This is a genomic window from Micromonospora sp. KC723 (assembly GCF_004348595.1).
In the GTDB taxonomy this organism is placed as follows: Bacteria; Actinomycetota; Actinomycetes; order Mycobacteriales; family Micromonosporaceae; genus Micromonospora.
Genome location: NZ_SMKD01000029.1, coordinates 1 through 50,010 on the forward strand (window position 1 = coordinate 1; position 50,010 = coordinate 50,010).

General features: G+C 73.3%; 45 protein-coding genes and 2 pseudogenes. 34 read left to right on the forward strand and 13 right to left on the reverse strand.

Annotated features, from left to right (window positions below):
* Window positions 1-968 (reverse strand): annotated as a pseudogene (locus E1165_RS09495) (permease); the annotation flags it as partial.
* A gap of 153 nt (window positions 969-1,121) precedes the next feature.
* A complete protein-coding gene (locus E1165_RS09500; protein WP_132389802.1) occupies window positions 1,122-2,549 on the reverse strand; it encodes a UDP-glucose/GDP-mannose dehydrogenase family protein in 1,428 nt (475 codons plus the stop codon).
* A 247-nt stretch (window positions 2,550-2,796) separates the two neighbouring features.
* Here E1165_RS09500 and E1165_RS09505 point away from each other — a divergent pair, with 247 nt between their 5' ends.
* Window positions 2,797-3,960 (forward strand): acyl-CoA dehydrogenase family protein, encoded by a 1,164-nt coding sequence (locus E1165_RS09505; RefSeq protein ID WP_132389804.1) that lies wholly within the window; start codon window positions 2,797-2,799, stop codon window positions 3,958-3,960.
* A 306-nt stretch (window positions 3,961-4,266) separates the two neighbouring features.
* Here the strand turns inward: E1165_RS09505 and E1165_RS09510 are convergent, their stop codons facing one another.
* Window positions 4,267-4,938, reverse strand: a complete 672-nt coding sequence (locus tag E1165_RS09510) for a hypothetical protein (protein WP_132389806.1) — start codon at window positions 4,936-4,938, stop codon at window positions 4,267-4,269.
* 23 nt (window positions 4,939-4,961) lie between these two features.
* Between E1165_RS09510 and E1165_RS09515 the strand changes: the two genes are divergently transcribed.
* On the forward strand, window positions 4,962-5,477 hold the full coding sequence (locus E1165_RS09515; protein ID WP_132389808.1) for an acyl-CoA thioesterase: 516 nt from the start codon (window positions 4,962-4,964) through the stop codon (window positions 5,475-5,477).
* 130 nt (window positions 5,478-5,607) lie between these two features.
* Window positions 5,608-7,599, forward strand: a complete 1,992-nt coding sequence (locus tag E1165_RS09520) for an acetoacetate--CoA ligase (protein WP_132389810.1) — start codon at window positions 5,608-5,610, stop codon at window positions 7,597-7,599.
* A 138-nt stretch (window positions 7,600-7,737) separates the two neighbouring features.
* Here the strand turns inward: E1165_RS09520 and E1165_RS09525 are convergent, their stop codons facing one another.
* The gene (locus E1165_RS09525) at window positions 7,738-8,427 is read right to left on the reverse strand and encodes a TIGR03089 family protein (protein WP_132389812.1); all 690 of its coding nucleotides are present in this window, start codon (window positions 8,425-8,427) and stop codon (window positions 7,738-7,740) included.
* Window positions 8,428-8,578: 151 nt separating this feature from the next.
* Here E1165_RS09525 and E1165_RS09530 point away from each other — a divergent pair, with 151 nt between their 5' ends.
* Both E1165_RS09530 and E1165_RS09535 read left to right on the forward strand, forming a co-directional pair.
* The gene (locus tag E1165_RS09530; protein ID WP_132389814.1) at window positions 8,579-9,724 is read left to right on the forward strand and encodes a glycosyltransferase family 1 protein; all 1,146 of its coding nucleotides are present in this window, start codon (window positions 8,579-8,581) and stop codon (window positions 9,722-9,724) included.
* Between the two features lie 62 nt (window positions 9,725-9,786).
* Complete coding sequence (locus E1165_RS09535) at window positions 9,787-10,878, forward strand: mannose-1-phosphate guanylyltransferase (RefSeq protein WP_132389876.1); 1,092 nt, start codon at window positions 9,787-9,789, stop codon at window positions 10,876-10,878.
* 63 nt (window positions 10,879-10,941) lie between these two features.
* On the opposite strand, the gene E1165_RS09540 is transcribed toward E1165_RS09535, so the two are convergent.
* Complete coding sequence (locus E1165_RS09540; RefSeq protein WP_132389816.1) at window positions 10,942-11,580, reverse strand: NUDIX hydrolase; 639 nt, start codon at window positions 11,578-11,580, stop codon at window positions 10,942-10,944.
* A gap of 39 nt (window positions 11,581-11,619) precedes the next feature.
* On the opposite strand from E1165_RS09540, the gene E1165_RS09545 reads away from it, so the two are divergent.
* Both E1165_RS09545 and E1165_RS09550 read left to right on the forward strand, forming a co-directional pair.
* Window positions 11,620-12,657, forward strand: coding sequence for a hypothetical protein (locus E1165_RS09545; RefSeq protein WP_132389818.1), 1,038 nt, complete (start codon window positions 11,620-11,622; stop codon window positions 12,655-12,657).
* A gap of 258 nt (window positions 12,658-12,915) precedes the next feature.
* The gene (locus E1165_RS09550) at window positions 12,916-13,920 is read left to right on the forward strand and encodes a helix-turn-helix domain-containing protein (protein WP_132389820.1); all 1,005 of its coding nucleotides are present in this window, start codon (window positions 12,916-12,918) and stop codon (window positions 13,918-13,920) included.
* A gap of 23 nt (window positions 13,921-13,943) precedes the next feature.
* Here the strand turns inward: E1165_RS09550 and E1165_RS09555 are convergent, their stop codons facing one another.
* Both E1165_RS09555 and cofD read right to left on the reverse strand, forming a co-directional pair.
* The gene (locus tag E1165_RS09555; RefSeq protein ID WP_132389822.1) at window positions 13,944-15,032 is read right to left on the reverse strand and encodes a coenzyme F420-0:L-glutamate ligase; all 1,089 of its coding nucleotides are present in this window, start codon (window positions 15,030-15,032) and stop codon (window positions 13,944-13,946) included.
* Window positions 15,029-15,976, reverse strand: a complete 948-nt coding sequence (gene cofD, locus E1165_RS09560; protein WP_132389824.1) for a 2-phospho-L-lactate transferase — start codon at window positions 15,974-15,976, stop codon at window positions 15,029-15,031. The genes E1165_RS09555 and cofD overlap by 4 nt, the downstream gene beginning before the upstream one ends.
* 97 nt (window positions 15,977-16,073) lie before the next feature.
* Here cofD and E1165_RS09565 point away from each other — a divergent pair, with 97 nt between their 5' ends.
* The 6 genes from E1165_RS09565 (at window position 16,074) to E1165_RS09590 (ending at window position 22,615) form a co-directional block, all read left to right on the forward strand.
* Window positions 16,074-16,952 (forward strand): hypothetical protein, encoded by an 879-nt coding sequence (locus E1165_RS09565; protein ID WP_132389826.1) that lies wholly within the window; start codon window positions 16,074-16,076, stop codon window positions 16,950-16,952.
* A 165-nt stretch (window positions 16,953-17,117) separates the two neighbouring features.
* Window positions 17,118-19,625 (forward strand): bifunctional FO biosynthesis protein CofGH, encoded by a 2,508-nt coding sequence (locus E1165_RS09570; RefSeq protein ID WP_132389828.1) that lies wholly within the window; start codon window positions 17,118-17,120, stop codon window positions 19,623-19,625.
* A 127-nt stretch (window positions 19,626-19,752) separates the two neighbouring features.
* Window positions 19,753-20,031, forward strand: a complete 279-nt coding sequence (locus E1165_RS09575; protein WP_132389830.1) for a hypothetical protein — start codon at window positions 19,753-19,755, stop codon at window positions 20,029-20,031.
* A 90-nt stretch (window positions 20,032-20,121) separates the two neighbouring features.
* Complete coding sequence (locus E1165_RS09580; RefSeq protein ID WP_132389832.1) at window positions 20,122-21,519, forward strand: DUF4331 domain-containing protein; 1,398 nt, start codon at window positions 20,122-20,124, stop codon at window positions 21,517-21,519.
* A gap of 16 nt (window positions 21,520-21,535) precedes the next feature.
* Window positions 21,536-21,883, forward strand: coding sequence for a phospholipase (locus E1165_RS09585; RefSeq protein WP_132389834.1), 348 nt, complete (start codon window positions 21,536-21,538; stop codon window positions 21,881-21,883).
* 474 nt (window positions 21,884-22,357) lie between these two features.
* Window positions 22,358-22,615: a WhiB family transcriptional regulator gene (locus E1165_RS09590; protein WP_007455784.1), complete on the forward strand. Its 258-nt coding sequence runs from the start codon at window positions 22,358-22,360 to the stop codon at window positions 22,613-22,615.
* A gap of 105 nt (window positions 22,616-22,720) precedes the next feature.
* Here E1165_RS09590 and E1165_RS09595 read toward each other — a convergent pair whose 3' ends face one another.
* Entirely contained in the window at window positions 22,721-23,170 is a 450-nt protein-coding gene (locus tag E1165_RS09595; protein ID WP_088963879.1) for a metallopeptidase family protein, read from the reverse strand.
* A gap of 143 nt (window positions 23,171-23,313) precedes the next feature.
* On the opposite strand from E1165_RS09595, the gene E1165_RS09600 reads away from it, so the two are divergent.
* The 9 genes and pseudogenes from E1165_RS09600 to E1165_RS09640 all read left to right on the forward strand — a co-directional run bounded on the left by E1165_RS09600 (window position 23,314) and on the right by E1165_RS09640 (window position 31,173).
* Window positions 23,314-23,685, forward strand: coding sequence for a DUF3499 domain-containing protein (locus tag E1165_RS09600; RefSeq protein WP_132389836.1), 372 nt, complete (start codon window positions 23,314-23,316; stop codon window positions 23,683-23,685).
* Between the two features lie 385 nt (window positions 23,686-24,070).
* Window positions 24,071-24,408: pseudogene (locus E1165_RS09605) on the forward strand (DUF5753 domain-containing protein); the annotation flags it as partial.
* A gap of 37 nt (window positions 24,409-24,445) precedes the next feature.
* A complete protein-coding gene (locus E1165_RS09610) occupies window positions 24,446-24,589 on the forward strand; it encodes a DUF397 domain-containing protein (protein WP_132389840.1) in 144 nt (47 codons plus the stop codon).
* Between the two features lie 176 nt (window positions 24,590-24,765).
* Entirely contained in the window at window positions 24,766-25,941 is a 1,176-nt protein-coding gene (locus tag E1165_RS09615) for a spermidine/putrescine ABC transporter substrate-binding protein (protein ID WP_132389842.1), read from the forward strand.
* Window positions 25,942-25,946: 5 nt separating this feature from the next.
* Window positions 25,947-27,098 (forward strand): ABC transporter ATP-binding protein, encoded by a 1,152-nt coding sequence (locus tag E1165_RS09620; protein WP_132389878.1) that lies wholly within the window; start codon window positions 25,947-25,949, stop codon window positions 27,096-27,098.
* Entirely contained in the window at window positions 27,095-27,961 is an 867-nt protein-coding gene (locus E1165_RS09625; protein ID WP_132389844.1) for an ABC transporter permease, read from the forward strand. Before E1165_RS09620 ends, E1165_RS09625 begins: the two co-directional genes overlap by 4 nt.
* Before the next feature lie 55 nt (window positions 27,962-28,016).
* Window positions 28,017-28,865 (forward strand): ABC transporter permease, encoded by an 849-nt coding sequence (locus E1165_RS09630; RefSeq protein ID WP_132389846.1) that lies wholly within the window; start codon window positions 28,017-28,019, stop codon window positions 28,863-28,865.
* Between the two features lie 78 nt (window positions 28,866-28,943).
* The gene (locus tag E1165_RS09635; RefSeq protein ID WP_243704680.1) at window positions 28,944-29,663 is read left to right on the forward strand and encodes a septal ring lytic transglycosylase RlpA family protein; all 720 of its coding nucleotides are present in this window, start codon (window positions 28,944-28,946) and stop codon (window positions 29,661-29,663) included.
* 70 nt (window positions 29,664-29,733) lie between these two features.
* On the forward strand, window positions 29,734-31,173 hold the full coding sequence (locus E1165_RS09640) for an aldehyde dehydrogenase family protein (RefSeq protein WP_132389848.1): 1,440 nt from the start codon (window positions 29,734-29,736) through the stop codon (window positions 31,171-31,173).
* Between the two features lie 31 nt (window positions 31,174-31,204).
* Here E1165_RS09640 and E1165_RS09645 read toward each other — a convergent pair whose 3' ends face one another.
* Window positions 31,205-32,437, reverse strand: a complete 1,233-nt coding sequence (locus E1165_RS09645) for an SUKH-3 domain-containing protein (protein WP_132389850.1) — start codon at window positions 32,435-32,437, stop codon at window positions 31,205-31,207.
* Between the two features lie 76 nt (window positions 32,438-32,513).
* On the opposite strand from E1165_RS09645, the gene E1165_RS09650 reads away from it, so the two are divergent.
* The 11 genes from E1165_RS09650 to ahcY all read left to right on the forward strand — a co-directional run bounded on the left by E1165_RS09650 (window position 32,514) and on the right by ahcY (window position 45,347).
* Complete coding sequence (locus E1165_RS09650; RefSeq protein ID WP_371687319.1) at window positions 32,514-32,945, forward strand: YbaB/EbfC family nucleoid-associated protein; 432 nt, start codon at window positions 32,514-32,516, stop codon at window positions 32,943-32,945.
* Complete coding sequence (locus E1165_RS09655) at window positions 32,938-33,282, forward strand: hypothetical protein (RefSeq protein ID WP_132389854.1); 345 nt, start codon at window positions 32,938-32,940, stop codon at window positions 33,280-33,282. Before E1165_RS09650 ends, E1165_RS09655 begins: the two co-directional genes overlap by 8 nt.
* A 17-nt stretch (window positions 33,283-33,299) precedes the next feature.
* Window positions 33,300-36,485, forward strand: a complete 3,186-nt coding sequence (locus E1165_RS09660; RefSeq protein WP_132389856.1) for a toxin glutamine deamidase domain-containing protein — start codon at window positions 33,300-33,302, stop codon at window positions 36,483-36,485.
* A 151-nt stretch (window positions 36,486-36,636) separates the two neighbouring features.
* Window positions 36,637-37,359 carry an endonuclease V gene (locus E1165_RS09665; protein ID WP_371687318.1) on the forward strand — a complete coding sequence of 241 codons (723 nt, stop codon included), beginning with the start codon at window positions 36,637-36,639 and terminating at the stop codon, window positions 37,357-37,359.
* A 116-nt stretch (window positions 37,360-37,475) separates the two neighbouring features.
* Window positions 37,476-38,363, forward strand: coding sequence for a hypothetical protein (locus E1165_RS09670; protein ID WP_132389858.1), 888 nt, complete (start codon window positions 37,476-37,478; stop codon window positions 38,361-38,363).
* Window positions 38,364-38,432: 69 nt separating this feature from the next.
* On the forward strand, window positions 38,433-39,815 hold the full coding sequence (locus E1165_RS09675) for a phosphomannomutase/phosphoglucomutase (RefSeq protein WP_132389860.1): 1,383 nt from the start codon (window positions 38,433-38,435) through the stop codon (window positions 39,813-39,815).
* 63 nt (window positions 39,816-39,878) lie between these two features.
* Window positions 39,879-40,064, forward strand: a complete 186-nt coding sequence (locus E1165_RS09680; RefSeq protein WP_132183188.1) for a Trm112 family protein — start codon at window positions 39,879-39,881, stop codon at window positions 40,062-40,064.
* Window positions 40,061-41,257 (forward strand): SIS domain-containing protein, encoded by a 1,197-nt coding sequence (locus E1165_RS09685; protein ID WP_132389862.1) that lies wholly within the window; start codon window positions 40,061-40,063, stop codon window positions 41,255-41,257. Before E1165_RS09680 ends, E1165_RS09685 begins: the two co-directional genes overlap by 4 nt.
* A gap of 76 nt (window positions 41,258-41,333) precedes the next feature.
* Window positions 41,334-42,344, forward strand: a complete 1,011-nt coding sequence (locus tag E1165_RS09690) for a cation diffusion facilitator family transporter (protein WP_132389864.1) — start codon at window positions 41,334-41,336, stop codon at window positions 42,342-42,344.
* A gap of 2 nt (window positions 42,345-42,346) precedes the next feature.
* Complete coding sequence (gene manA, locus E1165_RS09695; protein WP_132389866.1) at window positions 42,347-43,510, forward strand: mannose-6-phosphate isomerase, class I; 1,164 nt, start codon at window positions 42,347-42,349, stop codon at window positions 43,508-43,510.
* Window positions 43,511-43,859: 349 nt separating this feature from the next.
* Window positions 43,860-45,347, forward strand: coding sequence for an adenosylhomocysteinase (gene ahcY, locus E1165_RS09700; RefSeq protein WP_132389868.1), 1,488 nt, complete (start codon window positions 43,860-43,862; stop codon window positions 45,345-45,347).
* An 80-nt stretch (window positions 45,348-45,427) separates the two neighbouring features.
* Here ahcY and E1165_RS28895 read toward each other — a convergent pair whose 3' ends face one another.
* Window positions 45,428-45,580: a hypothetical protein gene (locus E1165_RS28895; protein ID WP_165945181.1), complete on the reverse strand. Its 153-nt coding sequence runs from the start codon at window positions 45,578-45,580 to the stop codon at window positions 45,428-45,430.
* Entirely contained in the window at window positions 45,577-46,650 is a 1,074-nt protein-coding gene (locus E1165_RS09705; RefSeq protein ID WP_132389870.1) for an RDD family protein, read from the reverse strand. Before E1165_RS09705 ends, E1165_RS28895 begins: the two co-directional genes overlap by 4 nt.
* Before the next feature lie 42 nt (window positions 46,651-46,692).
* Between E1165_RS09705 and E1165_RS09710 the strand changes: the two genes are divergently transcribed.
* Window positions 46,693-47,751, forward strand: coding sequence for a stage II sporulation protein M (locus E1165_RS09710; RefSeq protein ID WP_132389872.1), 1,059 nt, complete (start codon window positions 46,693-46,695; stop codon window positions 47,749-47,751).
* On the opposite strand, the gene E1165_RS09715 is transcribed toward E1165_RS09710, so the two are convergent.
* Both E1165_RS09715 and E1165_RS09720 read right to left on the reverse strand, forming a co-directional pair.
* Window positions 47,718-49,028 carry a DUF58 domain-containing protein gene (locus tag E1165_RS09715; protein ID WP_132389874.1) on the reverse strand — a complete coding sequence of 437 codons (1,311 nt, stop codon included), beginning with the start codon at window positions 49,026-49,028 and terminating at the stop codon, window positions 47,718-47,720. The two genes, E1165_RS09710 and E1165_RS09715, sit on opposite strands and share 34 nt — an antisense overlap.
* A complete protein-coding gene (locus E1165_RS09720) occupies window positions 49,025-49,993 on the reverse strand; it encodes a MoxR family ATPase (protein ID WP_132389884.1) in 969 nt (322 codons plus the stop codon). Before E1165_RS09720 ends, E1165_RS09715 begins: the two co-directional genes overlap by 4 nt.
* Window positions 49,994-50,010: the final 17 nt, after the last annotated feature.

The window sequence follows — 50,010 nt, forward strand, 5'->3', positions numbered from 1 at the left end:
GCCGGTGGGAGGTCGCGGCGGACGGGGTTCTCCAGGAGCAGCCCCGAGCGCGCCAACCAGAGGTCGAGCACGGCGACCACGGTCAGCACGAGCGCCCATGCGCCGGGGCCGGTGATCCGCTCGTACGCCAGCAGCGGCACCACCGGTTGCGCGGCGAGCACGGCCGCGAAGCGGGGCGCCCGCAGGCCGGTGCCCCGGGCGTACCCGATAGCGACGCCGGCGGTGACCGCGAAGATCAGGCCGGAGTAGACCGCGCCGGAGGCGCCCCCGTTGCCGATCCGGTCCACCGTCCAGAGCGCGTACCCGGCCAGCGGCACCAGCAGCAGGCCGACCGTGGCGATGGTCTCGGCGGTGGAGGTGAGCCCCCGGCGGGCCAGCACGGGCGGGGCGAGCAGCAGCAGCACGGTGGCGACGAGCAGGATGCCCAACCGGGCCAGCGCGTCCATCGAGCTGGTGGCGACGACGGCGAAGACCACCGCGGCGACCGCGAGCAGCAGCGCGCCGAGCCCGAGCGGGATGTTCTGCACCTCCCGGGAGGACGCCTCGGGCGGGTGTTCCGGGTCGTCCGCGTCCAGCCAGGTGGCGGTGGCCCTCGGGGGCGGCGGGACGTCGTCCGGGCCGGACGGTGTGGCGCCCTGCCGGGGCACCCGCGGCGGTGCGCCGGTGGCGGCGGTCGGCGGCCGGCGGCCCGGCTTGCGGCGCAGCACCCGCCGGGGCCGGGTGGCCTGCCTGGTCCGTTCCTCCCCGGCGTGCGCGAGGATGTCCCGCTGGAAGAGGGCGGCCTGCATCTTCGCGGCGATCTGCCGCTGCTCGGCGGCGATCTGGGCGTCGCGGGCCTTCAGCTCGGCGATGGAGCGTTCGACCTCCGCCAGGTGATCCCGCCAGCGTGGCTGTTCCGTCCCGCACTGCGGGCAGCGCGCGGCCGGTGTGAACTGCCGCCCGCACGAGGGGCACTGAAAGTTCTCCACGACACCCTCCACCCGGCCGCCCGCGCACTGTGGATCCCCACTGTCGCAGCATGCCCTGACCCGGCGCGGATTTCGACACCTGGCACTGCGATTCGGGACAACAAAACGCGCCGGCCGGGAAGCGGTGCCTCCGGCCGGCGCGTCGGGACGAGGTCAGGGGCGGCCCATGCCCCGGTACTCCCAGCCGGCGTGGATCCACAGTGCCGAGTCGAGGCAGTTGCGCCCGTCGACCACCTTGCGGCCGGCGACCAGCTCGCCGAGGGCGACCGGGTCGGCGTTGCGGAAGTCAGCCCACTCGGTGAGCACGCAGATCAGGTCGGCTCCGGTGACGGCGTCGTTCATGCTGGCCTCGTAGGCCAGCTCGGGAGCCACCCGGCGGGCGTTCTCGGTGCCCTGCGGGTCGTACACGTGCACGTCGGCGCCGGCCTTCTGCAGCAGCGCGGCGACGGCGAGCGCCGGGGCGTCGCGGACGTCGTCGGTGTTGGGTTTGAAGGTGGCGCCGAGCACGGCGATCCGGGTGCCGGCGAAGTCCGGGCCGGCCGGGCCGGAGCGGCGGCCGAGCAGCTCGGCGGCGAGCTGGAGGACCCGGGTACGGCGGCGCAGGTTGATCAGGTCCACCTCGTGCAGGAAACGCAGCGCCTCGCCGGCGCCCAGCTCCTGCGCGCGGGCCTGGAACGCACGGATGTCCTTGGGCAGGCAGGCACCGCCGAAGCCGAGGCCGGCCTGGAGGAAGCGGTTGCCGATGCGCGGGTCGTACCCGATGGCGCGGGCCAGCTGGGTGACGTCGCCGCCGGAGGCCTCGCAGACCTCGGCCATCGCGTTGATGAAGGAGATCTTGGTGGCCAGGAAGGCGTTCGCGGCGACCTTGACCAGCTCGGCGGTGGCGAAGTCGGTGACCACCAGGGGGACCTCCCGGTCCTCGGTGGCGGCCAGGTCGAAGACGCCCTTGTGGGCGGCGTAGAGCATGGCGTTGGCCCACTCGCTCTTGACGCCGACCACGATCCGGTTGGGGCGCAGCACGTCGTCGACGGCGAACCCCTCCTGGAGGAACTCGGGGCTCCAGGCCACCTCGACGCCCAGGTCGGCCGGGGTGTGCTTGCCGACGAGCTGCTCCACCCACTCGGCGGTGCCGACCGGCACGGTGGACTTGCCGACGATCAGCGCCTTGCGGGTGAGGTGCTGGGCCAGGCTGGTCACCGACGCCTCGACGTACGACAGGTCGGCGCCCATGCCGTCGGCCCGCTGCGGGGTGCCCACGCAGATGAAGTGCACGTCGCCGAACTCGGCGACCTCGGCGATGTCGGTGCTGAACCGCAGCCGGCCGGCGGCCAGGTTCCGTTTGAGCAGCTCGTCCAGGCCCGGCTCGTGAATCGGCACCTCGCCGGCGTTCAGCTTGGCGATCTTGTCGGCGTCGACGTCGAAGCCGAGGACCTCGTAGCCCAGCTCGGCGTAGCAGATGGCGTACGTCGCGCCGAGGTATCCGGTGCCGAGGAAGGTGACCCGGGGCCGCGGCGCACCCGAGGGCGGCGTCACCGGGGCGATGGTGGGCACCGGCTGGATGTTCGGGTACGGGATGGTCACGCCTGTCTTCTCCGCTCGCACTGGCGGCGCTTCGCTGCGTCGCAATCGGCTGGGGCGCCAAGGCCGGGCACCGAGGGAACTTGTCGTCTGGTGTGAGGGTAGTTGTGCCGGGTCGACGCCCGTCGTGCGCGAGCCTACCCGCCGGTAGGGTCTGGTAGGACCCGGTGGCTATCCTTCAGTCTGCGGCAGTCGGCAGGCTTCGGACGCCACAGACTGCGCATGATAGCCGTGGAAGGGGTGGGCCGACATGGCCGCAGAGGAGTCGTTCGACGTCTACCGGTTGCCCGAGGAGCACGAGGCGATCCGCGCGGCGGTCCGGGAGATCTGTGCCGCGAAGGTGGCCCCCCACGCCGCCGAGGCGGACGAGACCGGCGAGTTCCCCAAGGCGTCGTACGACGCCCTGCGGGCCGCGGACTTCCACGCCCCGCACATCCCCGTCGAGTACGGCGGGGCCGGCGCGGACGCGTTGGCCACGGCGATCGTGATCGAGGAGGTGGCGCGGGCCTGTGCCTCGTCCTCGCTGATCCCGGCGGTCAACAAGCTCGGCACCATGCCGCTGATCCTGGCCGGCTCCGCCGAGCTGAAGCGGACGTACCTGACCCGGGTCGCCGCCGGCGACGCGATGTTCTCGTACTGCCTGTCCGAGCCGGAGGCGGGCAGCGACGCGGCCTCGATGACCACCCGGGCCGTCCCCGACGGCGACCACTGGGTGCTCAACGGGGTGAAGCGGTGGATCACGAACGCCGGGGTCTCCGAGTTCTACACCGTCTTTGCTGTGACGGATCCCACAGCCCGATCGAAGGGCATCTCCGCCTTCGTGGTCGAGAAGTCCGACCCGGGGGTCAGCTTCGGCGCCCCGGAGAAGAAGCTCGGCATCAAGGGCTCGCCGACCCGCGAGGTCTACCTGGACAACGTCCGGATCCCGGCGGACCGCATGATCGGCACCGAGGGTACCGGCTTCGCCACCGCGATGAAGACCCTCGACCACACCCGGGTCACCATCGCCGCGCAGGCCGTCGGCATCGCCCAGGGCGCGCTCGACTACGCCAAGGGGTACGTCCAGGAGCGCAAGCAGTTCGGCAGGGCGGTCGCGGAGTTCCAGGGCGTCCAGTTCATGCTGGCCGACATGGGCATGAAGCTGGAGGCGGCCCGGCAGTTGACCTACGCCGCCGCCGGGAAGTCCGAGCGTGGCGACGCCGACCTGACCTACTTCGGGGCGGCGGCCAAGTGCTTCGCCTCGGACGCCGCCATGGAGATCACCACCGACGCGGTGCAGTTGCTCGGCGGCTACGGATACACCCGGGACTACCCGGTCGAGCGGATGATGCGGGACGCCAAGATCACTCAGATCTACGAAGGGACGAACCAGGTCCAGCGGATCGTCATGGCGCGGCAGCTCATGAAGGGCTGACGGAAGCTGTTTCCCCCCGTTCGGGGCGGGTTGTGGTTGGTGCCGAGCAACTCCGACAACCTGGCGTACGTGGTCTACCCGGAGTCCCGGCGAGTAGAGACATGGCCGCGCACGACGCAGACACCCGGCTGCGACTGAGACGCCGAGTCGATCATCGCGCTGTCACCAGCAGGTGCTCACCGGCCGGTGGGGTTCCATGCGGACCCCACCCGCCGGTGAGCAGGAGATCAACCGGCGGGTGCGGCTCCGCCCGTGGCGTCCCGCAGCACCGTCATTGATCGGAAGGTCGGCGTACCAGGCGGGCCGTCAACGGTTCCCGCTGCTGCTCTCCGGCCGTTCGCCGTAGCGCGGCGGCGGGGCCGACCACGGCGACTCGATGCCGGCGCGCCGGGGCAGCGGCTCGGTGGGGGTGTCCGGGGTGGGGTAGCCGAGCGTGAGCGGCGCGGTGTCCGGCTCGCCGTGGCTGCCCGGTGGCGGCCAGTCGCCCAGGGTGAAGGTGTTCACCGGCGGCGCGTCGTCGGCCGGGGCCGCCGTCGCCTCGGGGGTCGCCCGCGCCGGCCAGCGCCGCCAACGCTGGACGCTGAACGTCGCCATCAGCAGCGCCAGCCCGATCAGGAACAGGGTGCCGTCGCGTACGGGCAGGCTCAGCGGCAGCGGGTCACCGAGGATCCGCCAGCCGTCGGGGATCCGGTCGAGCACGGCGAACGGCGCGACGAACATCCCGACGTACGGGGTGACCAGCAGCAGCCCGGCGACCAGCGGGCCGAGCGGTGAGACACGCAGTGTGGCGAGCAGGCCGAGCAGGACGCCGGCCACGCCGAGGTAGACGGCCGGCTCGATCAGGTTGGGCGTGCTGTACGTGCCGATCTCCACCCAGCGGTCCACGGTCCGACCTGACCCGTCCTGCCCGAGGGTGACCAGCACCCAGGTGATGGGCGCCACCACCAGACCGGCGAGGAAGCTCCAGAGATGTCGCATTGGCGCACCGTACCGTCTTCGGCATGACCGAGCACCCCTCCGCCCCGCAGGGCAAGCCCACCTCGTACTCCCGTGTCACGCTGAGTCGCATCATGACCGCAGTCGATGTCAACCTGTACGGCACCGTGCACGGCGGGGTGTTGATGAAGTTCGTCGACGACGTGGCGGGGGCCGCCGCCGCCCGGCACAGCGGCGGCACGGCGGTCACCGCCTCGATCGACGAGATCGTCTTCTCCGAGCCGGTCCGGGTCGGCGACCTCGTGCACGCGCACGCCCAGGTGAACTGGACCGGGCACACCTCGATGGAGGTCGGGGTGAAGGTCGTCTCCGAGCGGTGGGACTCGGCCGAGGACGAGCCGATCCGGGTGGCCACCGCGTACCTGGTCTTCGTCTCCGTCGACCTGGGCGGTGCGCCCCGGCCGGTCCGGCCGGTGCTGCCGGAGACGCCCGAGGACGAGCGCCGGTTCCGGGAGGCGGAGATCCGCCGGGCGCACCGGCTGGCCAAACGCCGGGCCATCCAGGCGCACCGGGCGGGCTGATCCACTGCTCGGCGGGCCGGTCACGTCCCCGCCGGCCCGCCCCGGCGCGGAGAATGGCCTGGCGAGGTAGGGCAAGATGGCGCCACGGCCCACGAACATCGCCGTCCGGGGCCGCAGGGAGGGTGGAGCAGTGGGTGACGTGCTGTGGACGCCGCCGGCGGACGTGCGCGAGCGGTCCCGGATCGGGAACTACCTGCGCTGGCTGCGCGAGCACCGGGGGCTGGACTTCGCCGACTACGACGAGCTGTGGCGCTGGTCGGTCACCGACCTCGACGCCTTCTGGCGTTCGGTCTGGGAGCACTTCGAGGTCGTCGCGCACACCCCGCCGGCGGCGACCCTGACCGAGGTCGGGATGCCCGGCACCAACTGGTTCCCCGGCGCGACACTCAACTACGCCGAGAACGTGCTGCGGATGCCGGGCCTAGCCGACGACGACCCGGTGGTGATCGCGCACGGCCAGACCCGCCCGCCGGTCACGCTGACCGCGGGCGAGCTGCGCGGGCAGGTCCGCCGGGTGGCGGCCGGGCTGCGCCGCCTCGGCGTGGTCGCCGGGGACCGGGTCGCGGCGTACGCGCCGAACATCCCGGAGACGTACGTGCTGCTGCTGGCCACGACCAGCCTCGGCGCGGTCTTCTCGTCCTGCGCCCCGGAGTTCGGCACCCGCAGCGTCACCGACCGGTGGCGGCAGATCGAGCCGAAGGTCCTGGTCGCGGTGGACGGCTACCGGTACGGCGACAAGCCGGTGGACCGGCGCGGCGAGGTGGCCGCGATCCGGGCCGCGCTGCCGACGCTGGCGCACACCGTCGGCATCCCCTACCTCGACCCGGCCGGCGCGCCGCCGGTGGGCGCCATCGCGTGGGACGAGCTGGCCGCGCCCACCGACGAGCCGGCGACCTTCACCGCGGTGCCGTTCGACCACCCGCTCTACGTGCTCTACTCCTCCGGGACCACCGGGCTGCCCAAGCCGATCGTGCACGGTCACGGGGGCGTCCTGTTGGAGCACCTGAAGATGTTGGCCCTGCACCACGACCTGGGTCCGTCCGACCGGTTCTTCTGGTTCACCACCACCGGCTGGATGATGTGGAACTTCCTGGTCTCCGGTCCGGCGGTGGGGGCGGCGATCGTGTTGTTCGACGGCGACCCGGGCCACCCCGACCTGGGGGCGCTGTGGCGGCTGGCCGCGCGGACCGGCACGACGTACTTCGGCACCTCGGCGCCGTTCCTACTGGCCTGCCGCAAGGCCGGGCTGGTGCCCCGGGAGGTCGCCGACCTCTCCGCGTTGCGCGGGGTCGGCTCGACCGGCGCGCCGCTGCCTGCCGAGGGCTTCCGCTGGGTGTACGAGAACGTCGGCGACGACCTCCAGCTCCAGTCGCTGTCCGGCGGCACGGACGTGTGCACCGGCTTCGTGGGCGGGGTTCCGCTGCTGCCGGTGCACGCCGGGGAGATCACCTGCCGGGCGCTCGGCGCCAGGGTGGAGGCCCGCTCGGCCGACGGCACCCCGGTCGTCGGGGAGCTGGGTGAGCTGGTGATCACCGCGCCGATGCCGAGCATGCCGGTGGGTTTCTGGAACGACCCGGACGGTCGCCGATACCGGGAGGCGTACTTCGAGACCTATCCGGGGGTGTGGCGGCACGGCGACTGGATCACGATCAACGACCGGGGCGGCTGCGTGATCACCGGCCGTTCGGACGCGACCTTGAACCGGGGCGGGGTCCGGCTGGGCACCGCCGAGTTCTACTCGGTGGTGGAGGGGCTGGACGAGGTCGTCGACTCGGTGGTGGTGCACCTGGAGGACGACGAGGGCGGTGCGGGGGAGCTGCTGCTCTTCGTGGTTCTCACCGACGGCCTGGCGCTCGACGACGAGCTGCGCGGGAGGATCTGCCGGGAGTTGCGGACGGCGCTGTCGCCCCGGCACGTCCCCGACGAGATCCACCAGGTTCGTGCCGTCCCGCGTACCCTCTCGGCGAAGAAGCTGGAGGTTCCGGTCAAGAAGATCCTCACCGGCGTCCCGGTCGACCGCGCCGCCGCCACGGGTGCCCTGGCCAACCCCGAGTCCCTGAACGCCTTCGCCGCCTTCGCCCAACGCCGCGCCGGGGAGTCGACCCCGGCCGCCGGGCGATGACCCACGTCGCCGGCGATCCTCGCCGTTCGCGGCATGTCGGGTGTACGGCGGGCGGAACACCGCGACCCGCCGCAAGCCGAGCCGATCATGGCAGGGGTGTGGTGGCGGGTCGGGTCGTGGCCGGGCGGACGGGGCTGGTCAGTCCAGCGTGCTGGTGACCCGCTCGTTGGCGGCGCGGGACCTCACCCGGGCCGGGTCGAGGTTGCCGCAGGGCACCACGCTCGCGCCGGCCGTCAGCGGGGCGAGCAGCCAGTCGACCGGGTCGGGATGCCGGTCGGTGTCGACCAGCAACCGGTCCCCCGGGCGTAGCCCCAGCTCCGTCGCCCGGGCCGCCGCCCGGGCCAGCAGCTCCGCGTCGCCCGGGCCACCCCGCGGGTACGGCGTGAAGTGGTCGCCGTGTCCGCGTACCTCGGTGACGAAGTCGGCGAAACCGGCCGGGACCTGGCGCATCGGCAGGGCGAACGGGTCGAGCGCGAGGGCGTACCGGTCCCCGGCCGACCAGGTGTCCGCCTCGGCGACCCGGCCGGCGGCGGCGAAGAGCACGTCCACGTCGCCCGGCGTGTCGGTCACCGTCAGCTTCGCCGACCAGCAGCCCAGCAGCACCGCGGCGGTCTGCCAGTGCGGAGGCAGCAGCACCGCGGCGGTGTCACCGGGCTGCCGGGCCAGCTCGTCGACGAGCAGGTTGGCCGTCTTGGCCACCCAGTTCGCCAGCGTCGCGCCGGACAGCTCGGTGCGCTCGCCGGTGGCGTCGTCGTACCAGGTCAGCAGGGGGCGGGTGGGGTCGGCCGCGATAGCGTCGGCGAAGACCCGGGCAATGTTGTCGGCCATCGACGCGAACGATACGCGTCCCACACGCGTACTCGATGACGATGACAAGTCGGCGTACGGTCGGGTCGCAGTCAGCGACCGCGCCGGGCACCGGCGTAGGCTTGCCCGGAGTGTTGTTCCCCACAGACCCGCCAGTTCAAGGAGTCGCCCCGTGACCGCCGGTCGCCCGCCCCGCGTGCTCATCGACGCCACGAGTGTCCCCGCCGACCGTGGCGGCGTCGGTAGATACGTCGACGGCCTGCTCGGCGCGCTCGGCAGAGTCTGCGGTTCGGCGGTCGACCTGGTGGTCGTCAGCCTCCGTACCGACCTCGAGCGCTACACCCGCATGTTGCCGGGGGCGGAGATCGTGCCCGCCCCGGCGGCCGTCGCCCACCGCCCCGCCCGGCTCGCCTGGGAGCAGACCGGCCTGCCGCTGCTCGCCCAGCAGGTCGGCGCCGAGGTGCTGCACTCGCCCTTCTACACCTGCCCGCTGCGGGCCGGCTGTCCGGTCACGGTCACCGTGCACGACGCGACCTTCTTCACCGAGCCCGAGCACTACGACAAGTCCCGCCGGACGTTCTTCCGCAGCGCGATCAAGACCTCGCTGCGCCGCGCGGACAGGGTCATCGTGCCGAGCAAGGCCACCCGGGACGAGCTGATCCGGCTCCTCGACGCCGACCCGACCCGGATCGACGTCGCCTACCACGGGGTCGACCACGCGGCGTTCCACGCGCCCAGCGAGGAGGAGAAGGCCCGGGTCCGCGCCCGGCTGGGCCTGGGCGGCAGCAGCTACGTCGCCTTCCTCGGCGCGAAGGAGCCCCGCAAGAACGTCCCCAACCTGATCCGTGGCTGGGCCCGCGCGGTGGCCGAGCGGCACGACCCGCCGGCCCTGGTGGTGGCCGGTGGCCAGGGGCACGACGACGACATCGACCGCGCGGTCGCCGAGGTCCCGTCGCACCTGCGGCTGCTGCGCCCGGGTTACCTGCGATACGCCGACCTGCCCGGATTCCTGGGCGGAGCCCTGGTCGCGGCCTACCCGTCGTACGGGGAGGGCTTCGGGCTGCCGATCCTGGAGGCGATGGCCTGCGCCGCCCCGGTGCTCACCACCCCGCGCCTGTCCCTGCCGGAGGTGGGCGGGGACGCGGTCGCCTACACCAGCGAGGACCCGGACCAGATCGCCGCCGACCTGGTCGCCCTGCTCGACGACGAGCCGCGCCGGCTCGCGCTGGCCAAGGCGGGCTTCGACCGGGCCAAGGAGTTCACCTGGGAGTCCAGCGCGGAGGTGCACATCGCCGCGTGGAGCCGGGCCCGGAGCTGAACGGTCGCGACCCCACCGCCGACCTGGCTCACCAGTTGGGCCGGTTCGGGCATGATGTGCTGATGCTCTACGCCGTCATCCCGGCGGGTGGCAGCGGCACGAGGTTGTGGCCGCTGTCCCGCGCGGGGCATCCCAAGTTCCTCCATCCGCTCACCGGCACCACGGCGTCCCTGCTCCAGGCGACCGTGAACAGGCTGGGGCCACTGGCCACACCGGAGCGGATCCTGGTCGTCACCGGGGCCGCGCACGCGGCGGCGGTCGCCCGGCAGCTGGCCGGGCTGCCCGAGGAGAACATCCTGGTGGAGCCCTCGCCCCGGGACTCCTGCGCGGCGATCGCACTGGCCGCGGCGGTGATCGCGCAACGTGACCCGGGGGCGGTGATGGGCTCCTTCGCGGCCGATCACCTGATCCGTGACGCCGACGCCTGGGTGCGGACGGTGCGCGCGGCGGTGCGCGGCGCGGAGCAGGGGCTGCTGATGACGGTGGGCATCACCCCGACCCGCGCCGAGACCGGCTACGGCTACCTGGAGACCGGGGAGCCGGTCGGCGACGGCCCGCTGCGCCGGGTGGCCGAGTTCAAGGAGAAACCGGCCGCCCCGGTCGCCGAGGCGTACCTGCGGTCCGGGCGGCACCTCTGGAACGCCAGCATGTTCGTCTGGCGGGTGGATGTCTTCCTCGCCGAGCTGGCCCGGCAGCAGCCGCTGCTGCACGCCGGGGTCACCACCATCGCCGCCGCCTGGGGCACCCCGGGGCAGGACGATGTCCTCGGCACGGTGTGGCCCACCCTGCCGAAGATCTCCGTCGACTACGCGGTGATGGAGGGCGCGGCGACCGCCGGCCGGGTGGCGACGGTGCCGGGGGACTTCGGTTGGAACGACGTCGGCGACTTCCACACCCTCGGCGAGGTGCTTCCGGCCGACGCCGCCGGCAACGTCGTGCTCGGCACCGACGCCAAACCCGGGGTGCTGCTGCACGACGCCCACGACCTGGTGGTGGTGCCACAGTCCGGCCGGCTGGTCGCCGCGCTCGGCGTGCGGGACCTGATCGTGGTGGACACCCCGGACGTGGTGCTGGTCTGCCCCCGTCAGCGGGCCCAGGACGTCAAGGCGCTGGTCGACGAGCTCAAGGAGCGCGGCGAGGAGGGCCTGGTCTGATTGGGCTCCGCGTCGGCCGTACGCCGCTGGTCGGTGGGAGGCGGCCCGGTGGGTCCCGGCGGGTCAGCCCGTACGGCGGGCCAGGGCGGCCAGGGCCGGCGCCACCAGCCGGGCCGTCGCGCCGGCCAGCGGCTCGGGCAGCCGGTCCGGAGGGAACCAGCCCAGCGCCTCGGACTCGTCGCTGACCCGCTCCACCGCGCCCGGCGGGGCGAAGACCGCGAAGCGCACGTCGTGGTGCAGCGATCCGCCCTGGCAGGCCACCGGATGGACGTCCACGTCGATCGGCACCGGGTCGATCACCAGACCGGGGATGCCCGACTCCTCGGTCGCCTCGCGCAACGCGGCCCCGGCGAGCGTCCGGTCGTCGCCTTCGCAGTGCCCGCCGAGCTGCACCCACCTGCGGAACTTGCCGTGCAGGCAGAGCAGTACCCGGGATCCGGTGGCGTCGAGCACCAGCGCGCTGGCGGTGAGGTGGCCCGGCAGGTGGCCGCGGTCCGTCGCCACCGGGCCGGCGGCCAGCAGTTCCAGGGTGCGGTCCCGTGCCGCGGCGGCGGCCTGGCTGGTCGCCGTCCAGCCGGTCAGCACCGCGACCGCGTCGGCGTGCAGCGCCGGCCGCCCGTCGGGCCCCGGATCGCCGGCCAGCGGTCCGGGGCGGGGAGCGGACGGGACGGTGGGAACGGTGGTGGGGGAGACGTCGGGCATCCCGACACTGTACGAGCACCGGTTCCCTACCCTGGCCCGGTGACCCTGCGACTCGTCGAATTCGTCGTGGCCGGCAACGAGGCCAGCGATCTGCTGCCGGTTCGTTCGCCGGCACTGCTGCGCGCCCACCGGGCCCGGCGTGGCTTCTGGACGGTGCTGGACGAGGGCCCGGTCGAGCGCTGCCTGGCCCTGCTGCTGGAACGCGGTGACGGCGAGTGGGTCGCCCACCACGTGCCGGCCGACGCCGGACCGGAGAACGGCCGCACCGAGGACGGCGAGGCGCTGGCCCACCACGACGGTTGGGTGTACGTCTTCGGCTCGCACTTCGGGTCGAAGGGCGGCCCGCTGCGTCCCCGCCGCGCCTTCGTGGCCCGGTTCCGGGAGGACGACGCGGCCACCGGCACCGTGCCGCTCCAGGTGGTACGCAACCGGTTCCGGCTGCACCGCGCGGTCAACGACGCGCTGGCGAAGGCGCCGTTCGCCCCGTTGCCTCCCGGCGCCCGGGTGCGGAACCGGTTCATCGTCGAGACGTTGGCCCGTGGCACCGCGCGGGCGAGGAGCTGGGTGACCCGGCTGGCCGAGGACGACCTGCCGCTGAATGTGGAGGCCGCCGCCTTCGCCCCGGACGGCACGGCGCTGCTCGGCCTCCGGTTCCCGGTGACCGCCGCCGGGGAGCCGATCCTGGTGGAGCTGACCGGGGTGCCGGAGATGTTCACCCACGCCGAGTGGCCCCGCGCCGGTCGGGCGTACGCGCTGACCGGGGTGACCCCGCCCGGCGCGCTGGTCGGCTTCCGGGCCGTCACGCCCACACCCGACGGCGGGTACGCGGCGGTGGTCGGGTCGATCGACGCGCTCGGCAAGGGCTCGGTGTTGTTGGACGACCACCCGGCCGGCGGCGCGGTCACCTCCCGGCACGTCCGGTTCCGCTGGGATCCGGCCACCGGGGATCATCTGATTCCCGGGGAGGTCGTGGCCGACCTGGCACCCTTTCACCACGTGGAGGGTCTGGCGGAGTGCGACGGGGTCTGCTTCTACGTCACCGACGAGGATCATCGGGTGGCGCTCTGGATGGGCTGACGGCCCGCACGCCGGCACCCGGGTGGCACCTCCGCGGAACTGAGGCCGCAGACCCTCGTGGTGCCGCCCGGCGCCGGTCGTGCCGGTGGCCCGGATGCGATGGGAACAGTGCATCGCCATGCCGGGCAGTAGGAGCATGCCAAGCGACGGCCGGGGCGTCGAGGAGTTTCAGCTTCTGCTTAAAGGCGCAGGTCAATGCCACGCGGTACAGTGCAGAGGGTCGGCGAGCCCCCCTGCCAGCCCCAGGAGCGCCCCCACGTGCTGACCATCCACTTCTCCCGGGAGGACATCCTCCGGACCCGCATCGCCCCCACGGCGGACCCGGCCTGGGAGCTGGTCCTCAGCATGCACCTGCTGCGGGGGCGCACGGTCGACCCGCTGATGGCGCACTGGCGCCGGGGCGTCGCCCGCGAACTGCGCCGCGACGTCTCCTCCGAGCGGTTGCGGCTGCTGCTGGCGCTCAATCCGCCGCGCGGGTACTTCCCCGACTTCCTGACCCCGTCCGACAGCGTGGAGGGTTTCGAGGCGGGCCTGGCCGCCGTCCGGTCCACCCCGGCGGCCCGGCTGCACCGGGATCTGACCGTCCTGGCCGGCACGAACGCCCTGCCGTCGTCGGCCGCCGCGCTGGCCCGGGGCGAGCCGGAGGTGCTGCGGCACCTCACCGACTCGATGACCCACTACCGGTCGGTGGCGCTCGAACCGTACTGGGGGCGGATCCGGGCGGCGGTGGAGGCGGACCGGACGCGTCGGGCCCGAGCCCTGCTCGACGGCGGCGTGGAGGGGCTGCTGGCCGGCCTGCGTCCGACCGTCCGCTGGGAGTCCGACCGGCTCGAGATCCACGACTACCCGAACAGCCGGGAGCTGCACCTGGAGGGTCGGGGGCTGCTGTTGGTGCCCTCGTTCTTCTGCGCGCGTACCCCGGTGGCCCTGCTCGACCCGGCACTGCCCCCGGTGCTGGTGTATCCGGTGGACCGGCTGGGCGGGCTGGTCCCGGCAGCCGGCGCGGGCACCGGGCCGGCCGGCGAGGAAACCGGCCGGGAGGCGCTCGCCGCGCTCATCGGCCGGACCCGGGCGGCGGTGCTGGAGGCCAGCGACGACGGCTGCACCACCGGGGAGATGGCCCGCCGGTTGGCCATCTCGGCCGCTGCCGCCAGCCAGCACGCCGCCGTGCTGCGCAAGGCGGGGCTGCTGGTGAGCCAGCGGGACCGCAACCGGGTGCTGCACACCCTCACCCCGCTCGGCCGGGCCATGCTCGACGCCTGACGCCGCCAGAACCCCAGCCCGGGTCAGAGCGCCAGGCAGGCGCTGGCGGTGCTGCCCTCCGGCGGCGGCAGCAGCGCCGACGGCACGCCCTCGGCGGCCAGCGCGGTCCGCAGCCGCTGCACGTCGGCGCCGAAACGCACCAGGTCGGCCGGGCCGACCGGGGTCGGCACCACACCGAGGACGAGGCCGCTGGCCTGATCCGGCCACCCGACGATCCTCCCGACCAGTCCGGCGCGTACCTCGTCGTCGGTGACATGGGTGAAGACCGTGCCGGGCGTGACCACGTCGGCCACCGCGGCGATCCCTCGGGCCACCGCCGCCGGGTCGGCCGCCACCGCGCCGGGCCCGTCGGGGAGGACGGCGGCCTCCCGTAGCCCCACCGCCTTCGCCTCGGCGGTGCCGAGGGAGAACAGGTCCATCGAGGCGTCACGGACCAGCACCGCCGCGCCGGCCCCGTCGTCGCCTCGGGTGGCACCCAGGTAGCCCCGGACCACCGCGACCGGAACCTGGTCGCACTTGCCCTTGATCAGCTCGCCGGCGCCGGCCAGTTCGTCCACCACGGCCATCTCGGTCAGGTGCAGCTCGTTGCCGTACGGGTCGATCTCGCCCCGATGGTCCCGGATCGCGGACATCCCGGCCACGCCGAGCGCGACATCGGTCAGCCCGTTGCGCCACGGCCGGCCCATCGTGTCACTGATGATCACCGCGACGTCCAGGTCGTACCGTTCCCGCAGCGCCGCCCGTAACGCCCGCGCCGAGGCGTCCGGATCGGTGGGGAGCAGCACCAGCCGGGTCTTGTCGACGTTGGACGCGTCGATCCCGGCGGAGGCCATCACGAAACCGTGGTGGGTCTGCACGATCCGCGTCGCGCCCCGGCTGGCCACCACCCGGGCCGTCTCGGCCGCCATCACCTCGTCCCGCGCCGCGAGCCGCTGCGGCCCGTCCGCCGGCACGTCGACCAGCCGTCCCTCCGCCTTCGACACGATCTTGCTGGTGACGACCAGCACGTCCCCGTCGCGCAGCCACGGCGCGGCGGTGGCGATCAGCGTCGCCAGATCGTCACCCTCGGTCACGTCGCCGATGCCCGGCACCGGCAGGATCTCCAGCCTCACACCAGCTCCAATGCGGCCCGCACCATGTCCGCCGTCGCCGCGTCGTCGGTCATCCGCAGCGGCGCGGACCGGACCGTCACCCCGGGCACCTGCGTGCCCTCGTCCTCCGGCGCGACCAGCCAGCCGTCGAGCAGGCCACCCTCGCCCCGCGCGCCGTACATCCGGCCCACGCCAACCGCGCTGCACTCCACGCCCAGCACCGACAGGCAGCGGTCGGCCATCCCGCGCACCGGGGCGCCACCGATGATCGGCGAGACGCCGACGACCGGCGCCCGCCCTCCGGTGACCGCCTCCCGCAGGCCCGGTACGGCCAGCACCGGAGCGACGCTCACCACCGGGTTGCTCGGGGCGATCAGCACCACGTCCGCCTCGGCGACGGCCTCCCGCACGCCGGGGGCGGGCGTGGCGCTCTCCGCGCCGACGAAGACGAACCGGTGGGTGGGGATGGCCGCCCGGTGGCGGATCCACCACTCCTGGAAGTGGATCGCCCGCTGGCCGCCGTCGAGGTCGACCACCACGTGGGTCTCCAGACGGTCGTCGGTGGCCGGCAGCAGGCGTACGCCGGGCTGCCAGCGGGTCGCCAACGCCTCGGTGACCTGCGACAGCGGGTACCCGGCGTGGAGCATGGTGGTCCGTACCAGGTGGGTGGCGACGTCCTTGTCGCCGAGCCCGAACCAGGTCGGTTCCGCCCCGTACGCGGCCAGTTCCGCCTTGACCGTCCAGGTCTCGCCGGCCCGGCCCCAGCCCCGTTCCGGGTCGGCTCCGCCGCCCAGGGTGTACATGACGCTGTCCAGGTCGGGGCAGACCTTCAGGCCGTGCAGGAGCAGGTCGTCTCCGACGTTCACCACGGCGGTCACCTGGGCGCCCACCTCCCGGGCGTACGCCCGGACGCCGAGCAGGAACCGGGCGCCCCCGATCCCGCCGGTCAGAACCACGATGCGCATGGCGTCCATCCTCGCGTACCCGGCACCTCCGACTCGTCGGTGGTACGGGAGACTAGGCTCACGTCGGCAACCGTCCGTCAGGACCGAGGGAGAACCCGTGACCAGCCCCGCCGAGCCGGCGCCGCACGACGCCGCGCAGGTCCGTCAACTCACCCGGCCGTTGCGCGAGCTGGCGGCGCTGGTGCTGCTCGGCGCCAACGCCGTGTTTCTCTTCGTCGGCTTCGTCGACCTGTTCACGCCGGTCAACGAGTACAGCACCTTCTCGGGCCGGGCGGGGAGCAACTTCTTCACCTTCGTCGGCATCGAGGCGACCGCCCTGCCGCTGCTGGCGGTGCTGCTCGCCACCCACGTGTCGCCGGTCGTCGGCCGGGCGAAGCAGATCACCCAGGTCGCCGTCGCCGAGTACGCCGTCAGCGCGCTGCTCGGCGCGCTGTCCTTCCTGATCTGGCTGGTCGGCCGGCTCGCCGAGGCGGAGGTGCTGCGGGCCCTGCTCGGCATGCTGACCCGGGCGGCCTGGTTCGCGGTCTTCGCGGTCTCCGCCTTCGTGGTGTACCGGATCTGGCGCACGTTCTTCCACGTCCCGAAGCCCCAGCCCCAGCCCCAGCCCGGCATGTACGGGCAACCGCAGCCGGGCTGGCCGCAACAGCCGGCCCCGGGCGGTTTCCCCACCGCCGGTTACCCGCCCCCGGGCCAGCCCGGTTACCCGGCGGCCGGCCCGTACGGCCCGCCGTCCGGCGCCGTGCCGCAGTCCGCGCCGCCGTACGGCCCGCCGTCCGCGCCGCCGTTCGGGGCCGTGCCGCAGTCCGGGCCGCCGTTCTCCGGGCCGAACACCGCGCCGCCGTTCGGGCAGCCGCCGTCGGCCGACCCGACCCAGGCCATCCCCCGGCAGCCGGGCGAGGCGGGCGGGCCCCCGGCCCCGCAGGGCGACGACAGCGACCGAACCCAGTCCTTCCGCCGGGACGACCCCCAGTCCTGATCGGGTGCCACGGGATGCCGCCCGTGGGAAACCTGCGGCATTCCGCGTCATCCGGCCCGCCGGCCCGCACCGTCTGCCGCATCCCGCGAGCGGAGCCGGGCCGGACGTGGCCGGGGCGGGCCGGCGGCCGGTGCCTCGGTCGGCGGGACGGCATAGGGTGAGCGGATGGTTGACCGCACCGAACCCGGCCCGACCGCGGCGAGCGTGCAGCGGGCGCTGCGCCGGGCGGCCACCGGGCGCGCGCTGGACGTCGAGGAGGCGACCGCGCTGCTGGCGGCCCGAGGGCCCGAGCTGGACGAGTTGCTCCGGATCGCCGGGGAGATCCGTGACGCGGGGCTGCGGGACGCCGGCCGGCCGGGCGTGGTGACGTACTCGAAGAAGGTCTTCGTCCCGCTCACCCGGCTCTGTCGGGACCGCTGCCACTACTGCACCTTCGCCACCGTGCCGCACCGGCTGCCGGCGGCCTTCCTGGAGCAGGAGGAGGTGCTGGCGATCGCCCGCGAGGGTGCGGCGCTGGGCTGCAAGGAAGCCCTGTTCACCCTCGGCGACCGGCCGGAGCTGCGCTGGCCGGCAGCCCGGCGCTGGTTGGACGAGCGGGGCTACGACTCCACTCTGGACTATCTGCGTGCCTGCGCGGTAGCGGTGCTGGAGGAGACCGGACTCCTGCCGCACCTCAACCCGGGTGTGCTCTCCTGGTCGGAGCTGCAACGGCTCAAGCCGGTGGCGCCGAGCATGGGGATGATGCTGGAGACCACCGCCACCCGACTGTGGTCGGAGCCGGGTGGGCCGCACTTCGGCTCGCCGGACAAGGAGCCCGCCGTCCGGCTGCGGGTGCTGGACGACGCCGGCCGGGTGGGGGTGCCCTTCACCACCGGCATCCTGATCGGCATCGGCGAGACCGCCGCCGAACGGGTCGACGCGATCTTCGCGATCCGCCGGGCGCACCGGGAGTACGGCCACCTCCAGGAGGTGATCGTGCAGAACTTCCGCGCGAAGCCGGACACCGCGATGCGGGGCATGCCCGACGCCGAGCTGCACGACCTGGCGGCGACGGTGGCGGTGGCCCGGGTACTGCTCGGCCCGAAGGCCCGCATCCAGGCCCCGCCGAACCTGATCGACGGGGAGTACGACCTCCTCCTGCGTGCCGGTATCGACGACTGGGGCGGGGTTTCCCCGCTGACCCCGGACCATGTCAACCCGGAGCGGCCCTGGCCGCACCTCGACGAGTTGGCCCGGCGCACCGAGAAGTCCGGCTTCACGCTGCGCGAGCGGCTGACGATCTATCCGGAGTACGTCCGGGCCGGCGATCCGTGGCTCGATCCACGCCTGTCACCGCACGTGGGGGCGCTGGCCGATCCGTCGACCGGGCTCGCCGTGGAGGAGGCCCGGCCGGTGGGTCGTCCGTGGCAGGAGCCGGAGGAGGTCTTCGGCGGCCGGGTCGACCTGCACGCCAGCATCGACACCACCGGCCGGACGGGTGACCGGCGGGGCGACTTCGACAGCGTCTACGGCGACTGGTCGGAGGTGGCCGGCAAGGTGAGCGTTCCGGTGTCCGTCTCGGGTGACCCCGACGTGCGGGCGGGCCTGCGGTTGGCGGCGGACGACCCGGCGGCCCTGCTCGCGTCCGAACACGAGGCGAAGGCACTGGCGCTCTTCGGCGCGGACGGCCCGGCGCTGGACGAGCTGTGCCGGCTCGCCGACGAGGTGCGGCGGGACACGGTCGGCGACGACGTCACCTACGTGGTCAACCGCAACATCAACTTCAGCAACGTCTGCTACGTGGGTTGCCGGTTCTGCGCCTTCGCCCAGCGGGAGCGGGACGCCGACGCGTACCGGCTCTCGGTGGAGCAGGTCGCCGACCGGGCCGCGGAGGCGTGGGAGGCCGGGGCGAGCGAGGTCTGCCTCCAGGGCGGCATCGACCCGAAGATGCCGGTGACCGGGTACGCCGACCTGGTCCGGGCGATCAAGGCGCGGGTGCCGGGGATGCACGTGCACGCGTTCTCCCCGATGGAGATCGTCACCGCCGCCGCGAAGGCCGGCGTGCCGGTGCGGGAGTGGTTGACCCGGTTGCGGGAGGCGGGGTTGGACACCATCCCCGGCACCGCCGCCGAGATTCTCGACGACGACGTGCGCTGGGTGCTCACCAAGGGCAAGCTGCCGGCCGCCGCCTGGGTCGAGGTGGTCAGCACGGCCCACGAGCTGGGCATCCGGTCCAGTTCGACGATGATGTACGGCCACGTCGACCACCCCGGCCAGTGGCTTGGGCACTTGCGGGTGCTGGCCGGGGTGCAGGACCGCACCGGTGGCTTCACCGAGTTCGTGGCCCTGCCGTTCGTACACACCAACGCGCCGATCTACCTCGCCGGCATCGCCCGGCCGGGCCCGACGTGGCGGGAGAACCGGGTGGTGCACGCGATGGCCCGGCTGCTGCTGCACGGGCGGATCGACAACATCCAGTGCTCGTGGGTGAAGCTCGGTGACGCCGGCACGGTCGCGATGCTCCAGGGCGGCTGCAACGACCTGGGCGGCACGTTGATGGAGGAGACGATCTCCCGGATGGCCGGTTCCGGCAACGGTTCGGCGCGTACGGAGGAGCAGTTGCGGGCGATCGCGGCTGCCGCGGGCCGGCCGGCACGCAAGCGGACGACCGCCTACGGTCATCGAACCGGATAGCGTCGAACCTTTCGGACGTGCGAGCCGTACCACTGTGCGCCGGCGGCGGTTGAGGCGAGGGCCGCCGCCGGCGACCTCGCGCTCCACCCCGCGTGCGCCCGCCGCGCCGCCGGAGGAAAGGTTCCCCATGACGAGTGAAGTGCGGAAGCGGCGCTGGCCGCGACTGACCCGCCGGCAGACGTTGACCGCTGCGGCGAGCGCCACCCTGGGTGCCGCCGCGCTCACCGTGACCGGTGTCTCGGCCGCGCAGAACGCCCCGTCGGCGTCGGGAAGGAAGGACGAGCCGATCGTCGTGCACCTGCGTGACGCGGCGTCCGGGACGATGGATGTCTTCGTCGGCACCTCTCGGTACGAGGTGCGCGACAGGGGGTTGGCGGACCAACTGCGCCGCGCCGCGAAGCGCTGATCATCCTCTTCGTCCTGATCCGACGCCGGCTCCCGGCGTCGGGCTCCCCGCATGCCCCACTCCGCCCTGATCCCGTAAAGGTGGTCCGCCATGTCCTCGCACCGCGAAGCACCGGAGATAAGCAAGGACCCGGTCGCCGACAGCTCCGACCTGTACGCCTTCGTCACCCCTGACCGGCCCGACACGGTGACGCTGATCGCCAACTACGTGCCGTTGCAGTTGCCCTCTGGCGGACCGAACTTCTTCGAGTTCGGCGACGACGTGCGGTACGAGATCCACATCGACAACGACGGTGACGGTCACCCCGACGTGACCTACCGTTTCGAGTTCACCACCGAGATCACCAATCCGAACAGCTTCCTCTACAACACCGGGCCGATCGACTCGCTGGACAGCAAGAACTGGAACCGTCGCCAGTTCTACCGGCTGACCCGGGTGGCCGACGGCCGGGAGCACGTGCTGGCGCACAAGCTGCCGTGCCCGCCGTGCAACGTGGGGCCGCTGTCCACCCCGAAGTACAACGATCTGGTCCGCCAGGCGACGTTCAGCCTGTCCACCGGGGAGAAGGTCTTCGCCGGGCAGCGCGCGGACGGCTTCTTCGTCGACCTGGGCGCGATCTTCGACCTGGGTACGCTCCGGCCGTTCCAGCAGCTCCACGTGGCCGGGAAGAAGATCTTCAAGGAGGCGGGCGACCCGGTCAACGCCCTGGACCGGATGAACGTCCACAGCATCGCGGTGCAGGTGCCGCTGGGTCGGGTGCGCCGCAAGGCGAACCGGTACGGCCGCGACGACCGCGCCTCGATCATCGGGGTGTGGACCACCGCGTCGCGCCAGCAGGTGAGGATCCTCGGCGACAGGGTCGCCAAGGACTCGGCGACCGGCCCGTGGACGCAGGTGTCGCGCCTCGGCAACCCGTTGTTCAACGAGGTCATCGTGCCGATGGCGCAGAAGGACCTGTGGAACACGCTGCCGCCGTCGGAGGACAAGCGCTTCGCCAGGTTCGTCGAGCAGCCGGAGCTGGCCGCCCTGCTGCCGGTGCTCTACCCGGGCGTCTTCCCGAACCTGGACAGGTTGAACAAGTCGAAGAAGGCGCGGGCCGACCTGGCGGCGATCCTGCTGACCGGCATCCCGTCCGGCCTGATCGACGGCTTCACCAACAACACCGGTGACGTGCAGGCCGACATGCTGCGGCTGAACACCGCGATCAGGCCGAGCGCGCGGGCGAACCCGCTCGGTGTGGTCGGTGGTGACCTGGCCGGCTTCCCCAACGGCCGGCGGGTGACCGACGACGTGGTGACGGTCTCCCTGCGGGCGATCGCCGGGCTCACCGTGCCGCTGGTGGACAGGAACTTCAAGCCGGACGCCGCGGCGAGCGCGGTCACCCCCGGCCTGAGCGCGGCCGACGTCACCGCGCCGTTCCTGCGTAGCTTCCCCTTCCTCGGCACGCCGTACGACGGGTTCAACAACCCGCCGGCGTCGGGTTCCTGAGCGGACGGAGCGGCCCATGCACGAGCACCACCACCACCGGTACGGGCCGACGGAGAGCGGCACCGTCATGCTCGACATCGGCGCGGACACCGGCGCGCTGATCATCTACACCGGACGCGACCAGCACGGCCGGGAGATCGAGATCAGTCGGGCCGACGAGCCCGGCGGGAAGCGGACCCACGTCGCGGTGCGCGAGCGGATCGTCCGGGACGGGGTGTTCCACAGTGCCGTCTACCCGGATCTTCCCGCCGGGCGTTATACCGTCTGGTGGGACGACGACACGCCCGCCGGGGCGATCTCCGTAACCGGTGGGGCGATCGCCGAGTTCGTCTGGCCGAGCAGCGCTCCACCTGGGCCGCGCTGATTGTCGTACCGGGTCGGAACCGACGCGCCCCGTCCACATCGTGGACGGGGCGCTCTCGGCTTTTCCGGCCTTGACAGGCGGCTCGCAGCGAACCGCGTTAACCTGTGCCCCACCGAGATCCTGATCTTGGTTGGCTGGTCCACCGGAGCCGTCGCCGGCGTGCCCCGGCGACGTCCACGGTGGCGACGCCACGGCAGAAATCTGGGGCAACTCGCCGGAGAGGGCGTTACTCGTCCGGGGTCTGAATCGATAGGGCAGGTTGCGAGGCCGGGCGACCGAAGTGGCCGTCCGGGGTGGTGTCGGGAGGGCGACTCCATTATCAAGTTTGGCTTGACGGCGCACGCATTACACGCGTGTAATTTGAATGGGGTTGTTCGCACGGAACGCAACAAATGGGGACCGGACGGACAAGCACGCCTTTCGCGTGGGGGGTTGCAGCGGCGGTGACGCCGGTGCGCGACAAGGAGGCATCTGATGGACGGCCAGCTCGAGGTGGCCGACCTGCTCGGAAACGCGCCGGAGTGGCAGGAGCGGGCGCTGTGCTCGCAGACCGACCCGGAGGCGTTCTTTCCTGAGAAGGGCGGCTCGACCCGTGAGGCGAAGCGGATCTGTTCGCGGTGCGAGGTCAAGACGGAATGTCTCGAATACGCTCTCGGCCACGACGAGCGGTTCGGGATCTGGGGTGGGCTCTCCGAGCGAGAGCGGCGCAAGCTCAAGCGGCGGGCCGCCTGAGCTGAGGTCGGGCCGGGGCGGTGGGGGCCGCCCGGCTCACGCCCGTGGGGCGCGCCGCCCCGCCGGTGGCAACGGTCGCGGTCGCGGGGGCGATCCGGCCAGGGGTCAGGCCAGTTCGTCCGGGTCGACCCCGAGCAGGTTCGCCACCTGCTCGATGATCACGTCGTGCACGAGGTCGGCGAGGTCCTCCCGGTCCATCGCCCGGAACTCCAGCGGACGGCGGTAGAGCACGATCCGGGGCGGCACCTCCTGCCGGCCGGGTCGCCCCGGCAGCAGGCGGGCCAACGGCACCTCGCCGTCCTCGAGCACATCCGAGTCGTACACGTTCAGATCCGGTGGGACGTCCTCGACGGCGAACTCGACGCCGGCCAACTCCTTGGCGAAGCGGCGCTCCAGCGTCTCGACGGTGTCGAGCACGAGGTCGTCGAAGACCTCGGCCTTCGTCCGGGCCAGCGGCACGGTCGCCGGGACCAGCCGCCCGCGCAGCCCGCGGCCGTGCCGGTCGCGGTGGGTGCGCCGGCCGGAGCCGGGGCGGCGGTGTTCCGGGCTTGTCATGTGGCAAAGGGTAGCTGCCGGTTCGGCCTGGCCTGCGGCAGCGCCACGTCGGTGGCGCGCCGGGTCGAATTGTGATCACGGTGACGGGCGTGTCGCACCGCGAACCGGTGCGCCGAACCCGGTATTGGGGATACCCTGCCGCCGTGAGGTCACCACGGCGCTGCTCTCGTAACGGCTGCCCCCGGCAAGCGGTCGCCACGCTGACCTATGTCTACAACGAGTCGACAGCCGTGGTGGGCCCGCTGGCCGCGTTCGCCGAACCCCACACGTACGACCTGTGCGAGCCGCACGCACGGAGCCTGACCGCTCCCCGGGGCTGGGACGTGGTCCGGCACGAGGGCGAGTTCGAGCCTCCGCCGCCCACCACCGACGACCTGGTCGCCCTGGCCGAGGCGGTCCGTGAGGCGGCCCGTCCCGTCGCCCCCCGTCCCCCGGAGGACGACAAGGCCGCCCCCCAACAGGGCCCGGCCACCGGCCGTCGAGGCCACCTCCGGGTCATTCCCCCCACCCACTGACCTCGCCTGCGACCTCGCGCCTTGGCGGCTTTCCCGTCGACCCTGGAGTGGGCGGCCGGAGGGATCGACAACGGCGTGCGGATCATTCGGCGCGAAACGCCCTTCGGGGCGTTTCCGGGGCCGTTCCGGTGCATCTCGGGGGCACGTCGAACAGGTCCCGCCGCAACACGCCGACACCGGACGGACATCGACACGTGACGTCGCTACTGTGCGCCGGAGCGTGAGGTCGGCCGGGTGGGAGGAACCGAAGGCGAACGAGGCGCTGCGGGTGGCGATGGCGGAGCCGGGGAGACCGCCGCCGTGACCTGCCGTGGTTCCGCCCCGGGCCGAGCTGGAGCAGGACGCCACCTCGATCCGGTCAGACCAGCCGCTGCTCGTGCAGGGAGTGCTCCAGACCGAGGACTACGCCCGCGCGCTGCTGCGGAGGGGCGGGCTGCTGTCACCTGACGAGATCGAGCGGGTCGTCGCCGGCCGGATGGAGCGACAGGCCATCTTGGACCGCGAACCCCTGAGGCGGTTGGTGCTCGTGATCGACGAGGTGGTGCTCTGCCGGATGGTCGGCGACCACGACGTCATGGCCCGGCAGGTGGCCCACGTGGCGACCACCGCCGAACGGGAGCAGGTGCAGGTGCGGGTCATCCCGCCCGACGCCCCTGGCACCCCGGTCTCGCCGGCCCGCTCGCCCTGGCCCGGCTGCCCGACGGGGCCGAGGTGGCCTATCTGGACAATCAGCTTCGTGGCGAGCTGGTGACCGAGGCGGCTGACATTGCTCGCCTGCGTCGAGGTGGCCGACAACCTACCCGGCCGGGTGCTGGTGCGGGACAGCAAGGACCGTGCCGCCGGCACGCTCAGCTTCACCCCGGCGGCCTGGCGCGCGTTCCTGGCTGTGGCGAAGGGCCGCTGACCAGGCCGTACCCTGGCGGTGGGCTGGCCTGTTCCGAGACGTCGTCCAGCAGGGCGTGGCCGACCCCTTCGCCGACGGCGGCGCGGCGTCGTGTCAGGATCGTCGTCCTTGGCAGATGATCCTCCCGCCGGCGCGTCACCCCCGCCGCCGACGGACGACCCCCCAGGAGTCGTCGCATGCGCGTTTCCCCACAGCCGCTCAGCCGGCGTGGACTGTTCACCGGCACGGCCGCCCTGCTCGCCACGGGCGGCGCGCTCACCGGCTGCGGCACCAGGGCGGCGACCCGGACCGAGGCGGACTGCCGCAGCGAGGACCTCTCTGCCACGCAGCGGACGCTCGCCTTCGCGAACTGGCCGCAGTACCTGGACGTCGACGAGTCCGACGCGGCGAAGCGGCCGACCCTCGACTCGTTCGTCGCCCGGAGCGGCATCCAGGTCACCTACACGGAGGACATCAACGACAACAACGAGTTCTTCGGCAAGGTACAGAACCAGCTCGCCAGCTGCCGGAGCATCGACCGGGACATCATCGTCCTCAGCGACTGGATGGCTGCCCGGATGATCCGGCTCGGCTGGATCCAGCAGCTCGACCCGGCGAAGATCCCCAACGTGACGGCGAACCTGCTGCCGTCGCTGCGCGACCGCTCCTTCGACCCGGAGAACCGGATCGCCGTCCCGTGGCAGGCGGGCCTCGCCGGCCTCGCCTACAACGGCGGCGTCACCAGGGAGATCCGTACCGTCGACGAACTGCTCACCCGACCCGACCTCAAGGGCCGGGTGACCGCCCTGAGCGAGATGCGCGACACCATGGGCCTGCTGTTGCAGTCCAACGGCCACGACCCGGCGAACTTCACCCCCGCCCAGTTCGACGACGCGCTGGCCAAGCTCAAGAGGGCCGTCGACTCCGGCCAGATCCGCCGGTTCACCGGCAACGACTACGCGCCCGACCTGGCCAGGGGGGACATCGCCGCGTGCGTGGCCTGGTCCGGTGACGTCATCCAGCTCTCCGGCGAGGACGAGAAGATCCGGTTCGTCTCGCCCGAGTCGGGCGTACTGCTCTACAGCGACAACATGATGGTGCCGAACAAGGCCGCCCACCGGGGCAACGCCGAAGCGCTGATCAACTACTACTACGAGCCGGCCGTCGCGGCGCGGCTCGCCGCGTACGTCAACTACATCTGCCCGGTCAGCGGCGCACAGGCCGAGATGGAGAAGATCGACCCGGCGCTGGCCGCCAACCCGCTGATCTTCCCGGGCGACGACCTGCTGCGGAAGGCCACCGTCTTCATGGCCCTCGACGAGCAGCAGGAGAGGGCGTACGAGTCCAGGTTCCAGCAGGTCATCGGGGCGTGACCGGGATGGGGCACGAGTCACCGGCCGACGACCTGCGGCTGGCCAACCTCACCAGGCGGTTCGGCGCCCTCACCGCCGTCGACGACCTCAGCCTGACCGTCCCGCGGGGTTCCTTCTTCGCCCTGCTCGGGGCGTCCGGCTGCGGTAAGACCACCACCCTGCGCATGATCGCCGGCCTGGAGGAGCCGACCAGCGGGCAGGTGCTGCTGGGCGACCGCGACATCACCCGGCTGCGGCCGTACCAGCGGCCGGTGAACACCGTCTTCCAGAGCTACGCGCTCTTCCCGCACCTCGACGTCGCCGAGAACGTGGCCTTCGGGCTGCGCCGGCGCGGCATTCGCAAGGCCGACGACCAGGTCCGGCGGATGCTGTCGCTGGTGCAGCTCGACGGCCACGGCCGGCGGCGGCCCGCCCAGCTCTCCGGCGGGCAGCAGCAACGGGTCGCGCTGGCCCGCGCGCTGATCAACCAGCCGCGGGTGCTGCTGCTGGACGAGCCGCTCGGCGCGCTCGACCTGAAGCTGCGCCGGCAGATGCAGGTCGAGCTGAAACGGATCCAGAACGAGGTGGGCATCACCTTCGTGCACGTCACCCACGACCAGGAGGAGGCCATGACGATGGCCGACACGGTCGCGGTGATGAACGCCGGCCGGATCGAGCAACTCGGCGCCCCCGCCGACCTCTACGAGTTCCCCGCCACCGCGTTCGTGGCGAACTTCCTCGGCCAGTCCAACCTACTTGCCGCCGAGGCCGCCGGCCGCGCCGGTGCCGACGTGCCGGTCACCGCCCACGGTGCCCGGTTCTCCCTGCCCGCCGACCGCGCCCGGTCCGACCGGGGCGCGGTCTACCTGGGGGTACGCCCGGAGAAGCTGCACCTGGTCGGGTCCGCCGGCCAGGTGCCCGACGGACACCAGTACGTCGACGGGGTGGTCACCGCCGCCTCCTACGTCGGGGTGAGCACCCACTACCTGATCCGCGCCGGCTGGGGAGGTGAGCTGGCCGCGTTCGCGGCGAACAGCGGAGTGGGCCGGCAGTTCCCGGTCGGTGCGCCGGTGGTGGCGCACTGGGATCCCCGGCACGCCTTTCTGCTGCCCCGCGAGCCCGGCACGGCGGACCGGAGCGTCGGACTGCGCGGCGAGCCGACGCCGGTGCCGTCGTGAGCCGGGCGCGCCCGGTCCGCCACCGGCTGCTGCCGTACCTGCTGCTGTTGCCCGGCGCGGTCTGGCTGGGCGTCTTCTTCGCCGTTCCGTTGCTGCAACTCGGCGCGGCCAGCCTCTACGACCCCGGCGGTTCGCTCTCCACCGGGTACGCGCTGACCTGGGCCTTCGGCAACTATCCGGCGGCGTTGCAGGCGTACTGGCCGCAGTTCGCCCGCTCGTTCGGCTACGCCGGCCTCGCGCTGGTGCTGGCGCTGGCACTGGGTTACCCGCTGGCGTACGCGATCGCGCAGAAGGCCGGCCGGTGGAAGAACCTGCTGCTGGTCTGCGTCGTCGCCCCGATGTTCACCAGTTTCCTGGTGCGCACCCTGGCCTGGAAGACCATCCTGTCCGACAACGGCGCCCTGGTCGGGCTGCTGCGCGACGTGCACCTGCTCGGCCCGGACGGCCGGCTGCTGGCCACCCCGGTCGCGGTGGTGCTCGGCCTGACGTACCACTTCCTGCCCTTCCTGGTGCTGCCGCTGTACGCCAGCCTGGAGCGGCTGGACCGCCGGCTGCTGGAGGCGGCCGGCGACCTGTACGCCAGCCCGGCGCAGGCGTTCCGCCGGGTCACCCTGCCGCTGTCGATGCCCGGCCTGATCGCCGGCATGCTGCTCTTCTTCATCCCCGCCACCGGCGACTACATCAACGCGGAACTGCTCGGCACCCCGAACGAGTACATGATCGGCAACGTCGTCGACTCCGCGTTCCTGGTCCGGTTGGACTATCCGCAGGGGGCGGCGCTGTCGTTCCTGCTGATGGCGGCGACCCTCGCGCTGGTCTTCGGCTACCTGCGCCGGGCCGGCGCGGAGGAGGCGCTCCGATGAGGGCGAGGAGTGCAGCGGAGCGGAGCCCCGCAGGCGCGAGTGAAGGCGGGCTCTGATGAGACCGCTCCGGTGGCTGGCCGACCGCTGGGTGATGATCGTCGCTCTGTTGGTGATCGGCTACCTCGCCCTGCCGATCGCGGTGGTCGCCGCCCTGTCGTTCAACCGCCCGTCGAGCCGGCTGTCGTACGACTTCCACGAGTTCACCCTGGACAACTGGCGTCATCCCTGTGCCACCTCGGAGATGTGCGACGCGGTGCTGCGCAGCGTGCAGATCGGCTTCGTCGCCACCGTCGTCGCCACGGTGCTCGGCACGCTGATGGCGTTCGCCCTGGCCCGGCACCGCTTCCGGGGCCGGTCCGGGGTCAACCTGCTGATCTTCCTGCCGATGGCCACGCCGGAGCTGGTGATGGGCACCTCGCTGCTCGCTCTCCTCGTCTCCGCCGGTGTGCCGCAGGGCTTCTGGACGATCGTCATCGCCCACGTCACGTTCTGCGTGTCGTTCGTGGTGGTCACCGTCAGGGCGCGGCTGGCCGGGGTGGACCGGCGGCTGGAGGAGGCGGCGATGGACCTCTACGCCAGCGAGTGGCAGGCGTTCCGGCTGGTGACCCTGCCGCTGGTGTGGCCGGGTATCGTCGCCGCCGCGCTGCTCGCCTTCTCGTTGAGCTTCGACGACTTCATCGTCACGAACTTCAACGCCGGCACCACCGTCACCTTCCCGATGTACGTCTGGGGTGCCGCCCAGCGGGGCATCCCGCCGCAGGTCAACGTCATCGGCACGGCGATGTTCGGGTTGGCGCTGCTGCTGGTCGGGGTCAGCTCGCCACGCGGACGCCGGGCCCGGCCGGCACCCTGGGCCCGGTCACGCCCTGTTGCGCTGTCCGAGTCGACGGACACCGCATCATGAACCTTCTACACGAAGAATCTGAACCCCGAGGGGTTTCCAGCCGTACTCCGCTCCGAAGAAGGCGCAGACGGACGGGAGATGGTGAAGGTGCAGCGGAAGCACGTACTGGCGGCCGGAGTGGCACTGGCGGCCGCCGCGGCGGCGGTGATCGGAACGACGATCGTCTTCGCCGACACCACCCCCGGTCCGCAGAGCGCCTGCTCCGGTTCGGTCTCCTTCTCCGTCGAGGGTGGCGCGCCGGCGGCGACCAGCGACCGGTTCCCCGTCGGGACCCGGCTGCGGATCACGAACCTGGACAACGACAAGGTGGCGACGGTGACGGTGACCGGCCCGGCGGGCAGTTGCGTGCTGCTCAACGCCGCCGCCATGGACCTCGTCCGGGAACCGGGCAAGAACGTGATCCGCCGCAACCTGGTGGAACGCCTCGTCGACGACACACCCCCGCCCGGCGACACACTTCCGCCCGGTGAGGCGGCCCCGACCGTCCACCAGAAGCGCCCAGGAAGCGCGCAGCGACCCGCCTCGGCCGGCGGCTCCCCGACGGCACCGGCCGGGCCCAGCGTGTGCGCCGGCCCGATCACCTTCTCCGCCGAGGGCGGTGCGCCCGCCGCGACCAGCGGGCAGTTCCCGGCCGGCACCCGGCTGCGGGTGACCAACCTGGACAACGGCCGGGCGGTCACGGTGACGGTGACCGGCCCGGCGGGCAGTTGCGTGCTGCTCAACGCCGCCGCCATGGACGCCATCCGGGAACCGGGCAAGAACCTGGTCCGCCGCCACACGGTTGAACCGCTGAGCTGAGCCGCGCCGACCCGGTGGCGTCGTTCAGCCGCATCCGGACCACCGGCCCCGTCGACTACGCTGCGCAGGTGTGGAGCCGAGAGCCTTCTGGGCCGCCAGCCGTCCCGTCCACGGTGAGGGCGAACTGACCGTCACCCACCCGTACGACGGCCGGACGGTAGGGCGTACCACCCTCGCGACGGCCGACCAGGTCGAGGCGGCCGTGGCGGCGGCCGCCGGCGTGGCGACGGCGGCCGCGGCCCTGCCCGCGCACGCCCGCGCGACGGCCCTGGACCACGTGTCCCGGCGGCTCGCCGAACGGGCCGAGGAGGTCGCGGCGCTCATCACCGCCGAGAACGGCAAGCCGGTCAAGTGGGCACGGGCCGAGGTGGGGCGGTCGGTGTCGACGTTCCGGTGGGCGGCCGAGGAGGCGCGACGGTTCTCCGGCGACCTGCAACGCCTCGACACCGACCCGACGGCGAGCGGGCGGATCGCCCTGGTCCGGCGGGCGCCCCGCGGCCCCGTCCTCGGCATCACGCCGTTCAACTTCCCGCTGAACCTGGTCGCCCACAAGGTCGCCCCCGCCATCGCCGTCGGCGCGCCGATCATCGTCAAGCCGGCCCCGGCAACCCCGCTGTCGGCGCTGCTGCTGGGGGAGATCCTCGCCGAGACGGCCCTGCCGGCGGGAATGTTCTCCGTGCTGCCGCTGCCCAACGACCGCGCCGCCGAGCTGGTGACCGATCCGCGCCTGCCGGTGGTGTCGTTCACCGGCTCCGGGCCGGTCGGCGCGGCCATCCTGCGGGCGATCCCGGACAAGCACGTCACCCTGGAACTGGGCGGCAACGCGGCGGCGGTGATCTGCGAGGACTGGGCCGCCCACGAGGACATGACCTTCGCCGCGCACCGGATCGCCACGTTCTCCAACTACCAGGCCGGGCAGTCATGCATCGCCGTGCAGCGGGTGTTCGTGCACGAGTGGCTCTACGACGGCTTCCTGCCCCGGCTGGTCGCGGCGGTCGAGGAACTGCGCACCGGCGACCCCGCCTCCGACCTCACCGACGTGGGGCCGTTGGTCTCCGTCGACGCCGCCCGCCGCGTCGAGGCGTGGGTGGACGAGGCGGTCGCGGCCGGGGCCACCATCGAGGTGGGTGGCCGGCGCGACGGCGCGAACTACCCGCCGACGGTGCTGACCGGAGTGCCGCCGACCGCGAAGGTCAGCGCCGAAGAGGTGTTCGGGCCGGTGCTGGTGGTGACCCGGGTCACCGACGACCGCGCCGCGTTCGCCGCCGTCAACGACTCTTCGTACGGGTTGCAGGCGGGCGTGTTCACCCACCGCCTCGACGTCGCCTTCGAGGCCGCCCGGGTGATCGAGGTCGGTGGTGTGATCATCGGGGACGTGCCGTCGTACCGGGCCGACCAGATGCCGTACGGCGGGGTCAAGGGCAGCGGCGTCGGGCGGGAGGGGGTCCGCAGCGCCATGGACGACTACACCGAGCCGCGGGTGCTGGTGCTGACCGGGGTGAGCCTGTAGGACGGCCAACCCTGCCGGGGTCGCCCGCGCGTCACCAGGTGCCGTCGTCGCGGACCCGGGCGGGGGCGAGACCGAGCAGCAGCGTCGTCAGCGCGGCGTCGATGTCCTCGCCGAGAAACCATTCGCCGCCCTGGTCCAGGGCGAAGATCCGGCCGTGTTCGTCGACCGCCAGGAGGGCGTCCTGGCGTTCCGAGCCGATCGGGAACAGCCGTACACCGAGCACCGAACCGAAGTCGGCCAGCGTGTCGGCGGTGTGCGCCGCCCAGGTCGGGTTCGTGTCGAACTGGCGGACCCACACCTGGGTGCCGGGCCGACGGCGGAAGGTCACGATCGCCGGGAAATCCAGGAAGACCCGTTCCGCCGCGGAAAACGGCTCGTGCCGGTGGGTGCGGCCGGCCACCTCGCAGGTCTCCTCGATGGCGCCCTCCGCCAGCGCCCAGTTCACCGGGTTCTGGTCCCAACCCGCGTCCGCCAGTGCCTGTGCCACCTCCGGGGGGAAGCGGCCGTCGACCGGGACCGGTCGGTTGATCGCCGGAGGCTCGGTGATCCCGCCCAACTCACCCCACGGCAGTACGCCGAAGTCCACGAGTGCCGTCGTACACGACTCGCAGGCGTCCCTGACCTCGCCGCCGTTGGGGTCACCGGCCTCCCGCACCTGGAAGATCTGGAACCGGCCGTTCGAGAGGAGCGCCTTCGCCTCCTCTGCCGTCATCGGCGCCTGCCCCTCGGCGGTGCGACGATGGTCGTACTCGTGGAGGACGTCGGAGACCACGACGAGTTCGGCGTGGCGGTCTCCGCCGCGTACCAGGTGTCCGGGGGGGAGCGCGTCCAGGTAGGCGCGGACCAGCCGGTGGTGGTGGAGTTCGACGTCGCCCTTGACACCCTGGGCGGTGTACGTCCGGCCCTCGACGGTGAGGTGGGCGACGGTGGCCGGGGTGGGCAGGCGGCGGATCTCGCGTAGCAGTTGGCTCGCCGGGTCGACGGTGCGGGGCGCGGGGGCGCCGGTCGGCCGGCTGCGGCGGTACATCTGCTCGACCATGTCGGCCGGCACGCGGGGCCAGGTGGAGACCTCGCCGGTCTCCTTGTCGACGACGGTGGTCGGCAGGTCGCCGGGGACGGTGGCGACCTCGGAAGCCACGACGGATCGGATGACGTATCCCAGGTCGAACTCGTCGATCGAGGGGCGGCACTCGTATCCGAGGCGTTGCGAGTCGCGGCGGGCCCACACCGTGGCGAGCAGCTCGGCCTGCTGGCGATCGATCACGCCCTGAAATTACCGGACCCCCCACGATTCCGTCGCGCCCGGTATGGTTCGGCTGACCGAACGTGACCAGGGGAGGGTGGCGTTGGCCGACAGTGTGGACCGGGACGCCAATCGCGCGCTCCGGGCGCGGTTCGACGAGGTCTACGGGCAGTACCAACAGCTCCGGTCCGGGCTCGACGAGCTACAACGGAAGTTGGCGCAGCTCCGGGTGGTCGAACGGTCCGCCGACGGCCACGTCACCGCCACCGTCGGCGCCCGGGGCGAGCTGATCTCGGTGGAGCTCCAACCGGCAGTGTTCCGGGAGCGGGACGCGCCGGCGCTCAGCCGGAAGATCACCGCCACGGTCCACCGGGCCGCCGCCGCCGCGGTCGCCGCCACCCAGAACCTGGTGGCGGCCCACCTCCCGGCCGGTTCCGGCACCGTGGAATACCTGCGGACCGGTGACTTCGGGGCGCTGCTCGGGCGGGCGGACGCGGTGTCGCGGGGCGAGGCCGGCCGACATGGGTGAGGAGCAGCTCTGGCTCGATCCCGGTCGGGCGCGCCGCGCCGCGACCGATCTGCGTCTGTCCGGTGAGGCCCTCAGCGCCCGGCGCCAGCAGGTCGGTGGCCGGATCGCCGAGGCGAGCGCGCGGCGCCCCTGGGGCCGTGACGACATCGGCGCCGCCTTCGAGAAGAGCTATCGCGGCTACGAGGAGACGCTGCTGCGGGCCTGGGCGGGGCTCGGCCGGGCGGTGGCGGGGCTCGGCGTCGACGTGGCCACCTCCGTCGCCGCCACGGTGGACACCGACGTCGCCAGCGGCCGGGCGATCGACGCCGTACCCGGTCGGCACGGTCACCGACGCTGAGCGCGGAGGAGAGCGGCGTGAGCATCCTGCCCAGCCCCGTTCCGCACCCGCTCGACTACAGCCCCTGGGAACTTCCCGGCTGGATGTACGAGGCCCTGGACTGGGTCGTCGGGGTCGAATGGCCCGAGGGCGACGAGCGCGCCGTCTGGGACCTCGCCGACGAGTGGTACGCCGTCGCCGCCGCGCTGGCCGGCCCCCGGGACGACGCGATCGCCGCCGCTGCCGAGGTGGGCCGGGGGTACGGCGGCGTGGGCCTGGTGGCCGAGGCGTTCGACCGTGCCTGGCGGCGGATCGCCGAGGGCGACGACGCACCCCTGCACGTCCTGCTCGCCGTCAGCGACGACCTGGGGCGGCTGGTCGAGGAGTGCGGCTGCGACATCGAGGGCGCGAAGATCGAGGTCTGGATCGAGCTGGGCATCCTCGTCGTCGAGCTGGTCTCACTGGCGGTGGCCGCCGCCCTCACCGCGGGCGCGGCGTCACCCGCCGCCGCCGCGGCCATCGCCGCCACCCGCCTCGTGGTGCAGCAGATCTTCCAACGGCTGCTGGCCCAACTGGCCAAGAAGCAGCTGAAGTCGGGCCTCAAGGAGGCCGGGGAACGGGCCGCCAAGGAGATGACCAAGGGCGGGGTACGCGGGCTCGGCAGGCGCTCCCTGCGCGGTGGGCTGGAGGAGGCGGCGGAGGAGTCCGGGATCAACCTCGCCACGCAGGCGTACCAGAACTCCACCGGACGTCGCGACGGCATCGACCTGACCGACCTGGGCACGTCGGCCGTCGGTGGCCTGGCCGGCGGCGCGGTGGCGCCGCTGGCCGGCCTGGGACGCCACGCGAACGGCCGGGGCGGGCGGGTCGCCGAGCACCTCGGCCGTGAGATGACCGGCGAGACGATGGCGGAGGGCGCGGCGAGTTTGGCCACCGGGGAGGGCGTCCTGTCCGTGGAGGACGCGGCCCGGGCAGCCGTCTCCGGTGCCACCGGCTCGGCGACCGGCCAGGCCGACACCGCCCTGCGCGCTCGCCTCGACGGGCAACTCGGCGCGCTGGCCGCGCCTCCGCCGTCGACGGGCCTGCCGTTGCCGTCCACGGTGGACCTGCCGCTGACGCCGTCGGCGGTGACGGCCGATCCACCGTCGGCGGGACGAACCGCCGAGGCCGTCCCGGTCGGGGCCCCGCCCATCGGTTCGTCGTCCGTGGCGAACAGCCACGGGCCGGACCTGTCCGGCGGGGCCGCATCGACCGTGAGCAGCGCACACCCTGCACCGTCACCGGCCCCCGCCGCTGCCGGCCCACCGGCCTGGCCCGATCCGGCGGCGGCCAGCCCGATCCTGTCGTCGGTGACGAGCGAGCGTCCGTCGCTGCCCGCGCAGCCGGCCGACCTGCCGGCCACGGGGCAGCCGCCGGTCCAGCCGGCGTCGGCCCCCGTCGCCACCACCGGTGGCGTGGCCGCCGCTGTCTCCGCCTCCGGGCCCGTGTCCGCCTCCGGAGCAGTGTCGGCCTCGGGGGCGCTCGCCCCGGGCAGCGTGTCCGCCTCCGGGCCCGTGTCCCCCGGCGGCGCGACGGTGGGCGGTGCCCCCAGCTCGGCCGCCACCGCGCCGGTCAGCCCCGTGGACAGCCGGGGTACGTCGATACCGGCCCAGCCGGCGGCGACCGGTACCCGCGACGGCGCGACGACCTTCCCGTCGCCGTCGATGCCGCTGGCTCCACCCGTGGAGGCGGTGCCCCCCCAACCCGGTCCGGGCGCGGCCACTCCGTCGTCCAGGCACCGGTTTCCCGAACTGGCGGTCCTGGCCCCCCGGCCGGCGACGCCACCGTCCGACGGCGCCCCCGCGCCCGCGCCGGCACTTCCCGACGACCAGCCCCGCCCGCGGACGCCGGAGTGGTACGCCGCCAGATGGGCCGCCGAGCGGGAAGCTCTCGAACGGCGTCGGTACCAGGGCTACTTCGAGTCGCAGCGCGCCTGGTACGAGGATCGGCGGCGGGAGGAACTCACCACCCGGCTGCGGCGATCGGCCAGTGGCTACCTGGATCGTGCGGGCTGGCTGCGGCGGCGCGGCCGGGAGTTCGCCCTGGCCGGCCTCACGCTGCGCGCCGAGCACATGTTCAAGGCCGGCGTGGTGGCGGAACGGGACTTCTACGAGTACACCGACTGGGCCGACGCCGTCCGGGACGGTCGGATCGTCCCCGAGCAGGTGGTCATCGACGATCCGACCGACTTCCACCGGATCAACGATGACGTGGCCGAACTGGCCCCCGGTGGAGTCGAGACGGGCAATCGTTCGGGGCTGACCTGGGACGACCGGCCACCACCGATCGACCGGTCCCGTCCGTACGGCCGCTGGGGTGGCCTGCGTCCACCGCTGGCGCTGCACCAGACCGACCTCGAACGGGCGATGCCCCGCCAGCCCGGCGGCAGCGTGGTGCGTACCGCCGATCCCCGGCAGGGCCGGTGGTTCTCGCTCGCCAACGACGGCGGGCCGGCGGCCGATCCCACCCGGGGCATCAACTGCCTCGACTGCACCCTGTCGCTCTACGAGACGTGGGTGCACGGGCGTCCGAGGGTGTCCGCGCCGCGTACCTTCGACGGCTACGAGGAAGGGGACATCACCAAACCCATTCTCGGTGAACAGGGCGGGCCGGGGCGGGTGGAGGCGGTGACCGGCGGTCGTTTCCAGCGACTCATCGAGTCACCGGCTGACGGGCAGCGCAGTCCGGCCCGGCAGCGGGACGCCGTCGAGCACGGGTACGACCAGCTGGAGATCCAGTTGCAGCTCGGCGGCCACGGCAGCTACGCCTTCCTGATCAGCGAATGGGAGGACGGCGGGTCGCACGCCTGGGCCGCGCTCAACCAGAACGGGACGATCCTCTACCTGGATCCGCAGAACGGAGCCATCCGCGACCAGCCCCTCTACGCCCACGCGGGCAGACCCCACACGGGCAACGTCGTCGGGATGGACGCGTTGATCCTCGGTGGCGACGGCCAGCCGGTGCCGCTGCGCGGCCTGCCGCGAGGCCGATTCAGTACCGTGTCCGACGCGCCTGTGCCACCGCCTACGCAGGAGCAGGCGTTCGACGCCGACGAGGCGTACCTCAACTCCCCGCACCTCTTCGACCGCCCTGGCTCGACACGTGGCAGAGGCGGGACATCGGATGCCGAGAGGGACAGGTTCCTCGAGTCCCCCGACCAGCCGGGACAGTCAACGACCCGGTGAGCCGGCTCACGGCAGCCGAGCGAGCGGCACTGTGGGGGTTGCGTCGGCGTGCGGAACGTCGAGGTGCCTCCGGGCTGGCGTCCGGCGTTGCCATCGGTACGGTCTTCGCCATCGCATTTGTTGCCAGCGACGAGCGTGGTTCGGTGAGGGTGTGCGCGAATCGGAGTCGATCAAGCCCGTCCTCGACGTGGACGAGGGCTGGCCGCGGACGGCGGCCGAGGCGGTGGCGGTGCAGGAGCGGCTGCGACCGCTGGTGGACCTGGTCGGGTCCGGTCCGCGCCGACCCGCCACAGTGGCCGGCCTCGACGTCGCGTACGCCGAGCGCGGCGACCTGCTCGCGGCGGCCGTGACCGTACTCGACCCGGTGACGCTGGCCGTGGTGGACCGCGCGGTCCACGTCGGCGAGCCCGCCTTCGGGTACGTGCCGGGGTTGTTCGCCTTCCGCGAGTTGCCGGCGTTGCTGGCCGCGTTGGACGGGCTGAGCGTGCAGCCGGAGCTGCTGGTCTGCGACGGGCACGGGTTGGCCCATCCGCGCCGGTTCGGGTTGGCCTGCCACCTCGGCGTGGTCACCGGGCTGCCCGCGATCGGGGTGGGCAAGACACCGCTGGTCGGTGAGTGGACCGGGCCGGCGTGGGAGCGAGGTGCCAGCGCACCACTGGTCGACGGTGGCGAGACGGTCGGGCGGGTGTTGCGGACCCGGGACGGGGTGAGGCCGGTCTTCGTCAGCGTCGGGCACCGGATGGCCCTGGACGACGCCGTGGACGAGGTGCTGGCCCTTACCCCGCGCCACCGGCTGCCGGAGACGACCCGCACCGCCGACCGGCTGTGCCGGGATGCCCTGGCTGTCGCCGTCGGCTCCGGGCGCGTGGCGTGATTCAGCCCACGGCCAGCAGGGTAATGCCGCACACAGGTGGAGTGCTCAGTGACCGGGGCGCCCCCTGACCCGGTAGTAGCCTGACCGCCGAACCCTGGAGACGGTGAGGTGGAGAGATGTCCGTGCGTCGGCAGGTGGCACGCCTGGTGACGGCCGGCGCGCTGCTGGGCGGCCTGCTGGCCGCCGGCGCGGCTTCCGCGTACGCCGACGAGGGCAGGGTCACCGCCCGTACCTCGCCGGCGGCTCCCACGTTGGGCAAGGAAAAGAGCATCGAGGTCCGCCACCGCGTCGCGTTCGTCGCGGGCACCGCGGTGGGCCGGCTGGGGGTGGCCGGCGAGGCGACCACCGCGGCGGCACCGACCGCCACCCCGCGCGCGACCGGCACCCCGGTCACCGTCACGGACGGGCCGGCCCTGGCCGTCCTCGTCGCCCCGAGCACCGGCCAGGCCACCGCCGCTGCCGTCGAGTCGTCCGGAGGATCCATGATCATGTGGTTCGGTGTCGCCCTGGTCGCCGTCGGCGTCGGGTTGATCGCTCTGCTGATCCGCAACAACCGTAAGGACCGCGCGTGGGTCGAGGAGCGGTCCGGCCCACCGGCCGTCCCGCTGCCGCGCAACCCCGGCCCGACCACCTACCGCTCCCGCGGCGGGCTGCCGCGCGCGACCCCCGCGCCGACCGCCCGGGTGTACGGCCAGCAGCCGGCCGCCGCGCCGACCACCCAGGCGTACGGCCAGCAGCCCGCCCCCGCTCCGCGCGTCGGCAGCCTCTACGGCAGCGCCGGCGCGTACCCGGCGGTCACCCCGGGGGACCGTCCCGCCGGCGGCGTGTACGGGGCGCCGGCCGCCCTGGCCCGCTCCCACCCGGCACCGTCCGGGCCGGTGCCGCCGCCCGTGGCCTCCGGGCCGACGGTGCCGCCCGGCCGCCCCTCGCCGGCTCCGCATGATCCGTCCCCGGCCGACGCCGGTGGCGACTCGACCTCGGTGATGCCCGGCCTGCCCGGCTAGGACGGGACGGACCGCTCCGCTCCGATACGCTCAGGTTCGTTGCCGACCTGCTGCCGAGGAGCGAAACCGGTGTCTGATCTGTCCCAGATCGTGAAGGCGTACGACGTCCGCGGGACGGTGCCCGACCAGTGGGACGAGCGCGTGGCGGAGGCCCTCGGTGTCGCCTTCACGCAGGTCCTCGATGCCGCCGGTGAGCCGGGCGAGGCGGTGCTGATCGCGCACGACATGCGGGCCACCGGCCCCGGCCTGGCCGCCGCCTTCGCCGCCGGCGTACGCGCCCAGGGCCAGCGGGTGATCGAGTTGGGGCTGGCCTCCACCGACATGCTCTACTACGCCTCGGGTGCGCTGGGCCTGCCCGGGGCGATGTTCACCGCCAGCCACAACCCCGCGCAGTACAACGGCATCAAGATGTGCCGCTCCGGTGCCCGCCCGATCGGGCAGGACAGCGGCCTCGCCGACATCCGGGACCGCGCGCAGGCGCTGCTGGACGCCGGTGGGCGTCCCGCCGGTGAGCCGCAGGCCCCGGCCGAGCGGCGGGAGTTGCTCGCCGACTACGCCGCCCACCTGCGCAAGCTTGTCGACCTGTCGACGATCCGGCCGCTGAAGGTGGTGGTGGACGCCGGCAACGGCATGGGCGGCCACACCGTTCCCAGCGTGTTGGGGGACGCCGCGCTGCCGGCCCTGCCGCTGGAGATCGTGCCGCTCTACTTCGAGTTGGACGGCACCTTTCCCCACCACGAGGCGAACCCGCTGGACCCGAAGAACCTGGTCGACCTACAGCGGGGGGTGGTGGCACACGGCGCGGACATCGGCCTGGCCTTCGACGGCGACGCCGACCGTTGTTTCGTCGTCGACGAGCGGGGCGAGCCGGTCTCCCCGTCGGCGATCACCGCCCTGGTCGCGGCCCGTGAGCTGGCCAAGCACCCCGGATCCACGGTGATCCACAACCTGATCACCTCCCGCGCGGTGCCGGAGATCATCCGCGAGCACGGCGGTGAGCCGGTGGTGGCGCGGGTGGGACACTCCTTCATCAAGGCCGAGATGGCCCGCACCAACGCGATCTTCGGCGGCGAGCACTCCGCGCACTACTACTTCCGGGACTTCTGGTTCGCCGACACCGGCATGCTCGCCGCCATGCACACCCTCGCCGCGCTGGGCGAGCAGTCCCAGCCGCTGTCCATCCTGGCCAGCGTCTACGAGCGGTACGCCGCCTCCGGCGAGATCAACTCGACGGTCGACGACCAGGCGGCGAAGATCGCCGAGGTGCGCGCCGCGTACCCGGAGGCGGAGGCCGACGAACTGGACGGTCTCACCCTGCGGTTTGCCGACGGTGCCTGGTTCAACCTGCGCGCCTCCAATACCGAGCCGTTGCTGCGGCTGAACGTGGAGGGGCCGACCGAGGAGCGGATGATCTCGCTGCGCGACGAGGTGCTGGAGCGGGTTCGCCGATAAGATCGCCACCGCCGGTCGGCACCGCCGGCCGACGCCCACCGCACACGTGGAAGGAGCCGCGCCGTGGCCCTGGACCCGCAGTTGCTCGAGATTCTCGCCTGTCCGGACACACACCACGCCCCGCTGGACTACGACCCGCAGGCACAGACCCTGACCTGCACCGAGTGCGGTCGCGTCTTCGAGGTTCGCGACGACGTGCCGGTGCTGCTGCTGGACGAGGCGCGCGGCGGGCCGGAGGCGCGACGGTGATGGACGGGACGGCCGGGGTCAGCGGCCGGCGGGTGGCCGACGAGTCGGCACTGGACGACCCGGACACCTTCGCCGAACAGGACCCGGGCGGCATGCTGCGGTTCACCGCCTCGGCCGGCGCGCAGGTACGTGAGTCGGCGGCGCTGGCCGCCGAGGCGAATCTCCAGTTGCTGGAGGACGAGGGCCGCCCCCGGGCGGTCGTCATCGCCGGTATCGGCACCGCGGGGCGGACCGGTGACGTGCTCGCCACGGTCGCCGGGCCGCGCTGCCCGGTGCCGGTGATCCCGCACCGCAGCGCCGGCGTGCCCGGCTGGGTCGGTGCGGCCGACGTGGTGATCGCGGTCAGCGCCTCCGGCCGCAGCCCCGAGGCGCTGGGCGCGGCCGAGGCCGCGCACCGCCGGGGTGCCCGGCTGGTCGCCGTCGGCGCACCGGACTCGCAGTTGCAGTCCGTCGCGGAACGGGCCCGCGCGCCGTTCATCCCGGTGCCCCGCCGCGCCCCGGCCCGGGCCAGCCTCTGGGCGCTCACCGTGCCGGTGCTGCTCGCCGCCCGTACGCTCGGCCTGGTGAAGGTCAACGAGGCGGATCTGGCCGAGACCGCGGCCCGGTTGGACGCCGACGCCGACCGGTGCCGTCCGACCGCCGAGTCGTTCGTGAACCCGGCGAAGTCCCTCGCCCTGGGGCTGGCCGGGTCGATTCCGATCGTGTGGGGGTCGTCCCCGCTGGCCACGGTCGCGGCACGGCGCTTCGGTGACACGTTGTCGGCCAACGCCCGCTACCCGGTGGTGGCCGGGGCGCTCGGCGAGGCCGGCCGGGGCCGGGTCGGGCTGCTCGACGGGGTCTTCGGCGGGCTGGTCGAGTCGGAACGGGACATCTTCGCCGACCTGGGTGAGGTCGAGGGTAACCCGACCCGGCTGCGGCTGGTGCTGCTGCGCGACGGTGGCCTGAACGCCGAGGACGACACCGACGAGCCCCTCGCGGTCGAGGAGCGCCGCGCCGACGCGGTGCAGACCCTCGCCGAGCGGCGCGGCGTGCGCTGCGACGTGGTGACGGCGGAGGGCGGGTCCGCCCTGGAACGGCTCGCCTCGCTCGTCGCGGTGCCCGACTTCGCCTCGATCTACCTGGCTCTTGCCCACGGCCTGGACCCGATGGCGGTCCCGGCGATCACCGAGATGAAGGAGCTGGCGAACCAGTGAGCGACCGCAAGGGACGAGCCGCCCGGCTCTTCGGCCCGGCGACCACCGCCTCCGCACAGCGGAACGGGGCGGGGGCGTGAGCGCCAACGGCGGGACGAAGGCGATTGTCGCCGCCCTGTTGGCCAACGTCGGCATCGCCGTCACCAAGTTCGTCGCCTTCCTGCTGACGGGCTCGTCGTCGATGCTGGCGGAGTCGATTCACTCGGTCGCCGACTCCGGCAACCAGGGGCTGCTGCTGCTCGGCGGCAAGCGGGCCAGGCGGGCGGCCACCCCGCAGCACCCCTTCGGGTACGGGCGGGAGCGTTACGTCTACGCGTTCATCGTGTCGATCGTGCTGTTCACCGTTGGTGGCCTGTTCGCGCTCTACGAGGCGTACCACAAGTGGCACGAGGGGGGTGGCATCGAGGAGTACAAGGCGGTGCCGGTCGTCGTGCTGGTGGTCGCGATCATCATGGAGTCGTTCTCGTTCCGTACCGCGATCGTGGAGTCGAACCGCGTCCGGGGTAGCCAGTCGTGGGTGCGCTTCGTCCGCCGGGCCAAGGCGCCCGAGCTGCCGGTGGTGCTGCTGGAGGACCTGGGCGCGCTGGTCGGTCTGATCTTCGCGCTCTTCGGCGTCAGCATGACCCTGATCACCGGTGACGGGGTGTGGGACGCTCTCGGCACCGCGATGATCGGTGTGCTGCTGGTGGCCATCGCGGTCATCCTGGCCATCGAGACGAAGAGCCTGCTGCTGGGCGAGGGTGCCGAGCCCGCCGACGTCGCCGCGATCGAGAACGCCGTCACCGAGGGCCCCGAGGTCCAGCGGATCATCCACATGAAGACGCTCTACCTCGGGCCGGACGAGCTGCTGGTCGCCGCGAAGATCGGCGTGCCGCCCTGCGACAGCACCGAGAAGCTGGCCCGCGACATCAACACCGTCGAGGCCCGGATCCGGCGGGTCGTGCCGATCGCCCGGGTCATCTATCTGGAGCCGGACATCTACGATCCGGCCGCCGCCGCCGCCGAGCGGACCGGCGCTGGTGCCGCGTCGGTGTCCGGGCACGCGGAGGGCGAGCCGGGCGAGGTGGCCGGCCGGGCCGGGAGCTGAGCGTGGAACTGCTGTACGGGCCGATCCGTGCCTACGCCTGGGGCTCCCGTACCGCGATCGCGGAGTTGCAGGGGCGTCCGGCGCCCAGCGACGGGCCGGAGGCGGAGCTGTGGCTGGGCGCCCACCCGGGCGCCCCGGCCATGGTCGACCGCGGCGGCACCCGGGTGAGCCTGCTCGACCTGCTGGTCGCCGAGCCGGGCCACTGGCTCGGCGTGGACGTGATGGAGCGGTTCGGCCCCCGGCTGCCGTTCCTGATGAAGGTGCTCGCGGCGGACGCCCCGCTGAGCCTGCAGGCGCACCCGGACGCCGAGCAGGCCCGCGCGGGGCACGCCGTGGACGCGACGCGCACCGACGGGCACCGCAACTACGTCGACCCGTACCACAAGCCGGAGTTGCTGGTCGCCGTGTCGCCGATGGAGGCGCTCTGCGGCTTCCGCGACCCGGTGGAGTCGGCGGAGGTGCTCGCCGCGTTCGGCGTACCCGCACTGGAGCCGGTGGTGGCGGCGCTGCGCGCCGGGCCGGCGGGGCTGCGGGACGCCGTACGCCGGCTGTTGACCTGGCCCGCCGAGCAACGCGCGGGGCTGGTCGGCGCGGTGGTGGCCGCGGACGTCGCCGGCCCGGACGCGGAGTTGGCGCGGGCCCTCGCGGCCCGTTACCCGGGTGATCCGGGGGTGCTGGTGGCGCTGCTGCTGCACCACGTGAAGCTGGCGCCGGGGGAGGCGATCTGGATGCCGGCCGGCAACCTGCACGCCTACCTGCGCGGCACCGGGGTGGAGGTGATGGCGGCCAGCGACAACGTGTTGCGTGGCGGGCTCACCCCGAAGCACGTGGATGTCGACGAGCTGCTGCGGGTGCTGCGCTTCGAGGTGCTGGCCGAACCGGTGGTGCGGGCGCGACCGGTGGCGCCGGGGGTGGTCTGCTGGCCGGTGCCGGTGGACGACTTCGCGCTGCACCGGGTGACCGTGGGCGCGGGCACGCCGCAGGTACGGTTGCCGTTGCCCGGGCCCCGGGTGGTGCTCTGCCGGGCCGGCAGGCTCGCGGTGGACGACGGCGCGGGTGCGGTCACCCTGGGGCCGGGGCAGGCGGCGGTCGGGACGGCCGCCGCGGAGCCGCTGGTCTTCACCGGCGAGGGTGAGGCGTTCGTCGCCACCTGCGGCGGGTGCTGAGTCCGCTTCGGTGGGCGACTGGCCCCCAGCCGACCGACACGAATCCGACTTTTCCGAAATGGCTTGACGCTGCCGTCTCTGAGTGTGACCCTATGAGTACGCAGCGTTGTCGCGACGACAGTCCGGAAGCGCGCGCGGGGGAACCAAACCGGGGGGATGCACGGGGCGGCCGGTCGTGGACGCAAGTTCGTCCACACCGACCGCCCCGTGCGCTGTCCGCGGACGCGGCCCGCGCCAGGCCGTCGGTGCGCGCACGCCGGGCCGGCCCCGCGTGGTGGCGGTGCCCCGCGCGGCGACGGGGTACGCGCGTAAGGTGGAAGGTCGCGCACATCGTTCGACAGGAGCTTCCATGACCAGCACCCTCCCGGCGTCCACCAGCGGGCCGCAGCCGAGCACCCTCGCCGAGGGCGACTACAAGGTGGCGGATCTGTCGCTCGCCGAGTTCGGGCGCAAGGAGATCCGGCTCGCCGAGCACGAGATGCCCGGCCTGATGGCGATCCGTCGCGAGTTCGCCGACGCGCAGCCCCTGGCCGGCGCCCGCATCACCGGCTCGCTGCACATGACCATCCAGACCGCCGTCCTGATCGAGACCCTGGTCGCGCTCGGCGCGCAGGTCCGCTGGGCGTCCTGCAACATCTTCTCCACCCAGGACCACGCCGCCGCCGCGATCGTGGTCGGCCCCGACGGCACCCCCGAGGCTCCCGCCGGCGTGCCGGTCTACGCCTGGAAGGGCGAGTCTCTGGAGGAGTACTGGTGGTGCACCGAGCAGGTGCTCAACTGGCCCGACGGCCAGGGCCCCAACATGATCCTCGACGACGGCGGTGACGCCACCCTGCTCGTCCACAAGGGCGTCGAGTTCGAGAAGGCCGGCGTGGTGCCCCCGGTCGAGTCCGCCGACTCCGAGGAGTACGCGGTCATCCTCGGCCTGCTGCACCGCTCGCTGGCCGAGGACGGCCAGCGGTGGACCCGGATCGCCTCCACCATCAAGGGCGTCACCGAGGAGACCACCACCGGCGTGCACCGGCTCTACGAGATGCACCGCGCCGGCACCCTGCTCTTCCCGGCCATCAACGTCAACGACTCGGTGACCAAGAGCAAGTTCGACAACAAGTACGGCTGCCGCCACTCGCTGATCGACGGCATCAACCGGGCCACCGACGTGCTGATCGGCGGCAAGATGGCCGTCGTCATGGGCTACGGCGACGTGGGCAAGGGCTGCGCCGAGTCGCTGCGCGGCCAGGGCGCCCGGGTGGTGGTGACCGAGGTCGACCCGATCTGCGCGCTCCAGGCGGCGATGGACGGCTACCAGGTCGCCACCCTGGAGGACGTGGTCGAGCAGGCCGACATCTTCATCACCGCGACCGGCTGCTTCAACGTCATCACCAACGAGCACATGGCCCGGATGAAGCACCAGGCCATCGTCGGCAACATCGGCCACTTCGACAACGAGATCGACATGGCCGGGCTGGCGAAGCGCCCCGACGTCACCCGCGAGAACATCAAGCCGCAGGTCGACGTGTGGCGCTTCGACGACGGCCACGCCATCATCGTGCTCTCCGAGGGGCGCCTGCTGAACCTCGGCAACGCCACCGGTCACCCCAGCTTCGTGATGTCGAACTCGTTCGCCAACCAGACGATCGCCCAGATCGAGCTGTACACCAAGACCGACGAGTACCCGGTCGGCGTCTACGTGCTGCCGAAGCACCTCGACGAGAAGGTCGCCCGGCTGCACCTGGACGCGCTCGGCGCGAAGCTGACCCAGCTCACCAAGGAGCAGGCGGCGTACCTCGGGGTCTCCGTGGAGGGCCCGTTCAAGCCGGAGCACTACCGCTACTGAGTTCCACCCGCACCGGGTCGGCCGCCGCGCGGCCGGCCCGGTCCCTCATCTTCCGGGTACGGGCGTCTGTCCGAGGACGGTCAGGGTGGGCCACGGCGGGTGGGGCGGACCCAGGTCCAGACGCACCAGGCGAGCCAGGCCAGCGAGACCGCGACCGCCAGCGGGCGCAGCCGCAACGCGTTGAGCGCGATGATCAGCGCCAGCACCCCCAGCCAGAGCCAGAGACCCTTCACGCCCGTGCCCCAGGGGTGCGCCCCACCGACGGGGTGGGACCGGTACGGGCGCCCGGAGCGGCCGGGCGGACGGCGCTCGGCGTGGGTGGTGCCGGCTCGTCCGGTGTCGGCGTGGACGGTGCCGGTGCGGGCGTGGCGAGGGCCGGCGCGGACTGCGGCGGCGGGGCCAGCTCCGGCCAGAGCGCGGCGGTGAGCGCGCGGCTGTGGTGCAGCCGCAGCGCGCCGCGGCGGTTCCGTTCGGCCAGCACCGCGGCGAGAGCCAGCGGCTCAGGCGTCCCCCGGGGTGGAGGTGGCGAGGTCACCGCGGCCACCTCGCCCCACAAACCCTGCGTCAGCCGGCTCCGCGACGGCTCGGCGAACCGGTGCGCCCGGGTCAGGTACTGCCGCACGGCCAGCGCCAACGCGTCGTCCATCCGGGTCAGGTCCAGGGTGACCGCCCACCCGACGAGCGGCGGCGCGATCGCCGGCGCGGCCCGCCACGGCTGCGCGGACCGGGTGTGCACCACCAGGGTGCCGGCCACCAGGTCGCCCAGCCGCCGGCCGCGCCGGTCGGTCAGCATCACCGTCACCCCGGCCACCCAGCTGAACAGGGGCAGCACCAGCCCCGGCCACTCCACCGCCACCCCGACCAGGGCGCGGGTCAGCGACTGCCGCAATCCCACCGGTCCGCCGTCGGCGGCGACCACCCGCAGGCCGACCGCCATCTTGCCGAGCGTACGGCCGTGACAGAAACGCTCGGAGAGCACCGGGTAGCCGACCAGCACCAGCACGAGGAAGACGGTCCCGAGGGCCTCGTAGAAGGCCCCGTCGACCAGCGGCGCGGGCAGCACCCGTACCGCCAGCGCGGTGAGCAGCAGCCCGAACACCACCGCCAGCGCCACCTGGGCCACGGCGTCCAGCAGCAGCGCCAGCACCCGGGAACCCAGCCGGGCGACGCGGACATCCAGCTCGACCGCCTCGCCGCTGACCAGACCCGCGTCGCCCCACGTCGGGAACCGGCCGGCCGGGCCACCCGGGGCGGGGTGGGCGTCGGGTCGACCGACGGCGGACGCCGGTGGTTGCGCTGTCACCCGGACAGTGAACACTATGGGCGCCGGAGCGGGGGAGGACGAGTGGATCTCGACGCGTACGTCGCCGAGCACCGACACGAGTGGCGGCGGCTGGAGCAGCTCTGCCGCCGGCGCCGCCCCGACGCCGACGAGATCGACGAGTTGGTGGCGCTCTACCAGCGTGCCGCCACCCAGCTCTCCGTGCTGCGCAGCCGTGCGCCCGACCCGGTGCTGGTCAATCACCTGTCGCAACTGGTGCTGGCGGCCCGGGCCAGGATCGCCGGCCGGCGCGGCCCGTCGTGGGCGGCGGTGGGCCGGTTCCTGACCGTCGGTTTCCCGGCCGCCGTCTACCAGGCGTGGCCCTGGTGGTGCGGGGTGTCGACCGGCTTCACCGCGCTGAGCTTCTTCCTCATCTGGTACGTCGCCGGCAACCCGCAGACCGCGGCGGCGTTCATCGGCCCGGAGGCCGCGGCCGACCTCGTCGACTCCGGCTTCGCCGGCTACTACACCGAGTTCTCCGCGCCGACGTTCGCCTTCCACCTGTGGACGCACAACGCCTGGGTGGCCGCCCAGTGCCTGGCCTCCGGGGTGCTGGTCGTGCCGGTGTTCTACCTGCTGTGGCAGAACGCGCTGAACATCGGCGTGGTGGGCGGCGTGATGGTCTCGTACGGCCGGGCCGACGTGTTCTTCGGCCTGATCAGCCCGCACGGGCTGCTCGAACTGACCGGGGTGTTCGTCGCCGCCGGGGTGGGACTGCGGACGGCGTGGGCCTGGATCGCGCCGCCGGCGTGGCTGACCCGGGGCCGGGCGGTCGCCGAGGCGGGCCGCTCGGCGGTCCTGGTCGCCGTCGGCCTGGTCGGGCTCTTCGCCGTCTCGGCGGTGCTGGAGGCGTTCGTGACCCCGTCGCCGGTGCCGACGGCGCTGCGGGTGGGCATCGGGGCCGCCGTCTGGCTGGGTTTCCTCGGCTACGTCGTCGTCCTGGGTCACCGCGCGGCGGTCGCCGCGTCGGCACCCGCCGACCACGCCGACCCCTGGCTGGCCGAGCTCTGGCCCTCCGCCGTCCCCGGCCACGCCTGGCCAATGGGCCCTCAGAGCTGGCCGAGGGCCTTCAGGCGGAGATAGGTGTCGGCGACGGCCGGGGCGAGACGGTCGGCGGCAGCGTCGACGACGGTGACGCCGTGGCGGGCCAGGGCGGCGCGGACGCGGGCCCGCTCATCGAGGGCCCGCCAGGCCGCGGCGGCGGCGTAGGCGTCGGCGGGGCGGGCCGGCGCGGCGGCGGTCAGGCCGGTGAGCACCGGGTCGTGCACGGCCGCGACGACCACCCGGTGCCGGGCCGCCAGCCGGGGCAGCACCGGCAACAGTCCCTCACCGAGCGTGCCCGCCTCCAGGGCGGTGAACAGCACCACCAGGCTGCGCTGCCGCTCCCGGCGCAGGATCTGCCCGGCGATCAGCCCGAAGTCCGTCTCCACGAGCGCAGGCTGTAGCGGCGCCACCGCCGTCACCAGCCGGTTGAGCAGCGCAGGCCGGCCGCCACCGGTCACCGTGGCCCGGATCGTGGCGTCCGCGGCGAGCAGGTCGACCCGGTCGCCGGCCCGGGCGGCGAGCGCGGCGAGCAGCAGCGCCGCGTCGATGGCGGTGTCCAGGCGAGGCTCGTCGCCGACCCGTACCGCCGAGGTCCGACCGGTGTCCAGCACGCAGACCAGCCGACGGTCCCGCTCGGGCCGCCAGGTGCGCACCAGCACGTCGGCCCGGCGGGCGCTGGCCCGCCAGTCGATCGAGCGGACGTCGTCGCCGACCACGTACTCGCGCAGGGTGTCGAACTCGGTGCCCTGGCCCCGGCCGCGGGTCACCTGCGTACCGTCGATCACCCGCAGCCGGGACAGCTTCTCCGGCAGGTGCCGCCGCGAGTCGAAACGGGGCAGCACCCGCAGCGTCCAGGGCGGCGTCGCCGGCCGCCCGGCCCGCTGCCGGAACGCCAACCCCAGCGGGCCCAGCGACCGCACCGCCAGGGCCACCGCCGGCCGGTCGCCGCGCCGGGTCGGGGCCAGCAGGCTGGGCAGCGCCGCCGTGCCGCCGGGCGCGACCCGGGTCACCCGCTGCGGCGGTACGTCCCCGACGGCGCCCGCCGACGGCACCCAGGCGTCCCGGATCTGGGCGCGCAGCGTACGGCCGGCGGTGTTGGTCAGGCGTAGCGTGACCGTGGCGGTGCCGCCGAGGCGTACCGACCGGTCGCCGTCCCGGGTGGCGGTGACCGCGCGCAGCGGTGCGGCGAGGGCCCAGTCCACGGCGCAGAGCAGCAGCACCGCGCCGGTCATCACCGCGACGCCGACCAGCGGGGCCGGCCAGACCGGCAGGGTCAGCGCCCCCACCAGCAGCAGGACGCCCGCCCGCCAGGTCATCGCGGTGTCGGCACGGTGGCCAGCACCGTGTCCAGCACCGGGTCCACGCCGACGCCCTCCAACTCCACCTCCGGGCGCACCCGCAGCCGGTGCCGTAGCGTCGGCCGGGCGGTCGCCTTCACGTCGTCCGGGGTGACGTGGTCCCGACCGGCCAGCCAGGCCCACGCCTTGGCGGTGGCGAGCAGCGCGGTCGCCCCCCGGGGCGAGGCGCCCAGCTCCAGCGCCGGCGTGGCCCGGGTGGCCCGGCACAGGTCCACGATGTAACCGAGGACGGGGTCGGCGACGTGCACCCGGCCCACCGCCTCCCGGGCGGCGGCCAGGTCGGCCCCGGTGGCCACCGGCCGTACCCCCGCCGCCGCCAGGTCGCGGGGGTCGAAGCCGCCGTGGTGGGCGCGCAGCACACCCAGCTCCTCGTCCCGACTGGGCAGCGGCACGGTGAGCTTGAGCAGGAACCGGTCGAGCTGCGCCTCGGGCAGCGGATAGGTGCCCTCGTACTCGATCGGGTTCTGGGTGGCGGCGACGATGAACGGGTCGGGCAGCGGACGACGGGCGCCCTCGACGGAGACCTGCCGTTCCTCCATCACCTCCAGCAGCGCCGACTGGGTCTTCGGCGGCGTCCGGTTGATCTCGTCGGCGAGCAGCAGGTTGGTGAAGACCGGCCCCTCGCGGAAGGTGAACGCGGCGGTCTGCGGATCGAAGACCAGCGAGCCGGTGACGTCGCCGGGCATCAGGTCGGGGGTGAACTGCACCCGCTTCGAGCCGAGGTCCAGAGCGGTGGCCACGGTGCGGACCAGCAGCGTCTTGGCCACCCCGGGCACGCCCTCCAGCAGCACGTGGCCCCGGCACAGCAGCGCGATGACCAGGCCGGTGACCACGGCGTCCTGCCCGACGACCGCCTTGGCCACCTCGGCGCGCAACCGGTGCAGGGCGGCACGCGCGTCGTCCGTACCGGCGGTCGCGGGCACGGCTGACGGGGCGGGGT

Coding starts and splice junctions, on each gene's coding strand:
- E1165_RS09505 (WP_132389804.1), top strand. CDS start 2,797: ATGGCCGCAGAGGAGTCGTTCGACGTCTACCGGTTGCCCGAGGAGCAC.
- E1165_RS09510 (WP_132389806.1), bottom strand. CDS start 4,938: ATGCGACATCTCTGGAGCTTCCTCGCCGGTCTGGTGGTGGCGCCCATC.
- E1165_RS09515 (WP_132389808.1), top strand. CDS start 4,962: ATGACCGAGCACCCCTCCGCCCCGCAGGGCAAGCCCACCTCGTACTCC.
- E1165_RS09525 (WP_132389812.1), bottom strand. CDS start 8,427: ATGGCCGACAACATTGCCCGGGTCTTCGCCGACGCTATCGCGGCCGAC.
- E1165_RS09535 (WP_132389876.1), top strand. CDS start 9,787: ATGCTCTACGCCGTCATCCCGGCGGGTGGCAGCGGCACGAGGTTGTGG.
- E1165_RS09540 (WP_132389816.1), bottom strand. CDS start 11,580: ATGCCCGACGTCTCCCCCACCACCGTTCCCACCGTCCCGTCCGCTCCC.
- cofD (WP_132389824.1), bottom strand. CDS start 15,976: ATGCGCATCGTGGTTCTGACCGGCGGGATCGGGGGCGCCCGGTTCCTG.
- E1165_RS09570 (WP_132389828.1), top strand. CDS start 17,118: ATGGTTGACCGCACCGAACCCGGCCCGACCGCGGCGAGCGTGCAGCGG.
- E1165_RS09575 (WP_132389830.1), top strand. CDS start 19,753: ATGACGAGTGAAGTGCGGAAGCGGCGCTGGCCGCGACTGACCCGCCGG.
- E1165_RS09580 (WP_132389832.1), top strand. CDS start 20,122: ATGTCCTCGCACCGCGAAGCACCGGAGATAAGCAAGGACCCGGTCGCC.
- E1165_RS09585 (WP_132389834.1), top strand. CDS start 21,536: ATGCACGAGCACCACCACCACCGGTACGGGCCGACGGAGAGCGGCACC.
- E1165_RS09590 (WP_007455784.1), top strand. CDS start 22,358: ATGGACGGCCAGCTCGAGGTGGCCGACCTGCTCGGAAACGCGCCGGAG.
- E1165_RS09595 (WP_088963879.1), bottom strand. CDS start 23,170: ATGACAAGCCCGGAACACCGCCGCCCCGGCTCCGGCCGGCGCACCCAC.
- E1165_RS09615 (WP_132389842.1), top strand. CDS start 24,766: ATGCGCGTTTCCCCACAGCCGCTCAGCCGGCGTGGACTGTTCACCGGC.
- E1165_RS09620 (WP_132389878.1), top strand. CDS start 25,947: ATGGGGCACGAGTCACCGGCCGACGACCTGCGGCTGGCCAACCTCACC.
- E1165_RS09630 (WP_132389846.1), top strand. CDS start 28,017: ATGAGACCGCTCCGGTGGCTGGCCGACCGCTGGGTGATGATCGTCGCT.
- E1165_RS09635 (WP_243704680.1), top strand. CDS start 28,944: ATGGTGAAGGTGCAGCGGAAGCACGTACTGGCGGCCGGAGTGGCACTG.
- E1165_RS09655 (WP_132389854.1), top strand. CDS start 32,938: ATGGGTGAGGAGCAGCTCTGGCTCGATCCCGGTCGGGCGCGCCGCGCC.
- E1165_RS09670 (WP_132389858.1), top strand. CDS start 37,476: ATGTCCGTGCGTCGGCAGGTGGCACGCCTGGTGACGGCCGGCGCGCTG.
- ahcY (WP_132389868.1), top strand. CDS start 43,860: ATGACCAGCACCCTCCCGGCGTCCACCAGCGGGCCGCAGCCGAGCACC.
- E1165_RS09715 (WP_132389874.1), bottom strand. CDS start 49,028: ATGACCTGGCGGGCGGGCGTCCTGCTGCTGGTGGGGGCGCTGACCCTG.